Source organism: Gilliamella sp. X-57, assembly GCF_057063565.1.
Genome location: NZ_JBXSQI010000024.1, coordinates 1 through 46,543, shown reverse-complemented (window position 1 = coordinate 46,543; position 46,543 = coordinate 1). Strand labels below are relative to the sequence as shown.

The 46,543-nt window shown below is 35.5% G+C and carries 37 protein-coding genes, 1 tRNA gene and 5 pseudogenes; 23 read left to right on the top strand and 20 right to left on the bottom strand.

Annotated features, from left to right (window positions below; translation table 11 throughout):
• Together ACYIAL_RS11005 and ACYIAL_RS11000 are read right to left on the bottom strand one after the other, a co-directional pair.
• Positions 1–262: pseudogene (locus ACYIAL_RS11005) on the bottom strand (IS3 family transposase); the annotation flags it as partial.
• 34 nt (positions 263–296) lie between these two features.
• Positions 297–519, bottom strand: a pseudogene (locus tag ACYIAL_RS11000) (transposase); the annotation flags it as partial.
• A gap of 251 nt (positions 520–770) precedes the next feature.
• On the opposite strand from ACYIAL_RS11000, the gene ACYIAL_RS10995 reads away from it, so the two are divergent.
• The 6 genes from ACYIAL_RS10995 to ACYIAL_RS10970 all read left to right on the top strand — a co-directional run bounded on the left by ACYIAL_RS10995 (position 771) and on the right by ACYIAL_RS10970 (position 8,130).
• The gene (locus ACYIAL_RS10995) at positions 771–1,745 is read left to right on the top strand and encodes a hypothetical protein (protein ID WP_483751699.1); all 975 of its coding nucleotides are present in this window, start codon (positions 771–773) and stop codon (positions 1,743–1,745) included.
• A 701-nt stretch (positions 1,746–2,446) separates the two neighbouring features.
• On the top strand, positions 2,447–4,060 hold the full coding sequence (locus ACYIAL_RS10990; RefSeq protein ID WP_483751698.1) for an ABC transporter substrate-binding protein: 1,614 nt from the start codon (positions 2,447–2,449) through the stop codon (positions 4,058–4,060).
• A gap of 136 nt (positions 4,061–4,196) precedes the next feature.
• Positions 4,197–5,213, top strand: coding sequence for a dipeptide ABC transporter permease DppB (gene dppB, locus ACYIAL_RS10985; protein ID WP_483751697.1), 1,017 nt, complete (start codon positions 4,197–4,199; stop codon positions 5,211–5,213).
• Positions 5,214–5,227: 14 nt separating this feature from the next.
• On the top strand, positions 5,228–6,151 hold the full coding sequence (dppC, locus tag ACYIAL_RS10980; RefSeq protein ID WP_483751696.1) for a dipeptide ABC transporter permease DppC: 924 nt from the start codon (positions 5,228–5,230) through the stop codon (positions 6,149–6,151).
• A gap of 13 nt (positions 6,152–6,164) precedes the next feature.
• Positions 6,165–7,142 (top strand): dipeptide ABC transporter ATP-binding protein, encoded by a 978-nt coding sequence (gene dppD, locus ACYIAL_RS10975; RefSeq protein ID WP_483748374.1) that lies wholly within the window; start codon positions 6,165–6,167, stop codon positions 7,140–7,142.
• Complete coding sequence (locus ACYIAL_RS10970) at positions 7,132–8,130, top strand: peptide ABC transporter ATP-binding protein (RefSeq protein ID WP_483751695.1); 999 nt, start codon at positions 7,132–7,134, stop codon at positions 8,128–8,130. The genes dppD and ACYIAL_RS10970 overlap by 11 nt, the downstream gene beginning before the upstream one ends.
• Before the next feature lie 287 nt (positions 8,131–8,417).
• On the opposite strand, the gene ACYIAL_RS10965 is transcribed toward ACYIAL_RS10970, so the two are convergent.
• Positions 8,418–9,815 carry an RtcB family protein gene (locus ACYIAL_RS10965; protein ID WP_483751694.1) on the bottom strand — a complete coding sequence of 466 codons (1,398 nt, stop codon included), beginning with the start codon at positions 9,813–9,815 and terminating at the stop codon, positions 8,418–8,420.
• Positions 9,816–10,242: 427 nt separating this feature from the next.
• Between ACYIAL_RS10965 and ACYIAL_RS10960 the strand changes: the two genes are divergently transcribed.
• Positions 10,243–11,040: a DUF6882 domain-containing protein gene (locus tag ACYIAL_RS10960; protein ID WP_483751693.1), complete on the top strand. Its 798-nt coding sequence runs from the start codon at positions 10,243–10,245 to the stop codon at positions 11,038–11,040.
• Between the two features lie 57 nt (positions 11,041–11,097).
• On the opposite strand, the pseudogene rtcR reads toward ACYIAL_RS10960, so the two are convergent.
• A pseudogene (gene rtcR, locus ACYIAL_RS10955) lies at positions 11,098–12,714 on the bottom strand (RNA repair transcriptional activator RtcR).
• Between the two features lie 285 nt (positions 12,715–12,999).
• On the opposite strand from rtcR, the gene ACYIAL_RS10950 reads away from it, so the two are divergent.
• From ACYIAL_RS10950 to ACYIAL_RS10935, 4 genes are all read left to right on the top strand, one after another.
• On the top strand, positions 13,000–14,220 hold the full coding sequence (locus tag ACYIAL_RS10950; protein WP_174796456.1) for an RtcB family protein: 1,221 nt from the start codon (positions 13,000–13,002) through the stop codon (positions 14,218–14,220).
• Between the two features lie 158 nt (positions 14,221–14,378).
• Positions 14,379–15,446: a hypothetical protein gene (locus tag ACYIAL_RS10945; RefSeq protein ID WP_483751692.1), complete on the top strand. Its 1,068-nt coding sequence runs from the start codon at positions 14,379–14,381 to the stop codon at positions 15,444–15,446.
• A complete protein-coding gene (locus ACYIAL_RS10940; protein WP_483751691.1) occupies positions 15,430–15,987 on the top strand; it encodes a hypothetical protein in 558 nt (185 codons plus the stop codon). Before ACYIAL_RS10945 ends, ACYIAL_RS10940 begins: the two co-directional genes overlap by 17 nt.
• A gap of 45 nt (positions 15,988–16,032) precedes the next feature.
• A complete protein-coding gene (locus ACYIAL_RS10935; RefSeq protein ID WP_483751690.1) occupies positions 16,033–16,191 on the top strand; it encodes a hypothetical protein in 159 nt (52 codons plus the stop codon).
• 139 nt (positions 16,192–16,330) lie between these two features.
• Here ACYIAL_RS10935 and ACYIAL_RS10930 read toward each other — a convergent pair whose 3' ends face one another.
• From ACYIAL_RS10930 to ACYIAL_RS10910, 5 genes are all read right to left on the bottom strand, one after another.
• A complete protein-coding gene (locus tag ACYIAL_RS10930) occupies positions 16,331–18,112 on the bottom strand; it encodes a DUF2326 domain-containing protein (protein WP_483751689.1) in 1,782 nt (593 codons plus the stop codon).
• Positions 18,099–18,347, bottom strand: a complete 249-nt coding sequence (locus tag ACYIAL_RS10925) for an ABC-three component system middle component 8 (protein WP_065636373.1) — start codon at positions 18,345–18,347, stop codon at positions 18,099–18,101. Before ACYIAL_RS10925 ends, ACYIAL_RS10930 begins: the two co-directional genes overlap by 14 nt.
• Complete coding sequence (locus tag ACYIAL_RS10920) at positions 18,331–19,305, bottom strand: ABC-three component system protein (RefSeq protein WP_483751688.1); 975 nt, start codon at positions 19,303–19,305, stop codon at positions 18,331–18,333. The genes ACYIAL_RS10925 and ACYIAL_RS10920 overlap by 17 nt, the downstream gene beginning before the upstream one ends.
• Before the next feature lie 110 nt (positions 19,306–19,415).
• Positions 19,416–19,715: a hypothetical protein gene (locus ACYIAL_RS10915; RefSeq protein ID WP_483751687.1), complete on the bottom strand. Its 300-nt coding sequence runs from the start codon at positions 19,713–19,715 to the stop codon at positions 19,416–19,418.
• Positions 19,716–19,824: 109 nt separating this feature from the next.
• A complete protein-coding gene (locus tag ACYIAL_RS10910) occupies positions 19,825–20,130 on the bottom strand; it encodes a JAB domain-containing protein (protein ID WP_483751686.1) in 306 nt (101 codons plus the stop codon).
• Between the two features lie 153 nt (positions 20,131–20,283).
• Here ACYIAL_RS10910 and ACYIAL_RS10905 point away from each other — a divergent pair, with 153 nt between their 5' ends.
• The 3 genes from ACYIAL_RS10905 (at position 20,284) to ACYIAL_RS10895 (ending at position 23,021) form a co-directional block, all read left to right on the top strand.
• Complete coding sequence (locus ACYIAL_RS10905) at positions 20,284–21,027, top strand: transposase (RefSeq protein WP_483751685.1); 744 nt, start codon at positions 20,284–20,286, stop codon at positions 21,025–21,027.
• 162 nt (positions 21,028–21,189) lie between these two features.
• A complete protein-coding gene (locus ACYIAL_RS10900; protein ID WP_483751684.1) occupies positions 21,190–21,945 on the top strand; it encodes a nucleotidyltransferase domain-containing protein in 756 nt (251 codons plus the stop codon).
• A gap of 14 nt (positions 21,946–21,959) precedes the next feature.
• The gene (locus ACYIAL_RS10895; RefSeq protein WP_483751683.1) at positions 21,960–23,021 is read left to right on the top strand and encodes a nucleotidyltransferase domain-containing protein; all 1,062 of its coding nucleotides are present in this window, start codon (positions 21,960–21,962) and stop codon (positions 23,019–23,021) included.
• A gap of 131 nt (positions 23,022–23,152) precedes the next feature.
• On the opposite strand, the gene ACYIAL_RS10890 is transcribed toward ACYIAL_RS10895, so the two are convergent.
• From ACYIAL_RS10890 to treR, 4 genes are all read right to left on the bottom strand, one after another.
• Positions 23,153–23,701, bottom strand: coding sequence for a hypothetical protein (locus ACYIAL_RS10890; protein ID WP_160432018.1), 549 nt, complete (start codon positions 23,699–23,701; stop codon positions 23,153–23,155).
• A 175-nt stretch (positions 23,702–23,876) separates the two neighbouring features.
• Positions 23,877–25,550 (bottom strand): alpha,alpha-phosphotrehalase, encoded by a 1,674-nt coding sequence (gene treC / locus ACYIAL_RS10885; RefSeq protein ID WP_483751682.1) that lies wholly within the window; start codon positions 25,548–25,550, stop codon positions 23,877–23,879.
• 80 nt (positions 25,551–25,630) lie between these two features.
• On the bottom strand, positions 25,631–27,058 hold the full coding sequence (gene treB / locus ACYIAL_RS10880) for a PTS trehalose transporter subunit IIBC (RefSeq protein WP_483751681.1): 1,428 nt from the start codon (positions 27,056–27,058) through the stop codon (positions 25,631–25,633).
• A 190-nt stretch (positions 27,059–27,248) separates the two neighbouring features.
• Positions 27,249–28,214: a trehalose operon repressor TreR gene (gene treR / locus ACYIAL_RS10875; protein ID WP_202115468.1), complete on the bottom strand. Its 966-nt coding sequence runs from the start codon at positions 28,212–28,214 to the stop codon at positions 27,249–27,251.
• A 371-nt stretch (positions 28,215–28,585) separates the two neighbouring features.
• On the opposite strand from treR, the gene ACYIAL_RS10870 reads away from it, so the two are divergent.
• A complete protein-coding gene (locus ACYIAL_RS10870; protein ID WP_483751680.1) occupies positions 28,586–28,774 on the top strand; it encodes a hypothetical protein in 189 nt (62 codons plus the stop codon).
• 264 nt (positions 28,775–29,038) lie between these two features.
• Entirely contained in the window at positions 29,039–29,566 is a 528-nt protein-coding gene (locus ACYIAL_RS10865) for a hypothetical protein (protein WP_483751679.1), read from the top strand.
• Here the strand turns inward: ACYIAL_RS10865 and ACYIAL_RS10860 are convergent.
• Complete coding sequence (locus ACYIAL_RS10860; RefSeq protein ID WP_483751678.1) at positions 29,563–29,928, bottom strand: winged helix-turn-helix transcriptional regulator; 366 nt, start codon at positions 29,926–29,928, stop codon at positions 29,563–29,565. The genes ACYIAL_RS10865 and ACYIAL_RS10860 overlap by 4 nt on opposite strands.
• 140 nt (positions 29,929–30,068) lie before the next feature.
• On the opposite strand from ACYIAL_RS10860, the gene ACYIAL_RS10855 reads away from it, so the two are divergent.
• A complete protein-coding gene (locus ACYIAL_RS10855; RefSeq protein WP_483751677.1) occupies positions 30,069–30,704 on the top strand; it encodes an NAD(P)-dependent oxidoreductase in 636 nt (211 codons plus the stop codon).
• Between the two features lie 331 nt (positions 30,705–31,035).
• On the opposite strand, the gene ACYIAL_RS10850 is transcribed toward ACYIAL_RS10855, so the two are convergent.
• Positions 31,036–31,524: an NADAR family protein gene (locus tag ACYIAL_RS10850; protein WP_483751676.1), complete on the bottom strand. Its 489-nt coding sequence runs from the start codon at positions 31,522–31,524 to the stop codon at positions 31,036–31,038.
• Between the two features lie 324 nt (positions 31,525–31,848).
• Between ACYIAL_RS10850 and ACYIAL_RS10845 the strand changes: the two genes are divergently transcribed.
• From ACYIAL_RS10845 to ACYIAL_RS10820, 6 genes are all read left to right on the top strand, one after another.
• Positions 31,849–34,428 (top strand): type I restriction-modification system subunit M, encoded by a 2,580-nt coding sequence (locus ACYIAL_RS10845; RefSeq protein ID WP_483751675.1) that lies wholly within the window; start codon positions 31,849–31,851, stop codon positions 34,426–34,428.
• Entirely contained in the window at positions 34,425–35,621 is a 1,197-nt protein-coding gene (locus tag ACYIAL_RS10840; RefSeq protein WP_483751674.1) for a restriction endonuclease subunit S, read from the top strand. Before ACYIAL_RS10845 ends, ACYIAL_RS10840 begins: the two co-directional genes overlap by 4 nt.
• 14 nt (positions 35,622–35,635) lie before the next feature.
• On the top strand, positions 35,636–38,716 hold the full coding sequence (locus ACYIAL_RS10835) for a type I restriction endonuclease subunit R, EcoR124 family (RefSeq protein WP_483751673.1): 3,081 nt from the start codon (positions 35,636–35,638) through the stop codon (positions 38,714–38,716).
• 412 nt (positions 38,717–39,128) lie between these two features.
• Entirely contained in the window at positions 39,129–40,379 is a 1,251-nt protein-coding gene (locus ACYIAL_RS10830) for a GmrSD restriction endonuclease domain-containing protein (protein ID WP_483751672.1), read from the top strand.
• The gene (locus ACYIAL_RS10825) at positions 40,366–41,094 is read left to right on the top strand and encodes a hypothetical protein (RefSeq protein WP_483751671.1); all 729 of its coding nucleotides are present in this window, start codon (positions 40,366–40,368) and stop codon (positions 41,092–41,094) included. The genes ACYIAL_RS10830 and ACYIAL_RS10825 overlap by 14 nt, the downstream gene beginning before the upstream one ends.
• A gap of 235 nt (positions 41,095–41,329) precedes the next feature.
• Positions 41,330–41,406, top strand: a tRNA-Met gene (locus tag ACYIAL_RS10820).
• 39 nt (positions 41,407–41,445) lie between these two features.
• On the opposite strand, the gene metF is transcribed toward ACYIAL_RS10820, so the two are convergent.
• The 5 genes and pseudogenes from metF to ACYIAL_RS10795 form a co-directional block, all read right to left on the bottom strand.
• Positions 41,446–42,321: a methylenetetrahydrofolate reductase [NAD(P)H] gene (gene metF, locus ACYIAL_RS10815; protein WP_483751670.1), complete on the bottom strand. Its 876-nt coding sequence runs from the start codon at positions 42,319–42,321 to the stop codon at positions 41,446–41,448.
• 132 nt (positions 42,322–42,453) lie between these two features.
• Positions 42,454–44,727, bottom strand: a complete 2,274-nt coding sequence (gene metE / locus ACYIAL_RS10810; RefSeq protein WP_483751669.1) for a 5-methyltetrahydropteroyltriglutamate--homocysteine S-methyltransferase — start codon at positions 44,725–44,727, stop codon at positions 42,454–42,456.
• A gap of 175 nt (positions 44,728–44,902) precedes the next feature.
• On the bottom strand, positions 44,903–45,454 hold the full coding sequence (locus ACYIAL_RS10805; protein ID WP_065583181.1) for a YagU family protein: 552 nt from the start codon (positions 45,452–45,454) through the stop codon (positions 44,903–44,905).
• Between the two features lie 475 nt (positions 45,455–45,929).
• A pseudogene (locus ACYIAL_RS10800) lies at positions 45,930–46,073 on the bottom strand (integrase core domain-containing protein); the annotation flags it as partial.
• A gap of 197 nt (positions 46,074–46,270) precedes the next feature.
• Positions 46,271–46,379: pseudogene (locus ACYIAL_RS10795) on the bottom strand (hypothetical protein); the annotation flags it as partial.
• Between the last annotated feature and the right edge of the window lie 164 nt (positions 46,380–46,543).

Here is a 46,543-nt window from a genome sequence, read left to right as displayed (position 1 = left end):
CACAATACACCCGATACACCCGTTTATGATTCCATTTATAGCCGAGCTTTCTGATGCGATTAAAGCATTTAGGAAAGCCCCAGCGTAAATGCCGGTCTGTGATAGCATTCAACACCGAAACAATCACTGAATCATTCGGTAACTTAGGTTGATAATAGTAAGCACAACGGCTTAAGCCAACAATGGCACAACTCATAGCAATAGTAACAGAATGATTTTGTTGTAGTTGCTGTGCCCACGTTTTACGTGCCTTTGTGGGCACTAAAGCTTTTTTATAATTTCTTCCTGAAGCTGGGATTTTAAGCTCAGTTCGGCAAACATCTGCTTAAGCTTGCGGTTTTCGGCCTCCAGCTCCTTTAAGCGTTTGATATCCGAAGTTTCCATACCACCGTATTTTTCCCGCCATTTATAGAAAGTTGAATTACCCATGCCATATTTACGGCACAGTTCTTTAACGGGAATACCCGCTTCAGCTTCTTTTAAAATAGCGACGATTTGATGTTCAGTCATTTTTTTCATAATTAAATCCCCCTTTACTTTTATCATAGAGAATTTTCTACTTTTTTGCTGTACTATTTTAGGGGATAGTTACATAGATACTTATAACCATGATATAGCTTTTGAGCGTATTTTACTTGAAATCATGTTAGATAACCGCAAAAATATATTGAACTTTATCAACTTTTTGTACATGATTCAGCATTTAGAACTGCTTTTATAGAAACAGCAAAAAACAAATTATTTTTGAATAAAATAAAGGGGGATTGTGTATGGTGAAAAAAATATGGGCATATGCTAAAAACAAACAAAACTGTTTTATTCTGGATCAACAGCAACCTTCACGACTTAGAACATTTTATATTTGGGAGGTGTTAAAGATGAAACAAAACTCACCAGAAGAATATGAAAAGTTAACTTTTTATAGCACCCAGGCAAATGAACAATATCGCGCTAGAATGGCTCCAGTGAAAAATGGTTTTTTTAAATATATTGAGAACATGAAAGGAGGCAAGAATGGAGATGGAGACAATGAAACAATTTCCCATTCAATAGCTATATTGGTTTTATCTGAATTAAAAAAAATTAAATTTGTAATAGGTCAAAATAGTTTTCAGTTAAACTTTTCACAATTTCTGATAGAACCACGTTTACAATTTGAAAATGGTAAAGTTTATTATCCTGATCTGATTGGCTATTTTTCTTCGGAATGTGATTTAGCTGAAAAATGGAATGGTAAAGTTGCTATCGAAGTCGCAGTTAAACATAAATGTGAACCCCAAAAAATAAAAGATTTCAGGGAACACAACATTCCGATAATAGAAGTGAACATTTCAGAAAAAATAATTTTTTTAAAAGAATTAAGAAATCAAAATTATGATAGTGAGGATGTAGAAAAGTATTATAATTATTTAAAAGCAATATTTAGAAATCAAGTTTATGGTTGTATTCGTTCAGATCCTATCTCTGTTAATTATCATGATAAAAAGTTGATATTAAAACAATCAGAATTAAGTAATGCTTTAAGTAATATTACTAAATTGCAAAAATCGTATCTTATCGAAAAAGAACGTATACTTAATGAATATACATCTATAAAAAACAACTTAATTAACATAGAATTAAATAATAATCATTTGGTTGAATTGTTAAAAAAAAGCCATGAATTAAATAAAAATCTAAAAAATAAAATAGAAATAATTGAATCAATGAGCTTTTGGCAAAAATTGAAAAAACTATTTAATTAACAAGTACTCTTATCCTAGATCATTTCTATATGGATACAACCCCAGATACATTCTCCCCATCTGAAATCCTCAGAACCAATCACCAAATTCTAAGACCTGCTTCTAGCAGTTTTTTTATGCCTAAAGCCTTTTCAACCTTATTTTACTCCTCAACTGTGTTCAACTGAAATTAAGCTAAATCCAGTAATAAGTTAATTTTACATCATTAATTTAATGATTATTTTATTTACAATAATTATAATGCATTCTATAAAAATCAATTATTAAGTGACAAACTCTATAATAAATTTAGAACTATATAAATTGAGCAAAATTCGAAGAACATATTTATATGCTCTTTTTTAGTATTACCTTTAATATAAATTTGTGAATTAAAAATGGCACTATTTTTGCATGTTATATCTGTTACACAGTACTTAACTGCCGTTATGCTCGTGTTAGAAATTATTTTAATCAAAAATGGAATGTTATTGTAAATTGCTAGGCAATATCGTAATTTTAATTATGGTGCATTTTTGCACCATATTAGTGCGATAGATAGCGAAAATATGAATTTAAACAAAGTAAAAATTAATTGATGTAAAAATCAAAATTAGAGTGTTTTACTAAATCTGTATTTAAAAAATATTAGAAATACGAAGATTTTAACTTTGTATAAGTATTACAAAATAGGTTTACAGTTAAATAATTGGGGTGATTTTATGAGGAATCTAAGGAAATATAAACATAAATTTTTGTTAGGCGCAGGACTAATAACAATGCTTGCTAGTGCACAACTTCATGCTGCGGGGACGTTAGTCTATTGTGCAGAAGCTTCACCTGAAATATTTAATCCACAGTTAGCAACAAGTGGTATTTCAATGGATGCGAGTGCAGTTCCTGTTTTTAACCGTTTGGTGGAATTTAAATTAGGTACTACCGAAATCGAACCTGCTTTAGCGAAATCTTGGGATATCAGCCAAGATGGTTTGACTTATACTTTCCATTTACGCGATGATGTTAAATGGCATAGCAATAAAGAATTCAAACCAACCCGAAACTTAAATGCTGATGATGTTATTTTTACATTTATGCGACAGAAAGATAAAAATCATCCTTATCACAAAGTTTCTGGTGGACAATATGAATACTTTGGAAGCATGGGATTTACAGATTTAATCAAAGAAATTAAAAAGATTGATGACCATACTGTCGTATTTGAATTAAACCATCCAGAAGCGCCTTTCTTAGCCGATTTAGCAATGTCATTTGCTTCCATTTTATCAGCCGAATATGCCGATGCTATGCTTAAAAATGGCACACCCGAAAAAGTTGATTTAGTCCCCGTTGGTACTGGTCCGTTTACTTTTGTTCAATACCAAAAAGATTCAAGAATTCTTTATAAAGCAAATCTCGATTATTTTGGCCCTAAAGCCCAGCTTGATCGTTTAGTGTTTTCAATCACCCCAGATCCTGCAATTCGTTATGCCAAGTTACAAAAAGGAGAATGTCATGCGATGCCATATCCAAATATAGCAGATATTGAGCGAATGAAGTCAGACAATAATATTGTTGTTAAAGAAATGGCAGGGGTTAATATTGGTTATTTAGCCTACAATATGGATAAGCCACCACTTGATAACTTGCAAGTTCGTCAAGCATTAAATATGGCCGTGAACAAAGATGCGATTATAAAAGCTGTTTTTCAAGGTGCGGCAGAACCAGCTAAAAACTTTATTCCACCATCAATGTGGGGTTATAACGATGAAGTAAAAGATTATCCTTATGATCCAGAACAAGCAAAAGAGTTATTAAAATCAGCGGGATTAGAAAAAGGCTTTACTATCAATTTATGGGCAATGCCAGTACAACGCCCATATAACCCAAATGCACGCCGTATGGCTGAAATGATTCAAGCGGATTGGGCTAAAATTGGTGTAACAGCTAAAATTGTGAGTTATGAATGGGGAGAATATCTATCTCGTATTCGTGATGGTGAACATGATGCTGTATTAATGGGCTGGACTGGAGATAATGGCGATCCTGATAACTTTTATTCTGTTTTGATGAGTTGTGATGCGGTTAAAGCAGGTTCAAACTATTCACACTGGTGCTATAAACCATTTGATGATTTATTACAGCAAGCTCGTGTTGAGTCAAATCACGAAAAAAGAGTTGAGCTATATAAACAAGCACAAGTTGAGATGCGTGAGCAAGCACCTGCATTAATGATTGCACATTCAATGGTTTATATGCCATTACGTAAAGAGGTTAAAGGCTATATTATGGCTCCTTTAGCATTACATAATTTTAACCAAGTTACGCTTGAAAAATAGTATTCCTAACGATTAACCACCAATGTGTGGTTAATCACTACGTTGGGTTTTGCTAAATTTAGAGCTATAAATCTATTTTTTAATAACAATAAAAATTTTATCTATTTTATAAACGATAGTTTAAAAGAGCTACTACATGTTTCAATTTATTCTAAAGCGGTTAGGTGTACTTATTCCGACTTTTATCAGCATTACACTGCTGACTTTTATTTTCGTTCACCTCATTCCTGGTGATCCTATTACGGTGCTTGCAGGAGAGCGAGGTTTAACGCCAGAACGCCATGCTGAATTAATAACGCAATTTGGTTTAGACAAGCCTCTTTATGAGCAATATTTTCAATACATTATAGGTATGTTTCATGGCGATTTAGGCATCTCTTTTAAAAGCCAAATTCCAGTATGGGATGAATTTGTACCCCGATTTAAAGCAACTTTTGAGCTTGGATTTTGCGCGATGTTGTTTGCAGTTAGTTTTGGGATTCCAATTGGCGTGCTTGCAGCAGTAAAACGCGGTTCAATATTTGATCATACAGCAATAGGTTTGTCTTTAACGGGTTATTCCATGCCAATTTTTTGGTGGGGAATGATGCTCATTACGTTAGTTTCTGTGCATTTAAATTTAACTCCAGTATCAGGTCGTGTTAGCGATATGCTTTTCTTAGATGAAAGTAAACCTTTAACCGGATTTATGTTAGTTGATACTTTATTATGGGGTGAAAAAGAAGATTTTATCGATGCAGTTACTCACTTAATTTTACCTGCCATTGTATTAGGAACCATTCCATTAGCGGTCATAGTCCGCATGACCCGTTCTTCTATGTTAGAAGTATTAAGTGAAGATTATATTCGAACTGCACGAGCTAAAGGCGTTAGTCGAATGCGAATCATACTTATTCATGCATTACGCAATGCGATGATCCCAGTGATGACAGTCATCGGTTTACAAGTTGGTACAATGCTTGCTGGTGCAATATTGACCGAAACCGTCTTTTCATGGCCGGGAATTGGTCGTTGGTTAATTGAAGCGCTACAACGTCGAGATTATCCCGTAGTGCAAAGTGGCGTTTTAATTGTTGCGGTCATGATTATTTTGGTAAATTTATTAGTTGATATGTTATACAGCGTTATCAATCCGCGTATTAGACATAAATAAGAGTGTGTTTACAGATGAATAAACAGGTTATTACTGAATCGACCAATACGAGAGACACCAGTTTGGTTGAACCTAAACCATTAACACCTATGCGTGAGTTCTGGTTTTATTTTTCAAAAAATAAAGGTGCTGTCGTTGGATTAGTTTTTATTATTATTATTGTTTTACTCGCTATTTTTGCTAATTTTGTTGCACCACATTCTCCTTCTGAACAGTTTAGAGACGCCTTATTAGCGCCACCTGTTTGGATGAAAGATGGCAGTTGGCAATTTATTTTAGGCACAGATGATGTGGGGAGAGATATCTTATCGAGGCTCATTTATGGTGCGCGTTTATCTTTATTAGTTGGTTGCTTAGTCGTCATCATCTCATTGATTTTAGGGATTACAGTGGGATTGATTGCCGGTTATGTAGGCAGTTTTTTAGACAACATCATTATGCGTGCTGTCGATATCATGCTTGCTTTACCCAGTTTATTACTTGCACTTGTTTTAGTTGCGATATTTGGCCCATCGATTGTTAATGCCTCAATTGCATTAGCTTTTGTTGCGTTACCTCATTATATCCGTTTAACCCGCGGAGCAGCGCTTGCTGAAATTAATAAAGATTATGTGATTGCTTCCCGAGTTGCTGGGGCAGGTGCTTTACGGCAGATGTTCATAAATATTCTGCCAAACTGTTTAGCGCCATTAATTGTGCAAGCTTCATTAGGATTTTCAAATGCGATTTTAGACATGGCCGCATTAGGTTTTTTAGGTATGGGTGCACAGCCACCGACCCCTGAATGGGGAACAATGCTTGCTGACGTATTGCAATTTGCACAATCTGCATGGTGGGTAGTCACCTTTCCGGGCTTAGTAATTTTAATGACAGTGTTAGCTTTCAACTTAATGGGAGATGGTTTGCGAGACGCGCTTGATCCTAAATTGAAGCAGTAATGGAGATACAGTCATGGCACTATTAGAAGTAAAAGAATTATCTGTTCAATTTGGTGGATTTAAAGCGGTAGACCACATTAGTTATGACGTTGAACAAGGGCAAGTTGTTGGCATTGTGGGTGAATCAGGCTCAGGAAAGTCAGTGAGTTCACTCGCCATAATGGGGTTAATTGATTTTCCAGGTAAAGTCAATGCCAATGCATTACATTTTGATGGCAAAGACCTGCAACAGATCTCAACCAAAATGCGCCGTAAAATTGTGGGTGCAGATGTTGCAATGATCTTTCAAGATCCGATGACGAGCTTAAACCCATGTTTTACCATAGGTTACCAAATCATTGAAACCTTGAAAATTCACCAAGGTGGCAGTAAAAAAGCACTCAAAGCAAGAGCGATTGAATTGCTTAAATTAGTGGGTATTGCTGATGCAGAAAATCGATTAAATGTTTATCCGCATCAGTTATCTGGTGGCATGAGCCAACGCGTCATGATCGCAATAGCAATTGCATGTAACCCAAAGCTCTTAATTGCTGATGAACCAACAACCGCGCTTGATGTTACAATTCAAGGGCAAATTATCGAGTTATTGCTTGAGTTGCAACGCAAAAATAACATGGCATTAGTTCTTATTACGCATGACTTAGCGTTAGTTTCTGAGGCGGCACAAAAAATTATTGTGATGTATGCTGGACAAGTCGTTGAAATAGGTGATACTGAAATTATCTTTAAAAAACCATTACACCCTTACACACAAGCATTATTACGCTCGCTGCCTGAATTTACGCAAGACAAAGAGCGATTAGCATCATTAGCGGGTGTCGTTCCAGGAAAATATGATCGGCCAACGGGCTGTTTACTCAATCCGCGTTGTCCTTATGCTACTGAACGCTGTTATACTGAAGAACCTGCATTAATGAGTTATTCTGCAACTAGAAAAGTAAAATGCCATTATCCATTATCAAGCGAAGGGATACCACAATATGAACAATAATATGGAAAATAAAGAATTACTGCTTGATGCCCGAAACCTGACAAAATATTATCATGTCAAAACGGGGTTCTTTTCTGAAGCTAAACAAGTTAAAGCTGTTGACGGTGTATCTTTTACATTAGGTAAAGCCAAAACACTTGCGATTGTTGGTGAATCGGGTTGTGGTAAATCCTCATTAGCAAGATTATTGACCATGATCGAAAAACCCACATCAGGAGAACTCTATTTTAAAGATCAGAATCTGTTGGATGATGACCTGCAAGCTCAAAAATTGCGTCGCCAAAAGATCCAAATTGTTTTCCAAAATCCATACTCATCACTCAATCCACGCAAAAAAATCGGTTCCATATTAGAAGAACCGCTAATTATCAATACCGATTTAACAGCCAATGATCGTAAAGCAAAAGTGCTATCAATGATGAAAAAAGTTGGATTAAAAGAAGAGTTTTATAATCGTTATCCGCATATGTTTTCAGGAGGACAACGCCAACGCATTGCTATCGCAAGAGGTTTAATGCTTGATCCCGAAATAGTGGTTGCTGATGAACCCGTTTCAGCACTAGATGTTTCTGTGCGTGCACAAGTACTAAATTTGATGATGGATCTACAGCAAGATCTAGGTTTATCTTATGTTTTTATTTCTCATGACCTTTCTGTCGTTGAGCATATTGCTGATGACGTAATGGTGATGTATTTAGGGCGTTGCGTTGAACAAGGGCGGAAAGATGAAATCTATCGTAATCCTGAACATCCATACACTCAGGCGCTATTATCAGCAACACCAAGATTAAATCCAGATCTTAGACGGGATAGAATCAAATTAGAAGGGGAATTACCAAGCCCTCTTAATCCTCCTTTGGGTTGTGCTTTTAATGCCCGGTGCCGTTTAGCATTTCCACGTTGCACAATTGAACAACCGCAACTTATTAACTATAACGAACATAAAATTGCCTGTTTCTGTATAGAGGAAAAAAATCATAATGAATAATAAAGGTGACAGTTAATTCTGTCACTAAATTCTATAATAAACCTACTTATTGTATTTCTCTTGTTTACAATAGGAATTGTTGATTGTTATATGTGAATACTAAATCGGTTAAAAGGAAAAAATATTGTCTAAAACTCATTGGGTTAATAACGCTGAGATCTGGATGAGTAAAACAAACTCAATACCTAGTGATAATACAACATAAACAAAATACAATGCTAAAAATTTAGAATGGCAATTGATTATAAAAACAGCCCAAACGAACAAAGCTTGGGCTGTTTGCTTGATCACGCTTTAAACGTGATCCAAGGTTTAAGTTTTACCACTGATTGAATTAAATCAGCATTTTCTTGCGATTCGATTACAGGTGTGATCGGTTTATAAGCCGCAGGGGCTTCTTCACGTAGACGTTCTTCTTTTAAGGTGATACATTGCCATGGCAAATTAACCTTATCAGTCACCACTTTTTTGCTACGCATTGATTGCCGTCTTTCAGCTCTACCCGCACCATGCGAGCAAGACCATAACCAATCCGAATTCCCTTTACCAACCGCCACATAAGAGTAATCGCCCATCGAGCCGGGAATTAATACTATTTCCCCTTGATTAGCTGGCGTTGCCCCTTTGCGGTGAATATTCATGCCATGCTCAGGTAAAATAATATTATGCGAAATATCCACGATTAACTGACTATTATCGTGTTTAAAGATCGCCATGAATTCTTTACGTATCAATTCGGTGATAACAATTCGGTTGATCCAAGCATAACGTGCTGCAACGCCCATAGCTTGCAAGTAATTTTGAGCATTATCATCGGCCAAACCAAATAATCCTGATGTTGGATATTTTTCGTTTACTGGCCATAATTCTTTGGCTTTATCTTGCCAACGCTTGCCAATATAAAATCCCACATCACGTGAACCAGTATGAATCATTATCACAACAGCATCTTTCTTTAGCCCCATTTGATAAGCTAAATGTCGATCAAGGATCTCATCAACAATTTGTAACTCAACAAAATGGTTACCTGAACCAACGGTACCTAAGCTTGCTGGACGGATAATACTGCGTGACTCAAAAAAGGCCTCTGGCGCGTATTTGCTATCGGCGGTGATTAACGACTGCCCCGATATTTGGTTAATTTCGGCAAGTAATCGCTTAACATTAACCTCTTGCCACAAACCTTGTTGTGGTAGGGCAGCAATCCATTGCGCTATTCCTTGATCAAACAACGCTTGAAAAGATTGCGGCGTAACAGGAATATCTCGTTCATCTTGCAATAATACGCGTTTTAGTTGCGCGATAATTGCTGATTTTTGGTCATGCACTTGATCATAGCTTAAGCCAGTTGTCAAAAGGCGCATACCACAGTTAATATCAGTGCCAATAGCTGCTGGAATAATTAAATCTTCCGTTGTTGCCACAATACTGCCCACTGGCGCAATCGCACCTGGATGGAAATCGGGAGTAGCACGTGCAGCGCACACGTGTCCTAAGCTATTAGGTACTTTAACCGATGCAAAATCCAGTAACTGCTTGACAGCTTTTTCTTCTAAAGGTAAAGCCTGCGGTAATAAAACTTGAGCGGTCGTATTTTGTTGATTAAAAGTATAAACATCATTATAAAAATGACTTTCAATCCCTAGTCGGGATAAACGTTTTTGTAAACGGGTAAATGTAGACATCATTGCCACCTAGAAAACAATAAAAAACGGTCTCCTCTGTTGAGAAGATAATTACTGTTTTCCTGCAGCAGCACGATTCAGGAAAGCGGGCTTATTCTATACAAAGAATATTTGGATGTAAAGTATCAATATTATTCTTTGTGGTTTCAATTGAAGATTATATTTTCGCAAAGAAGCGGCAATCATGCAGGAATAGCTCAGGTGATAATTCACAATAATAAATCACGTATTTTTCAAGTGTATCTTTTGTAGATGATTGATGATATAAATCTAAGATCACCGCATTAGCTTTCTTGGTTGTTATAGTCATTGTGTTTTAAAAAAATTAATCATAAACTAGTTAAATTACATTAAATTATGTATTAATATCATCATATTGGTATTAAATGAAAATATAGAAATTAAAACTAAAAAATAAGGAGCTAATATGGGAATACAAAAAGTTATGGTAACTCCGTGCAAATCTGAAAAAGAATTGTTAGAACATTTTGGTTGTTATGGTTTCGAAAAACAGCTCAATTTTTATGAGATAATTGGTGATAGTGATTGGCAAATAGATATCGATCAGGGTGTTATACATTTTGGTAATGATATCACCTTTTCAATTCAATTATTAGGGAGCTTCTCTTTATCGTCTGAAACATGGCTTTGGTCTTGGAATAATGAAACATCACAGTTACCCATGCCTGTTATTGAACAAGCACTGAGTTTAAAACACTATGGTCAAGAAAATAGCATTGATTTATTCACTATTGGTCAATGTGTTGCTACGCAGGAAGATTTACATAAAATAGGTGTAATTACTGCAGGAATGTTTGACACAAATGGATATTATCTTGCTAATTTTGGTCAAGGAATAGCCTTGGTAACGGTTAAAAAAAGTCAGGTCGAGCAAAAAAATAATCATCAACATTCAACGTTCAATATTTTACCAAAATTTATGCAAAATTTATTCTCACGTTCTTCATCTGACAACAACCATGATATCAATCATATTGAGCAGAACGGAAGTAATCAAGCTCAAATTTTTGAAACGTTTTCCCAATTCATTTCAAACTTTGAGGTTAATCATTATCAAGCTCTTAAATATTACCTAATAGCTAAAGATTATCAAATTGAACCAGATAATTTAACAGATCATACCTCCCTTGTTGCTATAAAAGGGAAAGAGCAAATTATTGCTAAATTCGATCAACAAGATCGCTTAATTAGTCTAAATGGATAAACACAGTTATCAGTAAGAATCTTTTCATTCATGAAATAGATTTTACTGATACATTTATTAAGATTGATGAATCACCTCCCAACTCAAACCAAATTTAGCTAAATATTTCTTTAGCCGATTAGCATCATTACTGCGTTGTTTTTTGGTGCGAGAAACGGCAAATAAATGCCTGCCTGCGGCAGATAATGTTTCACTTTTTTGGCATATTTCGATCACTTTTTCTAGTTGGTAGCGATCAAATTCATCAATATCCGTTGGGATTAAAGAATGATCATTTCTGCTTTGTCCCCAGTTTTGTTTTAAGCGCGCAATCTCTTTTTCAACTTGTTCAAGCGTAATATTAGCTTGTGGTGCTAACGTCGCCATTCGAATAATCGAACTATTTAGTTCACGAAAGTTACCCAATCATAAAGCATCGGGGCTGGTGGCAAAGGCCAAATAGGCGCGTCGTGATTGTTGATTAAAGCGTGGCATGATGCCATATTCTTTGGCATAACGTGCCAACTCATAATCAATGTTCGGTTCAATGTCTTCTTTACGTTGAGCTAAACTTGGCAGTTGATAACTCCATAAGTTAATTCTGGCGAACAGATCTTCTCGAAACTCGCCTTGTTTTATTGCCTGTTTCAGATCTTTATTCGTGCCAGCAATTAGCTGAAAATCACTCTGTATCGGTTTATCACTACCAAATGGATAAAATTGCTTTTCTTCAATCGCTTTTAATAACATGGCTTGCTCATCAAGCCCAAGTTCACCAATTTCATCTAAAAACAATAAACCGCCATCGGCATTTTTAAGTAATCCAGTGCGGGCAAGATTAGCACCAGTAAAGGCGCCTTTAACATGACCGAACAAGGTTGACATTGCACTATCTCCACGCAAAGTGGCGCAATTGATTTCAACAAACTGACCGCTAATTTGATGATTACTGTGTTTAAGCAAATAAATCTGTTTAGCCAAAAATGATTTACCTGCACCTGTAGGTCCACACAATAAAATAGGTGCATGCGATCGACTAGCGACTTGTTCTATTTCAGCAATTAACTGATTGAATTGTTGATTACGCGTTGCGATACCTGACTTTAATAAATCGGTTGCTTGATGGGCATATTGTTGAAAACGAGTTAAGATTTTATCATAACGATGCAAATTTAAATCGATGATATTCATTTTACCGCAAGGCACTTGCCTAATCAGTTCATTTTCGGTTAACTCCATATCAGATTGCGAGGCAGACTGATGTTTCTCTGGCGGTGACATTTGTAATAATTTAGCGGGATAATAGCGTGACTCAGCCAGTAAAAACCAACAAATCTGAGCAACATGCGTGCCTGTTGTAATATGAACATAATAGTTTTCTTGTTCTGGATTAAATGCGTAATTCTTGGAAATATCAAAAAGGCAGGTATAAACTTGCTCAAAATCCCATGGATCGTCTATGTTTATTGCAATTGGTGTTACTTCGATTTGCGGTGATAAAGTTTTAATATCTTTAATCACTTCACAAAGCAGATGATAATCATTTTGATAATAAAGTAGTTCTAACCGATTAAAGCCTATCTCTGACTGATAACATAAATCAATAGTCGGTCGCCAATGCCGCCAGCGTCGTTTACCTTTACCACGTTGATCCAGTACATTTCCTAAAAAACCAAATACTACATTCTTTTTCATTTTTATAAATATTTATAAATTAGCAGAATAAATTATAAAAAATAAACCTATAAAAATCTATCTAATTTCTTTCTTGATCTATTTAAAATTTATTTTTCTTTTTAAATCAAATTGATATTAATTATTTTTGTCTTTTTAAATTTTTGGCACGATTTTAGCAATATTTATAATACTGAGTCACAAAAAAGACTTTATCGCCCCAAGGGGAAAATAAAATCTAAAAATAAAACCAAGCTTGTCAACTTAGCAACTCAGCGTTGCATAAAATTTAAATGGGATGAAAAAATGAATCAATATGAAGTATTAAAAACCGAAAATGCTAAGCCAATAAAAATGTGGACAAAAGGTGTACCTGTTGAAGATGAAGCTAAATCACAATTAACCAAAACCGCACAATTACCATTTATTTTTAAACATATTGCTGTAATGCCTGATGTGCATGTAGGTAAAGGATCGACTATTGGTAGTGTGATCCCAACCATGGGCGCAATTATTCCAGCGGCAGTGGGTGTTGATATTGGTTGTGGAATGATTGCGGTGCAAACTTCCTTAATGGCGAGTGATTTGCCCGATAATTTATCACCGTTACGGCATGAAATTGAAAAAGCGGTACCGCATGGCATAACACCAAAACATAAAGGGCGAGATAGCGGTAGCTGGCAAAATCCACCATCACTAATCGATGGCTATTGGCAACAGCTATTACCGGGTTTTGAAAAATTAACCGAAAAATACCCACGTTTTTTAAATACCAATAACTACCGACATTTAGGCACACTCGGTACCGGCAACCATTTTATCGAAATCTGTTTAGACGAAGCCGATCGAGTTTGGATTATGTTGCATAGTGGATCACGTGGTGTAGGTAATGCCATTGGCAGCTTTTTTATAGAAATGGCTAAAAAAGATATGGAAGCCCATATTAAAAATCTACCCGATAAAGATTTGGCTTATTTACAAGAAGGCACTGAACATTTTCAAGATTATGTTGATGCCGTACATTGGGCACAAGAATTTGCAAGGCTCAACCGTGAAGCCATGATGAATAATGTCATCTTAGCGATGCGTAAAGTCATTACTAAACCGTTTACTACACATATGTCGGCGGTTAATTGTCACCATAACTATGTGCAAAAAGAACAGCATTTTGGTGAAGACATTTTTATTACTCGTAAAGGCGCGGTATCAGCTCGTAAAGGTGAGCTAGGGATTATTCCGGGCTCAATGGGCGCTAAAAGCTATATTGTCCGTGGACTTGGTAATGAAGAAAGTTTCTGTTCATGCTCACATGGTGCAGGGCGAGTTATGAGCCGAACAGCGGCAAAAAAACAATTTACCATTGAAGACCAAATTAAAGCTACCGCACATGTTGAATGCCGTAAAGATGCTGATGTGATTGATGAAATACCAATGGCATATAAAGATATTGATGCGGTAATGACAGCCCAAAATGAACTGGTCGAAATTGTCCATCAATTACGGCAAGTCGTGTGTGTGAAAGGGTAAAAAATATCGAGGAGCAATCCTCGGTATTGGTGGAAATAAAAATATAAACAACTTCAATTATATCAATTACAATCTAAAAATAATGCATGACTATCGCGATTATTTAATTTAAATAACTGATTAATCATTCTAACAATAAAATATTTAAAGGATTAACAATGAAAGAAAATACTCAAAGTTCAACCACAGAACCCTCAAATAGGGCGACGACTCAACCATTTCCAATGGTATGGGATAACAATAAAATCAGTATTTATCAATTTTTACTGCCTTATCAACGTGCTGAAAAACTGCCTGAAATAGCCCAAACACTTCCTGATGAATCATCTGATGATACAAAATTAAAATGGGCAGCCGGGGCGATGGATGGAGTTAGCAATCATCATGGCGCATCATCTGAACAAACATGTGTTGAAGAAATTTTAACGTTACTAATCACAATATCAACACAACCCAATAAACACTATATCGAAAAACTTTACACCTTAATAAATACAGAAGGTACTTTAAGTTTTATTGATGATTTAAGTGATGCAATACCAAAAATTGACCTTGATTTTGATAAGTTATATGAATTTACCTATTGGTTAGCAACAAATAGCCCTGATCGTGAAATCATTAAGTTTAGTATTGCTGTATTAGGATGTTTTACTACCGAACAAACAGACTTATTTTTATTATTAGGCATGCATGAAGAGTTTACCTTATATTCAGCAGTTGCATTACAAAATACCTTATCATCACCCGAACAAGTCGAAAATGCCTTAGTTACTTTAGCTAAAAAAGTGGATGGTTGGGGTAGGATCCATATCGTTGAACGATTAGCCGAATATCAATTATCATCAACAACTAAAGATTGGTTATTAAGAGCGGGTTATCAAAATAGCGTTATGAACGAATATCTTGCTTATACTTGCGCAACCAAAGGTGAATTAAATCAGGTTTTAGAACAAGATAGTGTTAATTTACCTTTATTAGAATCTGCGGGTGAAATTTTAGAGGCACTCATCATGGGCGGACCAGCCGAAGATATGCATTGTTATGAGGAAGGTGCTACTGTTTGTTTAAATTATTTAAAACATTTACTAAAACTACCCTCATTAGCTGAACTCCCCCCTTTACGGACAGTACTGACTATACGTGATTTTGTTAGCAACCAGCTTAATGAAAGCTATCCTAATTGGAATGAAAAAATAAAAAACGCAATTATTGAAAAAGCGAAATGAGTTTATCCATCAAGATAAATGGTTAGCATTAATTGAGCATGATTTAATGACTGATGATAGCAGTAAATTTTGCCTAGCTGCTGATCTTTACACGCAATTTGGATTTGATGCATGGGATGCGCGTTTTGCATATCAAAAAAATTATCAGGGTGAACAGTGGTATTATTTAATGCAAACCGATGATATACAAAGAGTACAACAAGTTATACAGTTAGCTGGGCAACAATATGACTTTACAAAAATCGCAACTGGGCCAGCGCTAGAATCTGCATTTGGCATCAAATATAAAGCACACCGTGCATTGGATGCTATTTTACAAGAGCTCAATCGATTTCCGGGTATGGGTGAAGATCTTATATTAATAGGTCTAAACAGCCCTGTAATACGCAACCGAAACATGGCATTAAATGCCATTGAAGCTTGGGATCGGCAATGTTGGACAGATAAACTAACGCTTGCCCTGCAAGAACTTATTGCAAACGAACCTAATGATGAAATAAAAAAAAGGTTGGCAACGCTACTTGCTTCGCACAATAGTTAAATATTCTATTTACGTGCTAACAAACTTAAAAAGATCGACGCAGTTATGGCCGCCCCAAATGGGGGGGCGGAATTGTATATTAATGACGGTTGGTGGTGTGGGTTATGGGGTAATACCCCCTTTTATTTTTTGCGAAATGCTCACGATATCACTACATCGATATCAAACTCACCGATAACTTATCCAACCGATAATGTGGCATAAATCAAAACATTCTGAACAGTTTTTTACTATCCTTTTAAAATTCAAATTTCTTCTTCAATGAGAGAATTCATTTAATGTATTCAGACTTAATCAATAATAAGACTTTCATTTACTCAACTTTGTTTTTCGATTAATTTAATTACCAAGATGGTAATTTAAATAATCTTCCTTGTATTCCTTCATCATGTAATACCAATGCAATTTCATTTTTATTAAAGAAAATATTATTATCAAGTGGAATATCTGAATCAATTACAGTAATAATTTGTTGAATACCTAAAATAGAATATTGCCTTATCACATTCAGAAGATTGATCTTTGTTCTGTCATCTAAAGATTCAAATATCCCATCATGATAAACAAAACGAGGAAAATTATCTTTAAGATGAGCGCGTAATATAGCTAAATCAAAAGCCACACATAATAATTTTTTATAAGTATGTCCATCATCAGCACTTGTTGAACAACCAGCTTCATCTAAAATATCAGCACTAAAGTCAAGATGACCTTCTCGATTAATTTTGACATTAAGTAATGCTTTTCGAGAAATAACATCTTCAATAATGCGACTGAAATACAACCTAATTTCTGAAAATAAACTTGTTTCCTGTTTATTTTGCATCTCTAAATCTTTTTCCATATCAATTTGAATTTTTTGATATTTTTTATTTAACTGCCTAATTTCAGTCCTAAGCTCTTGCAATTTGTGAATAAACTCTTTTTGCCTTTCTAAAAAAGCAATATCAGCTTTTAAGGTAATTAAATCATTAGATATTTGTTTATATTTATCAAAAATATCTGTTTCACCTAAAAATGATAAAGTTTGTGTTCTTTCTTCACCTAATTGCAATAAGGTTTGATTAATATCTATTAACTCTTTTTTTATTGATGATAGTTCTTCTTTTAAATATTTATGTCGTTCTTCCGTAATCGCGCGGTTAAACTTAATAAGTTGATTAAAATCTTTTTTTAATTGCTTAGGGAAAAGAATCCCGACTTCTTTGTATAAGCTTTCGGCCTTATCAGGATCAAATAATATTTGTTGTTTTTGTAAAGATAATTCTATCTTTTTTCGATTAAACTCTAATGAATAACGTCTTTTATTTAATGTGGCTATTTTCAAATCTAATTCATCAATGAGTTTTTTTGTTTTTACTTGATCTACTGAATGAAAATCAAACTGATCCAATAGCCGTTGTCGCTCATTAACATCTTGTTGTTTTAATAATAAGAGCCCATCAATCCGACTAATATCTTCAATTGAACCGCCCAACTCTTTTTGTACTATATCTTCTCTATTTCTCGCATCCTTAAGTTGAGATTCAAGTTCATAGTGTTTTGTAATTAAATCAGAATTAAAACCAAGAATATGAGCAAGAAAGGGTTTCCAGTCTTTATGTTTAGATGCAAATTTTCTTAATTGAAAAACATTACGATAATCATCTTGAGAACGTAATAAATAACCTAACATTTTGCGATAAGGCCATGGTTTGAGACAGTAAAAATTCAATATACTGTCTAAAATTTCTTTCGCTTTATCAAATGGCACATTTTCATGATCCCAATTCGTTAATTGAGTAAAATCTTGGTGTGAATCGTTATGTTTCTTTATACTGATGCGAGCTGCATTAGTGACACCTCGACGAATAGTGAGGTAAGAACCATCTTCTAATTCTAACTCTAAAAAAAATACAAATTGGTTAAACAACTGTTCATGCTTAAATAAAAAGAATTCTGATTTTTTTTGAGATAAAAAACAAAAATCAAGTAATTTGCCTAACGTCGATTTACCTAAATTATGGGTATCTTTTTCCTTATTTTCAGGCAAACGGATTTCAGCTTGAATTACGTTCAAACCTGATGAAAAAATAATTGTTTCAAATAAATCTGGTTTATTTGAATATAATTTAGATAGTTTCATTTATCCCCACATATTCGATTGAATCAGTTTTTGCATGATACTCAACTAACCCTAATAAAAAAAGAAGATTAAGCGCAGGTAGAAATAAAAAATGTCCACCTTCAACGGATTTTTTAGCATATTCTAATAAACTATCATACTTTTTTAGTCTCTTTTTCTTAATATAAGTAAGCAATAAAAAAGACATGTTAATAATAGTTTTATCCGGGTGAGTATGTTTATTGGGTCTTAGCATCTTCATTCTTACCTATATCACAACTCCAATACATAAAAAACAACATGACATTCACTAATCGTTTATGTTTAACTTGTCTCAAAATTGGGTCTCTATCAACTAATAGCTTTGATAAGTAGTTCATTACCTCATCGAAGGTCTGATAACGCTTTCTTTTTGCAATAATATTTAAACAAAACTCATTTGCAGCAAGATCATAACGCTCACGTAATTCACTATTTTCAGCTAAAGATAGAAAAGATTCAATTTCATTAACATCTTTGAGGTAACGCCGCTTAAGCTCATTAGCATAAGCCTCAGTCATATTATTTAGCTGATTTTTTCTAGCATAAGTGGTTCGCTCAATATTGATATCGGCTAAACTACTTTCTATTTTTCGCGCTTGATTTGCAAATGCCTGGATAACTTCTGCTAAATCGTCAGGACTAACAATTAACGGACTATCGATAGGATCTAGATCAGCGATTCTCATTATTTCAGGATATCGTTTAAGATAAAGTTCTATCTGATTAATATCCATGATCTTTACTGATACTATATCGACTTCAATATAGTCTGAAATCGTTTTACATATTTCACTCTCTGCATTACCAGTTAAACGACGATTAGTAAACAAGACATAATTATCCAGCTCGCCTTGATCTTTTAACTTTTTGATACGAATCAGTTCCCCACCAATCACGGTATTTGGGTTAGTTTTCTTTTCTTTATTATAAAAATCAGATTCAGAGCAATTACGATTATAGCCATTAGTATGTTTGGCTTGAATAATTGTTGTTCCAATCCAAGGTGAACTTCTACTGGGAAATAATTCGGCAGTACCAATAAATTTAGCGTCTCGCCCACCATCAGGCCCCTTAGCAAATCCTTGTGTAGAAATACCCATTATATGCTGGCAAATAACAACAACTAATCTTTCAAATTGCTCATCACTCATATCTTCATAAGCATATTTCATAAAATGTGTATTCCTTGCTACTAAAAATTCCAAATATTATAACTGTATTTATATACATAACAATAATAAGCTTATTATTTTACGAGACAGTTCACATTTTTTGAAACTCATTACTCTTTCATCGTTTTCTTTTTCAGAATTTTTTGTACTTCTTTAGCATCAATTTCCATAATTGTGGCTATTTGTTCAATGGAACTATCTTTTTGAGATAGTGCATGTACTAACCTTTCTTTTTGCTCTCGTTCTTGCTTTGCGACCAGTTTTGCAGTTCTAGCTTTTTCCTCAGCAGTTTTTACTTTATCATTTGCAACCGCCAACTTTTCTTTCGCAATTTGCTTTTCTTGTTTACGAATGCGTTCAACCACTTGGTAAGTCGGAACATATTTCAGGCTTTGTTCGAGTTCTGCCATTAGTTTGATGCTGCGAAAGCTGATATAGGTTTTTGGGGTGATAATTAAGTGGTCGGTAAGCTCGATATTTAAAATATGGGCAACTTGAATTAAGCGGTCGGTGATGTCTTTATCCGCCTCTGAGGGGGATCAGCGATCCTGACGGGTGGTTATGCACCAAAATCACGCGTGAGGCATTTTTCATCACCGCAACGCGAAACACGTTCATTGGCTCAATATTGACCGATTTATACGATCCAAGCGCAATTAGTTCAATATACAGGATATAACCCGCTTGATTCATACCAATAATCCAAAGATGTTCCTTTTCTTGGTCGATCTTGTTTTCACGCAATAACACACGCTGCATAATACTGTACACGTCGTCCGTGCTTTCAATATAGCGTTTGTCATGTTTGGTTAGTTTAATATCCATCTTATCGCCTTGTAAAATCATACAAAAAATAATATAGCATATTCTGTTTATGCTGGGCAGTCGTTAACCAAATAATTCCACCTGTTCAGTTTTTAGGTTATATTATTTGTAAAAAATATTCAGGAGTCTATACCGTTTCAAAGGGGATCAACAATGTATCACTCTATTTTACCCGACGAGCAGCATTCTGCTGCTGAGCGATTTTTGCAACGAGTGCCAGCGTTAATCGCAACAAGTTCATTATGTCGACGCCTTAAACCTGTCGCATTGCTGATTGATATTGCGCCCATGACGTTAATTGCCCTGCCACATAGCTTGATTGCCAATAAATTTCACCTGTCACCGCGAGCTGCTCAAAGGCGAGATAACGTTATTCGTCAGTGGCTAGCGCAGTATGAGCCTGATCTTTATCAAGCGGTACTTAACCTTACACAATCGATGCCGGCAGAAGTATCTCGACAAGCTCAGGCATTTAAGTTATGGCTGACCAAGCTACTTGGTACGTCAGTTATGCCTTGCGATTATTGTGGATCGCTCAGTACAGTTCGCATTGGACACCGTCTTAATTTTCGTTGCCGAACCTGTCACCGAACGTTTAATCCACTCAAAAAGTATTATCTTGATAAGTTATCTTATTGTGAACTGTGGTTGCCTTTTGTTGATTTATTGCTACAAGGTGAAACATTGAAAACCATTAACCAACAATTGAGAATTAATACCGATACCGCCGCTAAGTGGCAACGTTATTTTTTTGGGGTAATGGAACTACAAGGATTTTTGGCATTGGCTAACTATTGCCAAGTAAAGCGACGTCAACGTTGCCGTCAAATATGGTTAGACGTTCAAGCAGGTACCACATTTTTACCGACTGGTAAGTCGCATTTTAGATCTAAGTGATAGTAATAATTAATGCGGTTGTAAAAAATATTCAGGAGTCTATACCGTTTCAATCATAACTCATTATGTTCAATGATTTTTTAATGATAATAGGCAAAAGGCTTTAAAAGCGTTAAAAATTCAGATATAAAGTAAAATAAATAACCTAAAGGAATAGTTGCAATGCAAAACCGCATAAAACAAAAGTTAGCAGAATTAGCGCAACAACATAATATCCATATACTTTATGCCTGTGAATCAGGCAGTCGGGCGTGGGGTTTTCCATCGCCGAATAGTGATTATGATGTGCGTTTTATTTATGTGCATCGGTTTGAGAAATACTTAGCCATTGATAATCCTGCTTCACATTTAACTTTTCCTATTGATGATGAGCTGGATTTGCATGGTTGGGATTTAAAAAAGACTTTACAATTGATCCGTAAATCGAATACTACCCCGTTTGAATGGTTGCAATCACCCATTATTTATCAACAAAATGCACCAATTGCTAACCAATTATGGCAACTTTGTGCTGATTTTTTTAATGCTCGTGGCAATATTCATCACTATTTAGGGATTGCTAAAAGCGCCTTACAAAGCAGTGAAGGGCAGCAGATCGGTGTCAAAAAACTGTTTTATGTATTAAGACCATTATTATGTGCCAAATGGTGTTTAGAAAAACAGCAAATCGTCCCCATGGCCATTACGCCATTATTGACACTATTACCTAATGAGTTAAGCCAGCAAATCAATGATATTATTGCCTTAAAAGCAACCATGACTGAATCAACGCCTATCACTATCGATCCAAAAATATTATTGTTTATTGAACAATCCATGAGTGAGATTAGCGAAAGCGTACAAGCTATTGCTGAACAACATTTTAAATCTGATAAGTTAGATCACTTTTTTATACAAACATTGATGAGCTTAAAATAAGACAGGAATACAAGATGACAATCGACGATTTAAAAGCACAAAACTTAATCTTATTTGAAGTCATCAGCGGTAGCCGTGCATTTGGTTTAGCCACTGAAACATCAGATACCGATATCAAAGGTGTTTTTTATCTACCTAAAGATAAATTCTATGGAATTGATTATATTCCACAAATTAGTAATGAAACCAATGATATTGTTTATTATGAATTAGGGCGGTTTGTGGAACTGTTACTGAAAAACAACCCGAATATTTTAGAAGTGTTAGCCTCGGATCCAAGCTGTATTGTTTATCAGCATCCAATAATGCAGCATTTAACACTCGATCTGTTTTTATCTAAACAGACCAAGCAGACCTTTGCCCACTATGCCATGTCGCAAATAAAAAAAGCCAAAGGATTAAATAAAAAGATTAATAACCCCGTTGCCGTAACACGTAAAACCGTGCTGGATTTTTGCTATATTATTGAAGATCAGCGGGCTTATCCATTAAATGATTGGCTAGCTGAGCATGGTTTTAAACAACATTTATGTGGATTGGTGAATGTGCGGCATGGGCGGGATTTATATGCCCTGTTTTACGATCCATTGGGCAGTTGTGGTTATCATGGCATAGTACAGCAGCAAGATTCAACCGAGCTTTGTTTATCTTCCGTAAAAATAGATACCCCAGTGACAGCTTATTTAAGTTTTAATCGTGATGGTTTTTCATCGCATTGCCGTGACTATAAAGCCTATTGGCAATGGGTCGAAAAGCGTAATGAACAGCGTTATCAAAGTAATATTAAAAGTGGCAATGATTTTGATGCAAAAAATATGATGCATACTATTCGCTTATTGCAAGTGGCGCATGAAATTATGACACAAGGCACACTAACCAATAAACGAGCTAATCGCAATGAGCTGCTTGCAATTAAAAATGGTCAATTAAGTTATGATGAGATTATGCATATCGCAGAAACATTGTTAAGCAAAATTGAAACCGCATCAATCACTTCCCTATTGCCAGAAGTGCCTAATTTTACTAAAGCGATTGCGCAGTTGGTAAAAATGCGTGAATGTTTATATAACCATTAATGATATCACTCGATAATAATGGTTCTTGATCAAATCATAAAAAATTAGAAATAACGCAATTGGTTATTTCTAATATATATCATTTTGTTGATGGTATTTTACTTCCTAAGGCCCCTAATTTGGATATTAAATTATTTTAATTCCGCTTTTTTGGTTTCTTTTCTTTCTTTTAGCTCTTTTAATTCAAATTCCCAAACCTGCCAAAAATCCATGTTTGTTGGTTCTAATATGTTCATTTCGTGATTAAATTTTACAATATCACCACTTTCGTTAACACAATACATATCGGCATCATTAATAATTTTCAAAATTGGGATTGCTTTAAGTCCTGTTTCCTGCATAAATTGATGAGCAACAAAATCAAGCCTCATCCAATCAGCACTTAATTTAGAGGCCGTATAAGTATGAAAACCATATAAAAATGTCCAAAAAGGTCCTACATCCATTGCTTGTGGACGACGCCAGATCTCTTCTTTTACTTCAATATAAATACCTCTATGGGGAAGAGCATCACAATCTTCAGCAAGTAAATGAGCAACATATTCATCAGGAAACTTCATTGCTAAACTATTTTCAATATCGCGGATATCTTGCAACGCTGTTTTATCTTCGGCCATTGGAAAAACACGATAATCTCTGTCTAAATACTGGTTCATTAATAAAATTGTTTTGTCTTCCATCATCATACCTCTTTAATTTTTTTAGATTTACCCATTTTTTAAACAAAATATTATAACTTTTAGGCTAATTTTTAAAAGGTATTTTAATCAAATCGATCAACCAATTGGCATTAACAATGGGTGATTATCGTACATAAAAATAGGCAATCAGGTATTGATTGCCCGTGTCACTTGCTTAATCCGCTTGTTGTAACCAATATATAGCTTCATAAGGTCTTAACCTTATTTCAGTACCTAACGGTGAGTTATCTTGGTAATTACTCAATAACTGCTGCCAATTTTGATGTTGTAACGATTTTGGTAATGACCAAGTTTGTGTTTTATCGGTTAAATTGGTTATCACCAGTAATTTTTGATTATGCCACCGCCGGATATAGCACCAATAATCGGCACTATCCGGCGTTAGATCCTGATAATCACCAAAAATAAAAATGGCATGCTGTTTGCGTAATTTAATTAAGGTTTGATAGCAATAAAATACCGAATCAGGATCATTTTGTGCCGCTGTGACATTGATTTGCGGATAATTGTTAGCAACCTCAATCCATGGTTTTCCTTGAGTAAAGCCGGCATTGGCTGATGTATCCCAGTGCATGGGCGTTCGGCTATTGTCTCTGGATTTGCTGGCTAAAATGGCTAAGATTTCCTGTTTTTCCATGCCTTGCGCAAGTTTTTCGTGATAGATATTAAGGCTTTCTACATCGCGATATTGGGTGATATCGGTAAAATGGGGGTTGGTCATCCCGATTTCTTCACCTTGATAAAGATAAGGTGTGCCTTGTAAACCATACAGTAGCATGGCAAGCATTTTAGCGGATTGTTTGTGATATTGGCTTTCATTGCCAAGGCGCGAGACGATGCGCGGTTGATCATGATTACACCAAAAAATTGCATTCCACGCCTTACCCTGCATACCCGTTTGCCAGTAACCGATAATTTTTTTAAGTTCGATTAAATCTGGTTTGGCTAAACACCACTTATTCCCATTAGGATAATCAACTTTGAGATGATGAAAATTAAAGGTCATGGTCAACTCGTTACCGTCTAAATTGGCATATTTTTGGCAGTTTGCTAATGTGGTGGATGACATTTCACCGACTGTTTTGAGTTGATTGGGTTGAAATACCTCACGGCTGATCTCTTGTAAAAACTCATGGATGCGAGGTCCATCGGTATAAAATCGACGACCATCGCCCTTATCATCATCAGGAAAATCTTGCTGTTTTGAGACTAAATTAATCACATCCAGTCTGAGTGCATCTACCCCTTTATCAGCCCAAAATTGACATACTTTTTTTATTTCGTTGCGAACGGTTGGGTTTTCCCAGTTGAGATCAGCTTGCTCTTTAGCAAATAAATGCAAATAGTACTGCCCTGATGGTTGATGCCATTGCCAAGCTTTACCACCAAATTTCGATACCCAATTATTAGGCTCGTGCCCGTCTGCATTGGCATCTTTCCAAATATAAAAAGAGCGATAAGGGCTGTTTTTATCTAAAGCAGCTTTGAACCAAGGATGTTCGGTTGACGTGTGATTAAACACCATATCCATCATTATTCGCATCCCCCGCTTGTGTACTTGTTTTACCAGTAATTCAAAGTCAGCCATTGAGCCATAGCTTGGATCGATAGCATAATAATCCGACACATCGTAACCGTTATCGATTTGTGGGGATGGATAGATTGGCGTTAACCAAATTGCACTGATCCCAAGAGTCTGTAAATAATCTAAGCGCTGAATAATACCTTGTAAATCACCGGTTGAATTGGTGCCACTGGCTTGAAAGCTTTTGACATAAATTTGATAGATAGTGCCATTTTGCCACCAAGGGATATTGATTTTGTTCATTGTGTACTCTTTTGTTAATCTGTTAATCGCCTGCTGTTTTTTAATACAACAGCGAATTGTCACCATTTATTGAATATTGCTTAGCGAATATTTAATGTGCCTTTTTTCAGTTTTATCTTATAAACCACTGAGGTTAAAGCGATTGGCACCACAATTGCCACCAACATAGCAATGGCATAAATCGACCAATATATCGGCTTAATCGTTAATATGCCCGGTAATCCCCCAACGCCAATACCATTAGACAACACGCCTGCTAAACCACAAATTAATCCAGCTAATGCCGAGCCAATCATGGCGCACAACATCGGGAACTTATAACGTAAATTAATGCCATACATGGCCGGCTCGGTCACGCCTAAATAGGCCGATATTGCCGCGGGTACTGACACTTCACGTTCATTTTGTTTTCTACTAACCCAAATAATACCAACTACCGCTGAGGCTTGTGCAATATTGGAGAGGGCGATAATAGGCCAGATTGGTGTTCCACCCATGCTATTGGTCATCTGTAAATCAATTGCGAGCGTGGTATGATGAATACCGGTAATCACCAGTGGTGAATAGATAAAACCAAAAATGGCTGCACCGATAAAAGCATAATTTCCCGTCATTAAATATTTAACAATATCAGCTATGCCATTGCCTAACATTCGCCCCGCTGGACCTAAAATAAAATGGGCTAAAAAGACCGAAGTGAGTAATGCAACAATAGGAACAATCACTAAATTTAAATAATCAGGAACGATTTTTCGTAAATGAGTTTCGATCCAGCCAAGAGCCAGTCCTGCAAAAATCGACGGAATCACTTGTGCTTGATAGCCCACTTTAGCAATCGTAAACCAGCCAAAATCCCACACTTCGGGTATTTTGCTACCAAGATCATAGGCATTCATTAACTGGGGGGAAACCAACGTAATACCAAGCACAATACCGAGCACTGGCGAACCGCCCATTTTTTTAGTGGTTGACCAACAAATGGCAACCGGTAAAAAGTGAAAAATCGCCTCGCAAGGCAGCCAAAGCAGGCTGTAGATCGGCACTAACCAAGAGTAGCTTTCGGTAAGTGGTTTGTTATCAATAAATGGCATATCGCCAATCACATTACGTAATCCCAGCAATAATCCACCGGCAATTAAAGCGGGTAATAGGGGAATAAAGATTTCGGCTAAATTAGAAATCAACCTTTCAAAAATCGACATATTCTGTTTGGCTGCGGCTTTGGTCTGCTCTTTGCTTGCCTCATTAAGATTTAATTGTTGGATGAGTACTTTGTAATAACGATCAACATTGGTACCAATAATCACCTGAAACTGTCCAGCATTTATAAAACACCCTTTGACAAAGGGTAATGCTTCAATAGCGTCAATCTTGGCTACCTTGGGATCAACCAGCGCAAACCTTAACCTTGTCAAGCAGTGGGTGACACTGGCAATATTTTTACTGCCACCAACAAAATCGATTAGTTGCTCGATTGATTCTGTGGTTATGTTTAAATCTGTAGCCATAATAACATCCCCTTTTTCCGGTAAAAACTCAGCCGACATCATTTTATTTTTATCAATAATCTGGCTATTTTTTGATTGAAATTAAGCATAGATTGAATTGCTAAATTAATAAATGGGAACGTTCCCTTTTTTGTGATTAATATCACAGATTAGGGTGAAATAAGCACAAATTAAATAGTTATGGCTAAAACTAGCTTATTAAACGGCAAGGAACAGTGATGCAGTTAAGCTCAAAATGATTTTGTAACATACTCAGTAACGTTTGCGCTGCATAGCGACCTGCTTGATCAAAACCGAGCTCAACCGCACAGGTTTTAGGGAAAAGAAAACCCAACAGCTCACTATTGCCAATACTGGCTACTGTAATATCATCAAGCTGTTTTTCGTGTAAATATTTATTTAATCCTAAGGCGATGCTATCAGTTGCGCAAACAATCGCTGATGGATTTTTCACTAACACCAACTCGGCAAGTTCATAGCCGGAGCGGTAACTTAATTGCCCTAAAGCCGCATTCGGGGTAAGTTGATATTGCTGGCAAAAATCCACATAGGCTTGATAACGCAGTGCGCCAGTGGTTTGGTCTTGTTGCTCAACACCGATATAGCCAATTTTTTGATGTTGCTGCGATTGATATAAATGGGCAAGTAACATGTTTACCGCGCCCACATCATCATAACAAATACAACTGTGTGCGGAGAGTTTTCTTGCGATCACCACGCTTTTATCCCGCCAGACGGATAATAACGACTGCTCAAGCCCAGTAAAGGCAAAGATAATAACACCATCAGCTTGCTTGTCTTTGAGCATGGATAGATGTTCGTTAACTTTGGTGGTACTAAATTGACTCTCCATAATGATCGGATCATAACCATGCTGGTAAAAAATAGGCAACATACTTTGTACCGCTTGGTTTTCAGACAGTGAATCAAGCCGAGTGACAATAATACCAATGACTTTATTCCCATAGCCACGCATGGCTCTAGCCGATTTCGACGGGATAAATTGATACTGTTCAATAATTGCCATTACATTGGCACGGGTACTTGCTTTTACCATCGGATCATGATTAATCACCCGCGAAACTGTCGATTTACTCACCCCACAAAGCTTGGCAATATCTTTAATAGTTAAGTGATTTGAAGATCTGCTCATCATAAATTAGCCAACAAAAATCAATAAAATCATACTAAGCTATTTTAGAAAAAATAGCGATTTCAGATTGTTTATGTTGAAAAGTATTTATTTTGATTTTTTATTAAAACAGTAAGGTTATTATTGTTCTTTTATCATCTTTGATACAATCATCAAAATTAATAAGGATTGATTCAAAGTTCACAATAAAAACGTATAATGATGCAAAATCTAAAATTCTAGATTTACCTGTGGAATTGCGAGGTCGAACAATTAAATTGATTGAAAAGCTGGAACAATTTGGCCTAATGCAAATGTTGTACAGCACTTCCTTAGGAAGTGGATAATTTGAATTACGAGCGTTAGAGCGCATACAAAACTAAGAGAGATGATTGATGATGAGTAAAAAACACAGTACAACGTTTAGTGAAATAAAAAATATCGCGCTTGCTGATCCGGTGGTGCGCGCTGCGTATGATGATGCAGAAGATGAGTGGAAATTGCGTGAATTTTTGCTGAAAGCACGAGAAAAAGCGAAACTATCTCAAACTGAGCTAGCGAAACGTTTAGATATTGAACCATAGAACATTAAAGAATTGAACGTGCACCACTCAATACAAATATAAAAACGATTTTAAAATATTTAAACGTGTGTAATACAAAGATAGATTAGTATTGCTAACCAATAACTAAAATCAAAATAAGATTTAATATAACATCGACCATTTAACCATTGATATTAAAATAACTTTATTTAACTAAATTTTGATAAGCGCTATTCGATACAATCATTTTTTGTAATAATATGAAATAATTGAAATGATGACTTTAAAAGGAAAAAAATAAAGGTGCCATACAAATTTTTATGCAGTTCACTGCTCATTTTCGGTTTCTCAACATATGCATTATCGACCGAAACAAATAATACAATTGAAGCACAATTTAAAGCGGCTTTATTATGCAAGGTTGCTCCAATTGATGGTCGTGATGCAAAAGTGGTTAAACAACTTAACCAACAAAAAATTACCGTAAAAAACTTAGAAGATGATGGGTTGATTAATTTAGAGTATCACTTTGCCAAACCGCTGGAAATAATGAATACGACTATATCGCAAATTAAATACCAAGGCGATAGCGGTTCATATTTTTATGCTGTTGCCAAAGGTGATATCGATACATTTGCCAAAGCAATGGGGGCAATCCCAATCCCTGCCCATTTAAAAGAACAAATGTCTTGGGGTGATATAGGACAATATTATCAATATACAGCTCCAATCACAGAAGAAAATCATTTTCCTAGTATCATTCTTATCGGTCGTGACAAAAATGCCAACTCAGATGAGTTTTATTTTGGCTGCGAAGAATTTGATAGTTAATTATGATTGATTGACGGATGAGGAAAAGGTGACTCATCCGCTTTTAATTTGTAAGCCTTTCCCCACGCTAACATGGCATCATGCACTTGTTTTAGACTTTGTCCAACCTCGGTTAACGTATATTCAACTCTTGGCGGAACCTCGGCATACACTTTGCGGGTTAATAACCCATTTTTTTCCATAGCTCGCAGGTGCTGAGTTAAGACTTTTTGTGATATGCCGGTCAGCGATTTTTTTAGTTCACCAAAGCGTTTGGTTCCCGTAAGCAGGTCTCTCACAATTAAGACTTTCCACTTATCACCCATTAACATTAATGTTATTTCAACGGGGCAAAGAGGCAAATCATTATTTAATTTAATCATTAATGTTTAAAATTCAACAATAGTTTCAAAAAAGTTACTATAGCACTATTTAGTACCTACTTTACAGTAGAAACGTTAAAGACTAATCTAAAACCATTCTTATATCATGTTAATCCTTAAACAATTAAAAGGAGTAAAGTATGAAAATTGCAGTCATTGGCGCCAGTGGTAAAACAGGGCAACTTTTAGTAAAAGAGGCGATTTCACGAGGACATGACGTTACCGCAATAGTGCGTAAAGCAAGTCAACAGCTTGATCCCAAAGCAACCGTGATGATTAAAGATCTATTCGAATTAACCTATACTGATTTAAAACCCTTTGATGTGATTATCGATGCATTTGGTACTTGGGCACTGGAATCACTGCCATTGCATCAAACTAGTTTAAAACATTTAACGGATATATTAAGTGGTAAAACAAATCGCCTATTAGTGGTTGGGGGAGCAGGCAGTTTATATGTTAATCCTCAGCATTCACTGCGTTTGGTTGATTCACCTGATTTTCCTGAGGCATTTAAACCATTAGCCACTAATATGGCCAAAGCACTTGATGCGCTTAGAACATGCGATGATGTGCAATGGACTTATTTAAGCCCAGCCATTGAGTTTAACGCTGACGGGAAAAGAACTGGACATTATATTTTGGGCGGTGAAGAGGTGTTATTTAACAGCCAAGGAAAAAGCCAAATCAGTTATGCCGATTATGCCATTGCCATGATTGATGAGGCAGAAAAAGCGAAGCATATTAAGCAACGTTTTACCGTTGCAACTGAATAAGGTTGCTAAAGTTTTGTAACCAAACTTGTTTGGACAGAATAAGCACCGATTTTCCATAATAACGAACACAATATCCCGACACATTTTTCAACACGCTTCAAGGCTTATTATTTTAGAAACGAGTTGGATCTGACTTGGGATATTTTTGAATTTTAGTGAAAAAATGTATTTAACGGCCACGTATTAACCAAGAGTGGTGAATAGACAAAGTCAAAAATCTTGTCAAAAAGTTTCAGGTAACTATACGTTTAAGTATAAAAACTATTTTTTAGGTAAAAAATAGACCTAAAAAAGCAAATATTGATCATCTTTTTTAATGAATAAATTTAGATTACGCTTTTAGAGCCTCTCTCACTTGCATCAAAACTTCACCAAGTAGATTTTTGCCGCGCCATTTAGTCATATTAAATCTCATTTCGTCATCAATGCTTAAACCAATTCCCCAGATCTTGTCATAAGGGCTTGCTTCGGCTAACACTTTATCTTTAGTTGATAATAGATATTGTTTAAGCTCATCATTTTGCGAAAACTTGGCATAGTTACCGGCAAAAACAATCTCTTTTTTATGCTGATTCCAGATATTTTCATCAAAATGACGTACAGCTTGCCCCAACTTTTTTTGCATTTTAGATGACGGGATAGATAAAATGGCGTTGGCACTGTCGATATCTTTAAATAACAATGCTTTAGAATACATCATCCACTGTTCTGCACTAGTAAATTTAATATTATCAATAATAAAATGGCAAGGATACCACTGAGACAAATAATGATCAGGGCTAAAAAAGAAAATCATTTTCTTCTTTCCAACGTGTTTCATCGATTGAAATCGCTCCTTTTGCAAAATAGGTAACCTAAAAATAAATCAACTGACCAATACAATCTAGCTGTTGATAAAAGTGATAAAGATTGTATTGGTTTTATCACATTATTGCCAATTTTAAAAAACAGGCATGGTCATCTTAGCCATAATATCTGTTTCTGTTCTATTTGATTGGAATATCAACACCTATTTATTTAGCTAGGATTTGCAACTAATTACCGCTAAAATACCACGCAAATTTTGCTGGCAATCGGTTAAATAAAAAATAAACCAATGATACTTTTATGCCAAGGTAAAATTAGTTAATGAGGTTGATACGTTGTGATTACATCTGAAGAGATTAAAAGTCGGTTATGGGATGGCGCCAATGAGCTGCGTGGTTCAATGGATGCCAGCCGTTATAAAGATTATATGTTAGGTTTAATGTTTTATAAATTTTTAAGCGATAAAACATTATCTGCATTTAAAACAATGACAACCCGAGATGAGATCACGGAGTCCGAGCTTCTCGCCAATTATCATAAAAGCATGTTAGAACTTGGTCCTCAATTAGAAAGCATGCTGCAAAAAACATTGGGTTATTATGTTTTACCCGAGCATCTTTATCAAACTTGGATCGCAGATATTAATAAAGGTAATTTTGAAGTACAAAAAGTGATCGATAGCCTAAATCACTTTGAACGTTCAATTGCCAATAGCAAAGATGCCGATGACTTTAAAAATTTATTTTCTAATTCAACCTTAGATTTAACCGATACCGCCCTGGGTAGTAATTTACATGAACGCAGTAAAAATATTAAAGCTTTAATCTTATTATTTGCCGATCTTGATATGGTTGCTTTGCAAAAAGGCGATGTATTAGGCGATGCTTATGAATACCTGATTGGGCAATTTGCCATGGAATCGGGTAAAAAAGCCGGCGAGTTCTATACACCACGCCAAGTGAGTGAAGTAATGGCGCAAATTGCTGCTAAAACTTCGAATATTCGTTCTATTTATGATCCCACTGTTGGTTCTGGTTCGTTACTGCTTACGGTTAAAAAACATCTAACCAAAGCAGTGCAACAAAGCTTAACTTATTACGGTCAAGAAAAAAATACCGCCACTTATAACTTGGCAAGAATGAATTTATTACTACATGAAGTCAAACCCAATAAAATGACCATTAGAAATGGTGATACTTTAGCCCATGATTGGCCTGAAGATCCTGAGCGTCCTAGCGAGGGCGTGCAATTTGATGCAGTGGTAATGAATCCTCCTTATTCAGTAAAAAATTGGAATCGTGCGGGATTAAAAGTCAGCGATCCCCGTTTTGAAATAGCTGGCGTACTGCCGCCCGATTCAAAAGGTGACTTTGCCTTTTTATTACATGGACTATTCCATTTAGGACAAAGCGGCACTATGGCGATCGTATTACCACACGGGATCTTATTCCGTGGCGCAGCTGAAGGGGAAATCCGTAAACGGTTATTAGAAAAGAATTACATTGATACCGTCATCGGCTTGCCAAGCAACCTGTTTACCAATACTGGTATCCCTGTAGTTATTTTGGTACTGAAAAAGAATCGACAATTGGCCGATCCTGTATTAATCATCGATGCGTCAAATACCTTTATAAAAGTCGGTAAGCAAAACGTCTTACAAGAAAAGGACATCGCCAGAATTGTGGATACTTATGTATCACGCCAAGAGCAAGCGGGTTATAGCCATTTAGCCACTCGCCAAGAGATTATCGCTAACGAATACAACCTGAATATACCCCGTTATATTGATGCTATTGACGATGATATTTCCCACGATGTTGAAGGTCATCTATTAGGTGGCATACCGCAGCATAATATTGAACAACTTGCCGTTATCCGTGCCACCACGCCCGACTTATTACAGGCAGCATTAACGCCTGTGCGTCCGCAATATTTCACCTTAAAAGAAGAAATTAGCGAATTAACCACTAAAATCTTAAATGATAAAAGAGTGTTACAGCAATCGGCGCAATTAACTGAGCAAACACAAGCTTATATTGAGCGCTATTGGTCACAAATCATTGCGATCAATGATCAGGAACAGATCCACCCACTGATGGAGGCGATGTTAAACGATATAAAAAACCTGCTGGCTAGCTTTAATCATCTTGATATCTATGATGGCTATCAGATTATTGCCGAGATTTGGCAAAATTCATTACTGCATGATAGTGAAATTATTGCCGCAACTGATTTTTATACCGCAGCGCGTAACCGGATACCAAATATGGTTAGCAAAGGCAGTGGCGCTAAAAAACGGCTTGAGCAAGACGGCTTTATTAGCAATCTGATCCCAAGCGAATTAATTGCCAGTGAATTATATGCCGATGAGTTAACCAATATCGACAACAATAAACAGCAAATCCAAACGCTAGAAAGCGAACTTACGGATCTGGTCGAAGCAGCCAAAGTCGAAGATAGCCCTGAGTACGATGCGCTGTATGAGTCATTGAAAAAGAACGATGATGACGAACCGCTCGATACATTTGATAATAAAAAACTCAAACAAGAGCTAAAAAATACCGCAAAAGATGCGGAAACTTATCCATTACTGAAAAAAGTTGATAAATTAATCAGCCAAAAATCGACATTAAGTAAGCAAGTTAAAGCGGGCGAATTGGCATTAAAAGAAGCGGTACAAGAACGGATTTTAAGCTTAACGGATCAAGAAATTGACTCACTAATGTATAAAAAATGGTTTGGTAATACCATTACATTACTCTGTGAATTAATCGAAAAACCGATTAAAGCCGAATTAAAAACCCTGCAAATGTTAAACGAACGTTATCAAGATACCTTAACTTCGATCGATAAAGAGATCGAACAACTCGAAGCCGAATTACAAGCGATGATGCAAGATCTGGTGGTAACGCAATGAGTGAAAGTAAAAAATTAATTCCTAGGCGACGGTTTAAAGAGTTTGAAGGGGCTAATGAATGGCAAACTAATAAGTTATCTGCCATGGCTGAATTTTCTAAAGGTAACGGGTATTCTAAAAATGACCTTAGGGAATATGGGATACCCATTATATTATATGGCAGACTCTATACAAAATATGAAACTATAATTAAATCAGTAGATACTTTCGTCGAAAAAAGAATTAATTCCGCTGTATTTAGTACAGGTGTTGAAGTAGTTGTCCCCGCATCTGGAGAAACATCAGAGGACATAGCACGGGCTTCTTTTATTGAACAATCAGATCTAATCATTGGTGGGGATTTAAATATTCTAAAACCAAAGATTCAAATTAATTCTGTTTTTTTGGCATTATCACTTTCCAATGGAAATCAACGTAGAGAATTAATTAAAAGAGCACAAGGAAAAACAGTTGTACATATACACAATTCTGATCTTAAAGAAGTTAATTTGATTTTTCCTACAAAAAATGAACAAGAACAAATAGGCGAATTCTTTAAAAAACTTGATAACCTTATTAATACTCAACAAAAAAAATTAGAAAAAGCCAAAACTCTAAAATCTGCCTATCTAACGGAAATGTTTCCAAATGAGGGGGAGTTACGACCTCAATTACGGTTTGCTGGTTTTATTAAAGATTGGAATATTAAAAATATAAATGATTTAGCAAATAGATATGATAACCTTCGAATCCCAATTACCGCCTCGAATCGAAAAGTTGGATTAACGCCATATTATGGTGCAAATGGTATTCAAGACTATGTCCAAGGATTTACCCATGAAGGAGAATATATACTAATTGCAGAAGATGGAGCAAATGATTTTAAAAACTACCCTGTTCAATACGTAAAAGGTAAAATTTGGGTCAATAATCATGCACATGTCTTACAAGGAAAGATAGGAATTTGTGATAATAAATTTTTAATGAATGCCTTTAAAAATATAAATATTGAACCTTATTTGGTTGGTGGAAGTAGAGCTAAACTCAATTCTGATACGATGATGAATATTAGCCTTAAAGTACCTAATCAACAAGAACAAACCAAAATCGGTAATTTCTTTAAATTACTCGATAACAAAATCGCATTAGAACAAAAAAAATTAGATAAATTAAAAAACATCAAACAAGCTTATTTAAACGAAATGTTTGTATAAAAAGGAGTTAAGGAATGAGTCGGGTAGCGAAAGATGTCGCCGAAAAAACCTTTCAAGAGAATTTTGTTAAAAAATTAAAAAAACAGCAATGGCAAGCACCTGACTTTTTAGATGGTAATCGACATAAAGTGACCGTTAATGATTTAGTCACCCATTGGCGGAGCGAACTCAATCGCCTAAATACCGATCAGCTTGAGGGCGTTGAATTAACCGATAACGAATTTAGCCAAGTGATGGCAAAAGTTAATCAACTCAATAACAGCTATCAAGCGGCAAAACTGCTCGCTATGGAAGAATCAAAAGGCAAAATTGATGGTATTTATCGCGATGATAATCCGCTTGTGACACGCAAGCAAATCACCTTAACTATTTTTAAAAAAGCCGAAGTGTGTGGTGGTGACTCAAGTTATCGTATTGCTCGCGTGGTACAAACCCCTAACGGTAACCGTTTCGATTTGGTTTTATTAATTAATGGTTTACCGTTAATTAATATTGAACAAAAACGTACTGATAAAACCCTAGACGAAGCATTTGAACAATTTAAACGTTACTATCGAGAAGGTGAATATAGCCATAATTTTATGGCTTTTTCGCAAATGATGGTGATAAACAGCGAAATCGAAACCCGTTACTTTGCTACCCCTAAATCACTTAATGACTTTAATCCTAGCTTTGTGTTTCATTGGGCGAATAAATTCAATAAACCGATCAATCATTGGCAACAAGTCATTGAACACTTTTTAATGATCCCAATGGCGCATCAAATGGTGGGTGACTACCTAGTTATTGATGAAGCCAAAGAGGAAGAAAACCGCCGGCATATGCTAATGCGTCCTTATCAGGTCTTTGCTTTACAAGCAGTTGAAGGTGCGGCATTTGGTTGGGATAATCCCGACAAAAAGCCACATGGCGGATTTGTTTGGCATACGACGGGTTCAGGTAAAACCATTACCAGCTTTAAAACAGCGCTATTTTTATCAACCCGAGCTTATTTTGATAAAGTGGTCTTTTTGGTCGATCGGCGTGAGCTTGATAGCCGTACCAGTGACAACTTTAAAGCCTATGCTGCCTTTGAACCTGTCACGGTTGATGATACGCACAGCACCTCGCAACTTAGAAAACACCTTAGCACCCCCAAAAATGGCATTGTGGTGACCACTATCTTTAAACTGCATAACCTAGTTAAAGCCCTTGAAGAGGGCAAAGATAGCCACTTAGCCGATAAAAAAATAGTATTTATTGTTGACGAAGCCCACCGTTCCACCATGAAAAATATGATGGGCGATATAAAAAGCCATTTTAGAATGAATGGGCTATTTTTTGGATTTACTGGCACGCCACTTTTTGACGAAAACAAAGTTAAAGGCAAAATAAACGAAAATAGCGAAGTCATTAACACCACCGAAAAACTATTTGGTCCAAAATTACATCAATACACCATTGATGAAGCCATTGCCGATGGTAACGTGCTTGGATTTCATGTTGATTACATCAATACTGGCGAATTTAGCAGTTATGAAGATTTACGCGATAAGCTTATTGAGCGTATCAAAATCGAAAAACCAGAACAAGCCGATCGCGAAATCGCCCGATTAGTGCATAGCTGGAGCGAAACCGAAGTTGAAAAGCAAGCCATTGATAAAGCGCTATTAGTTTATCATGATCAAACCCATATCCCCCGTGTGGTGACAGAGATTTTAAACAACTGGCAAGCACAATCCCAACAGCAACAATTTAATGCCATCTTAACCGTCGCTTATAAAGAACGAGTGATTGCCTATTATCACGAATTTAAAAAACAGCTGGCAAACAGTCAGCAACCAATCAATATCGCCATGACCTTTAGCTTTGGTAACGAAAATGATCCAGATAATGTCGATCCTGAAATTATCAGTGCCATGTTTAACGATTATGCTGAGTTTACTGGCATTAAGTTTATAGCAGGTGATAAAAAACATGGCGAACAAGCCTATTTTGAGGATGTAGTGGAACGAGCTACCCGTGGCGGTAGTGGTCGTAATAGTAAAAATATCGATTTAGTGATTGTTGCTGATCAGCTATTAACTGGCTATGATTCTAAACGACTAAATACCCTCTATGTTGATCGTACCTTAAAACTACAGAGCTTAATTCAGGCTTATTCGCGCACCAATCGTGTGTTTGGTTCTAGCAAAGAATTTGGCACGATTGTTAATTTTCAAACGCCACGCCTGACCGAACAAATGGTGAATCAAGCCCTTGAACTGTATGGTAGTGGTGGTAGCAGTAGCAAAGCGATTGTAGAAACCTATGCCACTGCAGTGCGAATTTTAGCCAACGATTTTGAACAATTAGTTTTAACCTTAGCCGATCCAACCGAATGGCAATTGATTGAACATGATGACAAAAAACGAACTGAATTTAGCAAAGCCTTTAAAATAGCTGCAGACCAACTTAATACAGTGCAACAGTATTATGAGTATCAATGGGATAATGCCACTTTTGGCATGACCGAGCACCATTGGTTGCAATATGTCGGGGCATTTAAAAATTTAACTGCCAAAGAAAGTACTGCAAGCATGCCAACATTCTTGCCAACCCTAATCGGTAAAACTAAATTGGCGGGCACACAGGTTATTGATGCCGCCCATATCCTTAGCTTAATTGGATCTAAAGTGACACATGTCGATGGTGTACAAACCGTTAACGACGAAACTAGGCGCATTATCTATGAACAAATTCAAGAATTAAGCCAAATGGGCGAAGACCAGCAAGCTAAAATATTAAAGGAATTTGTCGATACTGAATTATTGACAGGTCACCTATCCAGCCAAGTTCATTTTGATCAAGCTTTTACTGATTGGAAAAACGATAAAATCAAACACGCCGCTAACGAATTTGCCAACGAATGGGGCATTGATAGCAAGCTGTTAACCAAAGCATTGCTTGAGTTTGATCTGTCACAATCAGACATTGTTCCTTATTTTGCTGAGATCATTGAAAGTGTTGACTTAAACCGAACCAATAAAAAGGTGGATAGTTTATTTATGCTCAATATCGCCTTACATGACGAACTTCCACGTTGGATGACCGAGATTAAACAGCAATTTAGTTGATCGCTCTAAAATAAAACTAAGCAATTAAAAAATTATGTTAATTACAATTGGATGATTATTTATGGCTTACTACACCAACATCTTTTCACCAGAACAGTATTAAGCTAAATAGATTAGCTATAATAACCTTACTCTTTTGTAAAAAATTAACGTGTTTACTATAAAAATAGCTCAGGTAGAAATTTGATTTTATTGAATTTTTATTTTTTAACTTTTTAAATTAAAATCATATGGTTATAAAGTGATGTACATTGGGATTTAGGAATTTTGGTAACATTCTAAACCTCATTATGATACAGGATATTGGAAAAACTATCTGTTATATGTATATAATAAATTCGCTCAAAATATAGCAGAATTTGTTAATTAAAACCGCGATAGTTGTTTTCGTATTGTTAATCATGAAAAATTTATGGCAGGTAATTTTATGGAAAATAGGGTTTATTATGGAGAGTATACTTTAAAACATTGGATTGAATTAATCTTGAATAAAAATATTGTCTTACCTGATTATCAACGACATTTTGTTTGGAGTGATGAAAAAGTAAAAACATTAATACAAACTTTTTCAGATAAACAATTTATACCTCCTGTAACAATCGGCGCTTTTAAAATCGATGGTAAAAATGATAATTTAATTCTTGATGGACAACAACGCTTAACAAGTATTTTATTAGCTTATTTAGGTCTATATCCAAATAAAGACAAATATTCTAAGCCGTTAGAATCATATGTTAGTGAAAATGATGATGATGAAGATCCATGTATATGTGAATGGACTTTTAGAGAGCTTACAAAAAAAGGCAGCAATAGAGATGATTTAATTAAGAAGATAAATATAAATAATGCAGAAAATGCAGAATATAAATCACTAGATTTCAATCTGGACGATGAATTTTTTGAAAAAAATTTTTTGGGTTTTTCTTATTTAGTTCCTGATATATCGTATGATGCTAAAATCCAACAAAAATACTATTCTTCCGTTTTTAGAAATATCAATATTCAAGGTCAAACTCTGTTACCTCAAGAAAGCCGAGCCTCATTATATTTTTTGGATAAAGAATTAACAAATTTTTTTACACCAGGTTTTTGTCAAAAAATAACGGTAAAAAACGTTGGTAATAAGGCTAAATTCGATTTTGTTAGATATTTATCTCTTCTTTCGCATTATTTTAAAAGTCAAAATAGAAACATAGTTGCACGTAGCTATAAATCTAAAATGGAGCAATATTATGAACAATATATCTATTGTGTAGTTAATGATGAAGAGTCAAAATTATTCGGCAAATTTTCAGAAATTTTTCCTAATAAAGAATATAGTTCACGTTTTGAACTATTAAAACAAACAATAAATAATCTCAAAATCCCTAATGAATATAGTTCGATTATTGATCTAGATGTATATTTTTTTGGTCTAATATATCAAATCATCTTTAATAAAAATGAAATACCTATCATAGATAATACTAAAATAAAATTTAAAGATGGCGATTCAATAAAATATATTGAAATTGATGAATTTAAAACAAAACTAGATGAGAAGATTAATACTTTTAAAAGAGGTGCTCATAAAAAATCACCTAGCAACCTACAACATTTAAGAAAACGTATGGAACAATCAATACAATTATATGAAAAAATTATAGATAATGAAAAAGCATAAAAATTTTATTTTAACTCCTATTACAAGCAATTTAGAAATTGCAGTGACTTCCTGCTCAGGTATCGGTAATGGTATTGAAACTTTTCCCCTATGTGACTACATAATGCAATCAATTTTCCTCAAAATGACTGGATTTCAAGAACAAAAAATGAAGTGTATTTGTTGGGATTTAGCAACAGAGGATTACGATTATCGATATCAGAAATTTAGAAATGGTTTAGGAGAATGTTCTCAATATAAAGACAAAAATAATATATATACAGAACTTGTTGAACAAATTAAAAAACATGATCCAAGCTTTGAGCATTTTTCTGACGAGGAAAGAGAAAAAATATTAAAAGATACAACACTCGAAATACATAATATTTTCAAAAATACTAATTTGTTTTACTGGAGCACAAAAAAATATTATGAATTTGAAGATTTTTGGGAGACTATTACAATAGATCATTTTGCTAAAGGTACTTTATTTTTAGCTGAAAATAAAAATAACTTTTTAAAAGAAAAAATATATGAAAAACATTTATATCGTCATAGAAATAGATGTGCTCATAATATATTGTGTGTTCAACAACACTTGCCATCATTAAAAACACTTGTTGATAATGATTATAAATATGAAAATTATTTTATATGGTTTGCCACACTATCTCTTATAGATAATATTTTTATTAATTTGTACAAGAAATATTTAGATTTACATAATAAAAATTAATGTTTTTATGTAAAATCATAATAGCTATTGGAAAGTTTCTATTTTTAAACCGCTACGTTTTATATACCTTTTAGCTTTAATGAAAGACTAAAGTTATTGTTAAAAATTTTTATGTCACTTTGTATTTATGTAAAAAAATAGTACATATTTACTCAATAGTGTTTAAAAATGGCGCGATTGCGTTAAATAGGTATTGCTTTATTATTTAATTACTATAATATGGTCTCCTCTTTGACGCGGGGTGGAGCAGCTTGGTAGCTCGTCGGGCTCATAACCCGAAGGTCGTTGGTTCAAATCCAGCCCCCGCAACCAATTCCTATCAATCCTTGATATATCCTTTTTTCTAAATCACTATTTTGTTTTTGGTACAGCTAATAATGTTGCAACAGCTTCGCTAATGCGTCTAGCTATGTAGCTATTGTTCATGGTGTACAAATGAATGCCATCCACATTTTGTGAAACTAAATCAACAATCTGATCGATGGCATAAGCAATGCCCGCATCACGAAATGCATCGGGATGATGTTCATATTTTTCCATCATTTGTTTGAATTTTTTCGGTAAATTCACCCCACACATCGATACCATGCGATCAATTTGGTTTTTATTGGTCACTGGCATAATGCCGGCTTCGATCGGCACATTAATGCCCATATCGTGTGCTTTATCTAAAAATGCATAAAAATAGTCATTATCAAAAAATAGCTGTGAAATAAGTTGATCAGTACCCGCATTGACCTTTTCTTTTAAGTGGATCAGATCTTGTTTTAAAGTTGATGCTTCAAGATGACATTCTGGATAACATGCACCAATCACGTTAAAATCACCGTTTTCTTTAATAAATGTCACCAGTTCGCTGGCGTATCGAAAATCATCTTTGGGCGGTACATTCGGGCTGATGTCACCACGCAAAGCAAGCACATTATCAATCCCTGCACATTTAAGATCGTGTAGGATTTTTTGCATCTCAGCTTTATCAAAATTAATGCCCGGCAAATGAGCAACACTTTCGATGCCATAAGTGTGTTTTACCGAGTGGGCAATATCAATGGTGGTTTGCCCATTTAAGCTACCACCAGCACCATAAGTGACACTAATAAAATCAGGTTTAAAATAACCAAGCTCTCGTAGTGTGCTGTAAATGGTTTCTAAAGGTGATGTTTTTTTAGGGGGAAAAACTTCAAAAGAGAACACCGTTTTTTTATTAAATAATAGATTTGTTTTCATTTTTATCATCCATTCGTTATATCACTTATTTTCCTTATTGACATTTCCGCCGCCAAAATAGGCAGCGGAATTGTCAGGCTCGTAAAGTACGATGTCTTAGTAAATAAACTCAGTTCTTTGTAAAAATAGTGCTTAATTCAGTGTTTTCCTTACTGCTAATGTAGCCTCAACAAGATGCTGTAAGCTTTCAACCACTTCTTTTTCACCGCGCGTTTTTAAACCACAGTCTGGATTAATCCATAATTTTTGTTTATCAATCTTCGCCAGTAACTTTTCGATCGTTGCTTTAATTTCAGCAACAGGCGGAACACGTGGCGAATGGATATCGTAAACACCTGGTCCAACTTCGGTTTTAAAATTATTGGCATTGAGCACATCAATTAATTGCAGATTAGAGCGAGAAGCTTCGAACGAAATTACATCGGCATCCATTGCATCAATATCTTTAATAATGTCAGCAAATTCGCTATAACACATATGTGTATGAATTTGAGTATCGGCTTGGACTTTGCTGTGTACTAATCTAAATGCCGGAATCGCCCAATCAAGATATTCGCTGTTCCAATCCGCTTTACGCAGTGGTAATTTTTCCTTTAACGCGGCTTCGTCAATTTGGATAATCTTAATGCCAGCAGCTTCAAGATCTAACACTTCATCACCAATGGCCAATCCAATTTGGAATACTGATTCTTTTTGCGAAATATCTTCACGTGGGAATGACCAGTTAAGAATCGTTACCGGTCCTGTTAACATTCCTTTAACAGGTTTATCAGTCAGACTTTGTGCATATTTTGAATATTCAACCGTAATCGGTTTAGAACGTGAAATATCACCCCAAACAATCGGTGGCTTAACGCAACGTGTACCGTAAGATTGCACCCAAGCTTTTTCGGTAAACACAAAGCCATTTAAGCTTTCACCAAAATATTCGACCATGTCATTACGTTCAAATTCACCATGAACTAACACGTCAATGCCAATTTCTTCTTGCAATTTAATACACTCAGCTATTTTTTGTTGATTAAATTCAGTGTATTGATTCAAACAAATTTCGCCTTTTTTGAATTTAGCACGATTTAAACGCACATCAGGTGTTTGCGGGAATGATCCAATGGTTGTAGTTGGTAATAGTGGTAAATTAAAGGCCTTTTTCTGCGCTGCTTCACGCACTGAAAACTCAGGTAAACGGGTAAAATCAGACGCATTTAATGCCGCCACTTTTTGGCGAACCGCGTGGTTTGCACCTTCACGTTCACGGGTAAATAGTGTTTGATTGGCTTTATAAGCCGCATTATTTTCAGGATTTGCTTCTTTAAATAGCAGACCAAGTTCAGCAAGCTCTTGTAACTTTTCTTGAGCAAAAGCAAAATAAGCACGTTGTTGAATGGTTAATTTGGTTTCATTTTGCAATGTATAAGGAACATGCAGTAATGAACAAGATGTATTAATTACAATATTTGTGGCTTTTTGTTTGATTTTGCCAAGTAAAGCTAAAGTTTTTTGGTAATTGTTTTTCCAGATATTTTTGCCATTAACAACACCAGCAAATAATACTTTATCAGCAGGGAAGCCATTATTTTCAAGTAAAGCTAATGACTGTTTACCTTCAACAAAATCAAGCCCAATCCCATCAAAAGGTAAAGCGACAAGTTCTTTATAACAATCACGCACATCACCAAAATAGGTTTGTAGAACAATTTTGGTGTTACCTTTAACTGATAAAATCGCTTGATAAAGCTCGGTAAATAAGGCGATATCGTCTTGATTAAGATCGGTTACTAAAATTGGCTCATCAATTTGGATCCATTCAGCGCCAAGCGTTGTGAATTTTTGGATGATCTCTTGATAAGCTTTGATAATATCCGATTTAAAATCACCAAGCTGTTTTTTACCTAAATACTGCGCTAATTTAAAAAAGGTTAATGCACCAATCACAACTGGCTTGGTTTGCACGCCTAGCGCTTTAGCTTCTTGATATTCGTCAAAAGGTTTCGTACCTGTTAACTTAATCTGTACTGAATCTTCAATTTCAGGCACTAAATAGTGGTAATTGGTATTAAACCATTTTTTCATAGCCAGCGCACGCACATCACCTTTTTCGCCCTGATAACCACGCGCCATGGCAAAATAACGGTCAAGTTCAGGTAAACCTAAATCTTGATAACGTTTTGGAATGACATTCAACAAGCATGCGGTATCAAGTACGGCATCATAAAATGAAAAATCATTCGATGAAATAAAAGCAATTTTTTGTGCGGCTTGTTGTTTTAAATGCTCGGCGCGTAACGCCTTGGCTTCGTTTAATAATTCAGCTTGGGTTTTATTGCCTTTAAAATAGGCTTCTGTTGAAAATTTAAGTTCACGAAGCTTACCAACTCGAGGATATCCAATAACAGCAGTATTCATTTTTATTTCCTTTTTATCGTTTTTCTTTAGTGATAAAAAAGATAACAAAAAAAACAGATATTGAATAATTCTAGTTTTTTATGGATTGTTATAGTTTTTAACTATAACAACTAAAATAAAAAATCCCACTATTTAAATAGTAGGATTGAACATTAACAGATGAAAGCTAAGCCAGTTATTGGCGCCAGTTACCATGAATTGGTCTTGCAAAATGAGCAAGTACCGCAATCATACACACTTCGATCGATGCACCCCAATAGATATGACCTAGAATTTCACTCCAAAGCTCATAACCATTTAAATTCCATAACCAACCAACCGTACCTTCCGCATCATAAGCAGGATGGCGGAAACCAAGCAATGGAATTAAAAAGCCGTGCATCACAACGGTAATAATAATGCCGTACAATGCCCCATACCATAAGCGGATTTTGTTGCAATAATATGCACCTGCAACATAAACAAAGGCGAAAGCAAAACTAAATAACCAGTGATAAAGTGTCACTGCACCTAAAACGCTTGCCCCTTGGTAAATATAATCAAGCGAGTGGGAATTAATCCCAAGCCAACCAAGCCACGCATCAATATGTGCCGCTGGTGGCGAAATTTCGCCAGGTACGCGCGGAGGCATATTGACCTCTGAACCCCATTTTACTAATGAACTAAAAAATCCGCCAATAATGGTGGTCCATATAATAACTTGGCGATTTGTTTTATTTCCAAACATACTGGGTTTCCCATAGTTAAAATAAATACGTTATCGAATTATACTCCACAGCAGTAGATAAAAGAAGAATAAATGGGATTGGTTGATTGTAAAAGTTATTGGAATGATGGGGATGATTATTGATTAAAATAATCCTTGAAATCTTTATAAAGTGTTTTATGCCACCTTTAGGTAAAGGTAATTTTCAAAGCAATTAGTCCATGTTGTTGAAAAATAATCGAGCATAACCACTATGTAAATCTAGCTTAAATAAATCATTGAATGTGATTATTTATTATTAAAACGGTATAGAATCCTGAATATTTTTTACAAAAATATAATTTAAAATGTGAACAGGTGGAATTATTTGATTAACAAATATTCAGTATAAATAGAATGTGTTATATTATTTTCGTGTGATTTTACAATGTGATCGGGTAGGTGTTAGGCTGAACTTGTAAATACCCCAAACCTAGTACACAACTCACGTAGAAAATTAAGCTGCCTGTTTTAGTGTTTTATACTCAATCGGCGTCATATTATTTAGTGCTTCATGAGGTCTTTCGGTGTTATAACTGGTTAGCCATTCTTCGGTTACCTTTCTTACTTGTTCCAGATTATTAAATAAATATAAATCTAATCCTGCCGGTAAGCTTACTGCAATATCAATACCTAACGCCTCACGATTAAAGTTATCGATGACATTGAAGGTCCTAAAGCGACGTTGATTACGGCTACTATCACTCATAAAATCCATTGACCAGCATTCACCTTGTTTATTAGGAACCAATAGCTTTTCTGGTGTTCATGGGGAGATACGTTTGTTACGTTTAGCTCTAATATTAAGTTTTAACTCACAATACACCCGATAAACACGCTTATGATTCCATTTATAGCCGAGCTTTCTGATGCGATTAAAACATTTGGGAAAGCCCCAGCGTAAATGCTGGTCAGTGATAGCATTCAACACCGAAACAATCACCGAATCATCCAGTAACTTAGGTTGATAATAGTAAGCACAACGGCTTAAGCCAACAATGGCACAACTCATAGCAATAGTAACAGAATGATTTTGTTGTAGTTGCTGTGCCCACGTTTTACGTGCCTTTG

Coding starts and splice junctions, on each gene's coding strand:
- ACYIAL_RS10995 (WP_483751699.1), top strand. CDS start 771: ATGGTGAAAAAAATATGGGCATATGCTAAAAACAAACAAAACTGTTTT.
- ACYIAL_RS10990 (WP_483751698.1), top strand. CDS start 2,447: ATGAGGAATCTAAGGAAATATAAACATAAATTTTTGTTAGGCGCAGGA.
- dppB (WP_483751697.1), top strand. CDS start 4,197: ATGTTTCAATTTATTCTAAAGCGGTTAGGTGTACTTATTCCGACTTTT.
- dppC (WP_483751696.1), top strand. CDS start 5,228: ATGAATAAACAGGTTATTACTGAATCGACCAATACGAGAGACACCAGT.
- dppD (WP_483748374.1), top strand. CDS start 6,165: ATGGCACTATTAGAAGTAAAAGAATTATCTGTTCAATTTGGTGGATTT.
- ACYIAL_RS10970 (WP_483751695.1), top strand. CDS start 7,132: ATGAACAATAATATGGAAAATAAAGAATTACTGCTTGATGCCCGAAAC.
- ACYIAL_RS10965 (WP_483751694.1), bottom strand. CDS start 9,815: ATGTCTACATTTACCCGTTTACAAAAACGTTTATCCCGACTAGGGATT.
- ACYIAL_RS10960 (WP_483751693.1), top strand. CDS start 10,243: ATGGGAATACAAAAAGTTATGGTAACTCCGTGCAAATCTGAAAAAGAA.
- ACYIAL_RS10950 (WP_174796456.1), top strand. CDS start 13,000: ATGAATCAATATGAAGTATTAAAAACCGAAAATGCTAAGCCAATAAAA.
- ACYIAL_RS10945 (WP_483751692.1), top strand. CDS start 14,379: ATGAAAGAAAATACTCAAAGTTCAACCACAGAACCCTCAAATAGGGCG.
- ACYIAL_RS10935 (WP_483751690.1), top strand. CDS start 16,033: ATGGCCGCCCCAAATGGGGGGGCGGAATTGTATATTAATGACGGTTGG.
- ACYIAL_RS10930 (WP_483751689.1), bottom strand. CDS start 18,112: ATGAAACTATCTAAATTATATTCAAATAAACCAGATTTATTTGAAACA.
- ACYIAL_RS10925 (WP_065636373.1), bottom strand. CDS start 18,347: ATGCTAAGACCCAATAAACATACTCACCCGGATAAAACTATTATTAAC.
- ACYIAL_RS10920 (WP_483751688.1), bottom strand. CDS start 19,305: ATGAAATATGCTTATGAAGATATGAGTGATGAGCAATTTGAAAGATTA.
- ACYIAL_RS10915 (WP_483751687.1), bottom strand. CDS start 19,715: ATGGCAGAACTCGAACAAAGCCTGAAATATGTTCCGACTTACCAAGTG.
- ACYIAL_RS10910 (WP_483751686.1), bottom strand. CDS start 20,130: ATGGATATTAAACTAACCAAACATGACAAACGCTATATTGAAAGCACG.
- ACYIAL_RS10905 (WP_483751685.1), top strand. CDS start 20,284: ATGTATCACTCTATTTTACCCGACGAGCAGCATTCTGCTGCTGAGCGA.
- ACYIAL_RS10900 (WP_483751684.1), top strand. CDS start 21,190: ATGCAAAACCGCATAAAACAAAAGTTAGCAGAATTAGCGCAACAACAT.
- ACYIAL_RS10895 (WP_483751683.1), top strand. CDS start 21,960: ATGACAATCGACGATTTAAAAGCACAAAACTTAATCTTATTTGAAGTC.
- ACYIAL_RS10890 (WP_160432018.1), bottom strand. CDS start 23,701: ATGGAAGACAAAACAATTTTATTAATGAACCAGTATTTAGACAGAGAT.
- treC (WP_483751682.1), bottom strand. CDS start 25,550: ATGAACAAAATCAATATCCCTTGGTGGCAAAATGGCACTATCTATCAA.
- treB (WP_483751681.1), bottom strand. CDS start 27,058: ATGGCTACAGATTTAAACATAACCACAGAATCAATCGAGCAACTAATC.
- treR (WP_202115468.1), bottom strand. CDS start 28,214: ATGATGAGCAGATCTTCAAATCACTTAACTATTAAAGATATTGCCAAG.
- ACYIAL_RS10870 (WP_483751680.1), top strand. CDS start 28,586: ATGATGAGTAAAAAACACAGTACAACGTTTAGTGAAATAAAAAATATC.
- ACYIAL_RS10860 (WP_483751678.1), bottom strand. CDS start 29,928: ATGATTAAATTAAATAATGATTTGCCTCTTTGCCCCGTTGAAATAACA.
- ACYIAL_RS10855 (WP_483751677.1), top strand. CDS start 30,069: ATGAAAATTGCAGTCATTGGCGCCAGTGGTAAAACAGGGCAACTTTTA.
- ACYIAL_RS10850 (WP_483751676.1), bottom strand. CDS start 31,524: ATGAAACACGTTGGAAAGAAGAAAATGATTTTCTTTTTTAGCCCTGAT.
- ACYIAL_RS10840 (WP_483751674.1), top strand. CDS start 34,425: ATGAGTGAAAGTAAAAAATTAATTCCTAGGCGACGGTTTAAAGAGTTT.
- ACYIAL_RS10835 (WP_483751673.1), top strand. CDS start 35,636: ATGAGTCGGGTAGCGAAAGATGTCGCCGAAAAAACCTTTCAAGAGAAT.
- ACYIAL_RS10830 (WP_483751672.1), top strand. CDS start 39,129: ATGGCAGGTAATTTTATGGAAAATAGGGTTTATTATGGAGAGTATACT.
- ACYIAL_RS10825 (WP_483751671.1), top strand. CDS start 40,366: ATGAAAAAGCATAAAAATTTTATTTTAACTCCTATTACAAGCAATTTA.
- metF (WP_483751670.1), bottom strand. CDS start 42,321: ATGAAAACAAATCTATTATTTAATAAAAAAACGGTGTTCTCTTTTGAA.
- metE (WP_483751669.1), bottom strand. CDS start 44,727: ATGAATACTGCTGTTATTGGATATCCTCGAGTTGGTAAGCTTCGTGAA.
- ACYIAL_RS10805 (WP_065583181.1), bottom strand. CDS start 45,454: ATGTTTGGAAATAAAACAAATCGCCAAGTTATTATATGGACCACCATT.